Origin of the sequence: Schaalia hyovaginalis (genome assembly GCF_014208035.1) — a bacterium.
GTDB lineage: Bacteria > Actinomycetota > Actinomycetes > Actinomycetales > Actinomycetaceae > Pauljensenia > Pauljensenia hyovaginalis.
Genome location: NZ_JACHMK010000001.1, coordinates 284,318 through 341,988, shown reverse-complemented (window position 1 = coordinate 341,988; position 57,671 = coordinate 284,318). Strand labels below are relative to the sequence as shown.

At 67.4% G+C, this 57,671-nt stretch carries 40 protein-coding genes (1 of these 40 cut by a window edge); 28 read left to right on the top strand and 12 right to left on the bottom strand.

Annotated features, from left to right (window positions below; all coding sequences use genetic code 11):
• The 5 genes from pglX to HD592_RS01475 form a co-directional block, all read right to left on the bottom strand.
• Positions 1–342, bottom strand: the start of a protein-coding gene (gene pglX / locus HD592_RS01495; protein WP_184451419.1) for a BREX-1 system adenine-specific DNA-methyltransferase PglX. It extends 2,283 nt beyond the left edge of the window; the window shows 342 of its 2,625 coding nt (coding positions 1–342); the start codon lies at positions 340–342; its stop codon lies beyond the left edge, outside the window.
• Positions 342–3,824, bottom strand: a complete 3,483-nt coding sequence (brxC, locus tag HD592_RS01490; RefSeq protein ID WP_184451418.1) for a BREX system P-loop protein BrxC — start codon at positions 3,822–3,824, stop codon at positions 342–344. Before brxC ends, pglX begins: the two co-directional genes overlap by 1 nt.
• A 2-nt stretch (positions 3,825–3,826) precedes the next feature.
• Positions 3,827–4,438 carry a DUF1788 domain-containing protein gene (locus HD592_RS01485; protein WP_184451417.1) on the bottom strand — a complete coding sequence of 204 codons (612 nt, stop codon included), beginning with the start codon at positions 4,436–4,438 and terminating at the stop codon, positions 3,827–3,829.
• The gene (locus HD592_RS01480; protein ID WP_184451416.1) at positions 4,438–5,040 is read right to left on the bottom strand and encodes a DUF1819 family protein; all 603 of its coding nucleotides are present in this window, start codon (positions 5,038–5,040) and stop codon (positions 4,438–4,440) included. Before HD592_RS01480 ends, HD592_RS01485 begins: the two co-directional genes overlap by 1 nt.
• Before the next feature lie 881 nt (positions 5,041–5,921).
• A complete protein-coding gene (locus HD592_RS01475) occupies positions 5,922–9,014 on the bottom strand; it encodes an exo-alpha-sialidase (protein WP_184451415.1) in 3,093 nt (1,030 codons plus the stop codon).
• A gap of 313 nt (positions 9,015–9,327) precedes the next feature.
• Here HD592_RS01475 and HD592_RS01470 point away from each other — a divergent pair, with 313 nt between their 5' ends.
• Complete coding sequence (locus tag HD592_RS01470) at positions 9,328–14,370, top strand: DUF3418 domain-containing protein (RefSeq protein ID WP_184454325.1); 5,043 nt, start codon at positions 9,328–9,330, stop codon at positions 14,368–14,370.
• A 25-nt stretch (positions 14,371–14,395) separates the two neighbouring features.
• On the opposite strand, the gene HD592_RS01465 is transcribed toward HD592_RS01470, so the two are convergent.
• Together HD592_RS01465 and HD592_RS01460 are read right to left on the bottom strand one after the other, a co-directional pair.
• The gene (locus HD592_RS01465; protein WP_184451414.1) at positions 14,396–16,606 is read right to left on the bottom strand and encodes an alpha-galactosidase; all 2,211 of its coding nucleotides are present in this window, start codon (positions 16,604–16,606) and stop codon (positions 14,396–14,398) included.
• Positions 16,607–16,649: 43 nt separating this feature from the next.
• Positions 16,650–19,397, bottom strand: a complete 2,748-nt coding sequence (locus HD592_RS01460; RefSeq protein WP_184451413.1) for a glycoside hydrolase family 16 protein — start codon at positions 19,395–19,397, stop codon at positions 16,650–16,652.
• 316 nt (positions 19,398–19,713) lie between these two features.
• On the opposite strand from HD592_RS01460, the gene HD592_RS01455 reads away from it, so the two are divergent.
• The 12 genes from HD592_RS01455 to HD592_RS01400 all read left to right on the top strand — a co-directional run bounded on the left by HD592_RS01455 (position 19,714) and on the right by HD592_RS01400 (position 30,908).
• Positions 19,714–21,069 (top strand): ABC transporter substrate-binding protein, encoded by a 1,356-nt coding sequence (locus tag HD592_RS01455; protein ID WP_184451412.1) that lies wholly within the window; start codon positions 19,714–19,716, stop codon positions 21,067–21,069.
• A 71-nt stretch (positions 21,070–21,140) separates the two neighbouring features.
• A complete protein-coding gene (locus tag HD592_RS01450; protein ID WP_184451411.1) occupies positions 21,141–22,073 on the top strand; it encodes a carbohydrate ABC transporter permease in 933 nt (310 codons plus the stop codon).
• Entirely contained in the window at positions 22,070–22,927 is an 858-nt protein-coding gene (locus HD592_RS12085) for a carbohydrate ABC transporter permease (RefSeq protein ID WP_184451410.1), read from the top strand. The genes HD592_RS01450 and HD592_RS12085 overlap by 4 nt, the downstream gene beginning before the upstream one ends.
• Positions 22,928–22,973: 46 nt before the next feature.
• Positions 22,974–24,038 carry a LacI family DNA-binding transcriptional regulator gene (locus HD592_RS01440; protein ID WP_184451409.1) on the top strand — a complete coding sequence of 355 codons (1,065 nt, stop codon included), beginning with the start codon at positions 22,974–22,976 and terminating at the stop codon, positions 24,036–24,038.
• On the top strand, positions 24,035–24,556 hold the full coding sequence (locus tag HD592_RS01435) for a SprT-like domain-containing protein (protein WP_184451408.1): 522 nt from the start codon (positions 24,035–24,037) through the stop codon (positions 24,554–24,556). Before HD592_RS01440 ends, HD592_RS01435 begins: the two co-directional genes overlap by 4 nt.
• A gap of 329 nt (positions 24,557–24,885) precedes the next feature.
• The gene (locus HD592_RS01430; protein ID WP_184451407.1) at positions 24,886–25,437 is read left to right on the top strand and encodes a phosphoribosyltransferase; all 552 of its coding nucleotides are present in this window, start codon (positions 24,886–24,888) and stop codon (positions 25,435–25,437) included.
• 12 nt (positions 25,438–25,449) lie between these two features.
• Complete coding sequence (locus HD592_RS01425; protein WP_184451406.1) at positions 25,450–26,178, top strand: AAA family ATPase; 729 nt, start codon at positions 25,450–25,452, stop codon at positions 26,176–26,178.
• 61 nt (positions 26,179–26,239) lie between these two features.
• Positions 26,240–27,577 carry an MFS transporter gene (locus HD592_RS01420; RefSeq protein WP_184451405.1) on the top strand — a complete coding sequence of 446 codons (1,338 nt, stop codon included), beginning with the start codon at positions 26,240–26,242 and terminating at the stop codon, positions 27,575–27,577.
• A 73-nt stretch (positions 27,578–27,650) separates the two neighbouring features.
• Positions 27,651–27,929, top strand: a complete 279-nt coding sequence (locus HD592_RS01415) for a hypothetical protein (RefSeq protein WP_184451404.1) — start codon at positions 27,651–27,653, stop codon at positions 27,927–27,929.
• 18 nt (positions 27,930–27,947) lie between these two features.
• Positions 27,948–29,075, top strand: coding sequence for an FtsZ/tubulin family protein (locus tag HD592_RS01410; protein ID WP_184451403.1), 1,128 nt, complete (start codon positions 27,948–27,950; stop codon positions 29,073–29,075).
• A 523-nt stretch (positions 29,076–29,598) separates the two neighbouring features.
• Positions 29,599–30,150, top strand: coding sequence for a hypothetical protein (locus HD592_RS01405; protein ID WP_184451402.1), 552 nt, complete (start codon positions 29,599–29,601; stop codon positions 30,148–30,150).
• Complete coding sequence (locus HD592_RS01400) at positions 30,150–30,908, top strand: hypothetical protein (RefSeq protein ID WP_184451401.1); 759 nt, start codon at positions 30,150–30,152, stop codon at positions 30,906–30,908. The genes HD592_RS01405 and HD592_RS01400 overlap by 1 nt, the downstream gene beginning before the upstream one ends.
• Before the next feature lie 28 nt (positions 30,909–30,936).
• On the opposite strand, the gene HD592_RS01395 is transcribed toward HD592_RS01400, so the two are convergent.
• On the bottom strand, positions 30,937–31,428 hold the full coding sequence (locus HD592_RS01395; protein WP_184451400.1) for a low molecular weight protein-tyrosine-phosphatase: 492 nt from the start codon (positions 31,426–31,428) through the stop codon (positions 30,937–30,939).
• Positions 31,428–32,189 (bottom strand): 5'-methylthioadenosine/S-adenosylhomocysteine nucleosidase, encoded by a 762-nt coding sequence (mtnN, locus tag HD592_RS01390; protein WP_184451399.1) that lies wholly within the window; start codon positions 32,187–32,189, stop codon positions 31,428–31,430. Before mtnN ends, HD592_RS01395 begins: the two co-directional genes overlap by 1 nt.
• A gap of 106 nt (positions 32,190–32,295) precedes the next feature.
• Here mtnN and HD592_RS01385 point away from each other — a divergent pair, with 106 nt between their 5' ends.
• The 8 genes from HD592_RS01385 to HD592_RS01350 all read left to right on the top strand — a co-directional run bounded on the left by HD592_RS01385 (position 32,296) and on the right by HD592_RS01350 (position 45,318).
• Complete coding sequence (locus tag HD592_RS01385) at positions 32,296–34,026, top strand: L-serine ammonia-lyase, iron-sulfur-dependent, subunit alpha (protein WP_184451398.1); 1,731 nt, start codon at positions 32,296–32,298, stop codon at positions 34,024–34,026.
• Positions 34,027–34,519: 493 nt separating this feature from the next.
• Positions 34,520–34,780, top strand: a complete 261-nt coding sequence (nrdH, locus tag HD592_RS01380; RefSeq protein ID WP_154475488.1) for a glutaredoxin-like protein NrdH — start codon at positions 34,520–34,522, stop codon at positions 34,778–34,780.
• A gap of 87 nt (positions 34,781–34,867) precedes the next feature.
• On the top strand, positions 34,868–35,284 hold the full coding sequence (nrdI, locus tag HD592_RS01375) for a class Ib ribonucleoside-diphosphate reductase assembly flavoprotein NrdI (RefSeq protein WP_154475490.1): 417 nt from the start codon (positions 34,868–34,870) through the stop codon (positions 35,282–35,284).
• Complete coding sequence (gene nrdE, locus HD592_RS01370; RefSeq protein WP_184451397.1) at positions 35,254–37,410, top strand: class 1b ribonucleoside-diphosphate reductase subunit alpha; 2,157 nt, start codon at positions 35,254–35,256, stop codon at positions 37,408–37,410. Before nrdI ends, nrdE begins: the two co-directional genes overlap by 31 nt.
• A gap of 223 nt (positions 37,411–37,633) precedes the next feature.
• Positions 37,634–39,130 (top strand): sodium/proline symporter PutP, encoded by a 1,497-nt coding sequence (gene putP / locus HD592_RS01365; RefSeq protein WP_184451396.1) that lies wholly within the window; start codon positions 37,634–37,636, stop codon positions 39,128–39,130.
• Between the two features lie 125 nt (positions 39,131–39,255).
• The gene (locus tag HD592_RS01360; RefSeq protein ID WP_184451395.1) at positions 39,256–42,786 is read left to right on the top strand and encodes a bifunctional proline dehydrogenase/L-glutamate gamma-semialdehyde dehydrogenase; all 3,531 of its coding nucleotides are present in this window, start codon (positions 39,256–39,258) and stop codon (positions 42,784–42,786) included.
• A 127-nt stretch (positions 42,787–42,913) separates the two neighbouring features.
• Positions 42,914–43,447 (top strand): hypothetical protein, encoded by a 534-nt coding sequence (locus HD592_RS01355; protein WP_184451394.1) that lies wholly within the window; start codon positions 42,914–42,916, stop codon positions 43,445–43,447.
• Between the two features lie 134 nt (positions 43,448–43,581).
• Positions 43,582–45,318, top strand: a complete 1,737-nt coding sequence (locus HD592_RS01350; RefSeq protein WP_184451393.1) for an ABC-ATPase domain-containing protein — start codon at positions 43,582–43,584, stop codon at positions 45,316–45,318.
• On the opposite strand, the gene HD592_RS01345 is transcribed toward HD592_RS01350, so the two are convergent.
• Positions 45,284–45,553: a hypothetical protein gene (locus HD592_RS01345; RefSeq protein ID WP_184451392.1), complete on the bottom strand. Its 270-nt coding sequence runs from the start codon at positions 45,551–45,553 to the stop codon at positions 45,284–45,286. The genes HD592_RS01350 and HD592_RS01345 overlap by 35 nt on opposite strands.
• A 253-nt stretch (positions 45,554–45,806) precedes the next feature.
• On the opposite strand from HD592_RS01345, the gene HD592_RS01340 reads away from it, so the two are divergent.
• Together HD592_RS01340 and HD592_RS01335 are read left to right on the top strand one after the other, a co-directional pair.
• The gene (locus HD592_RS01340) at positions 45,807–46,568 is read left to right on the top strand and encodes an ABC transporter ATP-binding protein (RefSeq protein ID WP_246429959.1); all 762 of its coding nucleotides are present in this window, start codon (positions 45,807–45,809) and stop codon (positions 46,566–46,568) included.
• On the top strand, positions 46,565–49,090 hold the full coding sequence (locus tag HD592_RS01335; RefSeq protein WP_184451391.1) for an ABC transporter permease: 2,526 nt from the start codon (positions 46,565–46,567) through the stop codon (positions 49,088–49,090). The genes HD592_RS01340 and HD592_RS01335 overlap by 4 nt, the downstream gene beginning before the upstream one ends.
• Positions 49,091–49,181: 91 nt before the next feature.
• Here the strand turns inward: HD592_RS01335 and HD592_RS01330 are convergent, their stop codons facing one another.
• Positions 49,182–50,084: a patatin-like phospholipase family protein gene (locus HD592_RS01330; protein ID WP_184454321.1), complete on the bottom strand. Its 903-nt coding sequence runs from the start codon at positions 50,082–50,084 to the stop codon at positions 49,182–49,184.
• A gap of 160 nt (positions 50,085–50,244) precedes the next feature.
• Between HD592_RS01330 and HD592_RS01325 the strand changes: the two genes are divergently transcribed.
• Positions 50,245–52,566, top strand: a complete 2,322-nt coding sequence (locus tag HD592_RS01325; RefSeq protein ID WP_184451390.1) for a S9 family peptidase — start codon at positions 50,245–50,247, stop codon at positions 52,564–52,566.
• Positions 52,567–52,569: 3 nt separating this feature from the next.
• Here HD592_RS01325 and HD592_RS01320 read toward each other — a convergent pair whose 3' ends face one another.
• A complete protein-coding gene (locus HD592_RS01320; RefSeq protein ID WP_184451389.1) occupies positions 52,570–53,763 on the bottom strand; it encodes a Fic/DOC family N-terminal domain-containing protein in 1,194 nt (397 codons plus the stop codon).
• A gap of 427 nt (positions 53,764–54,190) precedes the next feature.
• Here HD592_RS01320 and HD592_RS01315 point away from each other — a divergent pair, with 427 nt between their 5' ends.
• From HD592_RS01315 to HD592_RS01300, 4 genes are all read left to right on the top strand, one after another.
• On the top strand, positions 54,191–55,051 hold the full coding sequence (locus tag HD592_RS01315) for a ribonuclease HI family protein (protein ID WP_184451388.1): 861 nt from the start codon (positions 54,191–54,193) through the stop codon (positions 55,049–55,051).
• Positions 55,052–55,195: 144 nt separating this feature from the next.
• Positions 55,196–55,951, top strand: coding sequence for an AzlC family ABC transporter permease (locus tag HD592_RS01310; protein ID WP_277298672.1), 756 nt, complete (start codon positions 55,196–55,198; stop codon positions 55,949–55,951).
• The gene (locus HD592_RS01305) at positions 55,948–56,277 is read left to right on the top strand and encodes a branched-chain amino acid transporter permease (RefSeq protein WP_184451387.1); all 330 of its coding nucleotides are present in this window, start codon (positions 55,948–55,950) and stop codon (positions 56,275–56,277) included. Before HD592_RS01310 ends, HD592_RS01305 begins: the two co-directional genes overlap by 4 nt.
• Positions 56,278–56,301: 24 nt before the next feature.
• Positions 56,302–57,612: an alpha/beta fold hydrolase gene (locus HD592_RS01300; protein WP_184451386.1), complete on the top strand. Its 1,311-nt coding sequence runs from the start codon at positions 56,302–56,304 to the stop codon at positions 57,610–57,612.
• Positions 57,613–57,671 lie beyond the last annotated feature (59 nt).

Sequence of the window (57,671 nt, the reverse complement as noted above, 5' to 3'; positions counted from 1 at the left end):
GTCGATCTGGCCCCGCTTCGCGACCGCCAAGACCTCCGGCTGACCGACCTGATCGGTGGCCGGCGAGACGACGCCGATCCCCGTATAGCCATTAGCATCCATGAAGCGCAGTGCAACAATCCGGTTGAACCACATGTAGGCGGCCCGGTCAATGACATGCTTGCGGCCGGCCTCACCGCCTCCCGCCTCGGTGATCGCGTCCTCAAGGGATGCAACGATCGAGGGACGCTCGACCCGCTCGGAGGACCCCGGGGCGAGCACAGAGGTGAGGCGAGCACCGACCTCGCGGAGGAGTTCCGTGCGCGCCGAGGTGGCAAAGGACTTCAGAGGTGCAGTCTCCATCAGAGTGCGATTCGCTTTCCATCATTGAGTTCGGAAATGAGCGCCTTGCGCAGGGCAGCGAGATAGGCGTCGACATCGGTCGCGGACTCGAGGATCCCCGAGCCGCTCTTCACGCTGATCGTCGTGATCGAGACGACGCTCTTCACGGGCTCCGGCTCCGGGTCATCGACACGAGCGGAAGCATCGAGACTCTCGATCATCGCCGTGTAGCGGTCACGCTCAAAAATCGACCGCGTCTGATGGATCATCGAGATCTCGTTCTGCCGACTGAGCGACGCGACCACTTGGTCGATCTCAGAGATCACGCTCGCACGAACAGAATCATCGGCGCGCGCGTAGTCCGGGCTCGCGAGCAGCTCCTCTCGCCGGCCCTCAATCGCCGCGACGACTTCCTCTCGCGCCTCGCGCACGCGATCATCAACCTGTCCGCGCAACTCATCAACGGCCGCCTTCAGCGTGTTCATCTTGGCGCCGCGGAAGGCGTTGGGGTCATCCAACAGACCCCTCACTCGATCGGATGCGCCCGCGGGGAGGAAAGCGAGATTACCGGCGTTCGCAGCGAGGAATGACTGTGCGTCATCGAAGATCCTCGCCTGGGCGCCGTTCACGAAAGTCCTGATCGGATCGATGAGGTCTTCCTTCGCATCAGCCAGCTTTTCGGCTCCGTCGAACTCGGTGAGATACCACTCAGTCGGATGTCCCGCCACCTGGTCGAGAAGGGCGATGACATCGGACAGGCGCGCGACGAAGGGGTAGCGACTCGAAGCCACAATGGCCTTGAGCTCATCGCGCTTGGCAGCAAGCCTCGCCTTGCCATAGCGAGCGAGTTCGGTCGCGTCGCTCGGCGCCGAACCGTCGTCGAAGAAGTCCGCGCAGAATGTCCGAAACTCGGCGACACGGAGCGGATCGTAGGCCTTCTGCGGCGCAACGAGGATGCACGGATGCTTCGCCGTGTTGCGGATGACGGACGCAGCCTCCGTCCTCATCACCGGATTCGCATCAACGGTGAGGACGATCTTCCCCGTACCGAGGAGCCACGCGAGAACCACTTCGATCGACCCGAGATCCCAGCCGTAGGGCTTCGTCTCGAAGCGATCGACGATCTTCTTGATCGTCACTTGCTCGCCACAGCCCGACTGCATGTCGATCCACGACTCGACCTCCGCCGCAGGAGACACGAGCGCGCTCTGCTCCGTCTGATCGACAAGACCGGGCTCGTTGCGCACCATCTCCGCTACGCGCTGCTCGGAGTAGACCCGACCGCCGAGAAGACCGAGGTTCGTGTACGTGCGGCTGATCAACTCCTGAAATCCGTCACGGACTCGCATCACCGGATCCTGGGCGTTCGACTGAACCTCCGTCGCATTGACGATGAGCTGAGCCCTGCCGAGCAACTGACGCAATCGCTCAATGAGGTCCTTGTCCCGCTCCACGACAAGCATCTGTTTCGACTGAAGGATCGCGCGGACCGACGGGGTAGTCCCCGAATTCGTCCGCTGCTTGATGTACTTCTCGGTCTTGAGCAGGAGGCGAAGATCCGCAAGAACGCGCTTGTCTCGCCCGAGGAAGACACGCAGCTCATCGGTACCCATCGACTGCGCGAGGATCTCCCTATCCTCGTACACGGTCTCCGGGGTGATGAAGTGGATGGTCAGATCGTGTTGTTTGCCCTGAACGATGTCATCGAGCTTGTAGCCGAACGAGAAGTCCTGGCCGTTCTTCTCATACCGCATCTTCGTCGTCCGGAGGATCTCCGAACTGAGGTAGCGGAAGAGCTTGGCGGAAACCTCGGACGAGTCGATCTCGACAGCCTTGATCTCCTTCTCAATCTCCTGTTCCTCATTCGTCAGGTACTCATAGAGATTGCCGTTGCGCTGGACGTAGGACTGAGCCTCGAGGAGGTTAAGGGCCTCCTGGACCTGCGTCCCCAAGCCCGGAAGATCGAGGCCGAAGCGGTCGTAAACGAGGACGGCGAGATTGCGGGGCGTCGCCTTGAAGGAGTCGACGTACTTCACGAGGAACAGTGCTTTGAGCAAGCGATTCGCGAGGATCGTCAGCTCCGACTCCGGATCCGGCAGGTGCCTCTCCGCCTGGAGGATCGCGCTTTGCGCCGCCGACTTCAACGAGGCGCTGATACCCGCGAACATCTGATCGAAGGTCGCGAGGTACCCGATCTGCTCCTCACCGATCCGCTTGGCAACCTGCTGAACGACGCCGAGCATCGAGCGCTCGCCGACCGAGGAATTACGCCCCTCGAACATGTTGTGATCGGAGAGCCCCTCGATCGCCGCCTGGAACATCGGTATCTGATACGTGACAAAGGGGTACGTCGCGACGAATCGCGACTCCTCGACGTAGTTCCGGTAATTCTTCGCTCCGTCGGCGAAGTTGAAGATTGTCGGGAAATTCGCTGACTCCGCCCGGTAGACCTCCGCGAGCGCGGCCACACCCTCGGTGTTCTTCTCCAGGAGGCGCTTCGCGATGACCTCCTCGACGTCCTGGCTCGTGAGCTTCACCTTGACGCCGAAACGCGCCTGGATCTTCGAAAAGTCATTGCTCTGCTGCCGCGAACGGTCACCGATGACCTTCTCCATGTCCTCCTGCGAGGTGACGAACACCCATGCGCGCCCCCGGCACTTCGTGTTGAGAGACTCGACGATCGTCTGAAGATTGAGCATGAGCTTGATGTCGTCGGCGATGAACTGGCCGACCTCGTCGATGAAGAAATTCAGGCGGTAGCCGGGGGCCTGCTCGTCGATCCATTCCTTCACGGAATCCGCGAAATCCTCGATCGACACGGCGTACGAGGACTGGTACTGCCCGATGATCCCGGGATTCGCCTCCCCGTTGACCTCGGCGAATGCGGCGTCGATATTGTGCCCCTCGAGGGCGGTCTGCTCGCGTCCCTGCGACCAGGCGATGCCGGCATGCCGCTCAAAGGCCTCCTTGAATGCCCCGTACTGACCGCGACGATCAAGGTCCCGCTCGAAGCGCGCGACAGCTCCGTCGTTGCCGTAGTAGCCCCGACTCTCGTCGAAAACCTTGACGAAAACCTTGAGCAGGGCGTCCGTCTGGTCCTTCGAGATCAGGGTTGCCTTCTGATCGATGTTGAACAGTAGGGACTTCGCCGGGATGCTCGCCGCTTTGCGCAGCGACGCCTGGAGCATCGCGTCGTCCGCCTTCGAATGGAAGATCGCGGCGACCTCCTCGCGGGGAAACTCCTGGCCCTCGACGTCGCCAAGCAGGTGGGCGAGCATCTTCAACAGGTGCGACTTGCCGGAACCGAAGAAGCCCGAGATCCACACGCCGTTCGCGTTCGTGTAATTCGTGTACTCCTCAAGGAGCGGCGCGACCCCTTTGGCTGCGTCGTTCGTCAGGACGTACTCCTCGACCTCGACCCGCAGATGGTCTGCGTCATCGGCTTTGACGACGCCCTCGATGGAACGTGCGACGTCCTTGAGGAATATCTCGTTGATTCTCATCGTCAGGCCTCCTGATCAAGAATGCGCTTCGCGCGGTAAAAGGAGTCGTCCTTGAGCCGGCCGAAGAGAACCAGGGCCGACCCCTGAGTCGCCGATACGTCGTATCGGCCGGGGAAGAACATGAGAAGCGGGCGATCCGCAACCGCGGTCTGCAGGTTGTTGAGGACCGTGTGTGAACGGATGAAGGGGAACACCTGCCCGACTCCCGTGAGGAAGAGGATCGTCGGATCTTCGGCGACTACGCGCTCTTTGATCGCAGGAGCAAGGTGCTGCTGCGGGTCGAGCATGTTCTGGAGCAGCTTGAGAAAGTCGCTCTTGTCCATCGTCGGTTCCACATCGAGGACCCGATCCCATACCTTGCGCGCCTTCAGCAGGTCAACGCACAGGTCGTAGAGGTTGATCTCGAGGACGCAGATCCCGTGATCGCTTCTCAGGCGATTCTTCAGACGTCTCACCATCTGCTCGACCTCAAGCTCTTGTGCCGGGTCGTAGTCGTAGACGAAGTGGGCGACCTCGTTTCCCAGTCCCTCCATATTGAGGAAACGCTCGCTCGAGAGCACGCGGTAAAGGTGCTCCTCCTGCTGCGGCAAGGTCAACTGCTTCTCGCTCGGCATCAGGCCTCCTTCGTCGGGAAGAACTGCACATCGGTCGACGGGAGCAGAGCAGCGACGCGCGGTGACAGCATTGCCGTCTGGATCAGCCCCTCCTTCGACAAGAGCCCCGCCTCGGTCATCATCCGGAACACGGTCTGCCGGAGCTTGCCGTAGGTGCGGGGCGTCAGCTCGACGAGCTCCTCATGCCAGAGCGCCTTCTGTCGAACGAAGGAATCGAAGTCCTCGTAGTCGAGCGTTCCGGCGAGCATGAGGAAGCGCTCTCTCAAAACCTCCTCGGCGAACTCGCCGATGAACGCGCTCTGCCTGCACGCCGCCACCCACATGACGTGCGACCGTTCTGCCGCGGTGAGGCCGGGAAGAACGCGGAGTTCCTCGTCCGACAGGACGGCTAATCGCTTGAGAGTCTCTCGCACCATCCGAATGCCCGTGGAGCGAGTTCTCGCCTGGAGGAGGTTCTCCTCGATGGCGATTCGGCGGACGGTCGACCAATCAGGCTGCTCCGCGTAGACGCGCGCGAGAATCTCGGCCTCCCTTTCGAAGAGGCCGCCGACGGTGAAGGACAAGGAGTACCGCTCGGTGGAAGCGGAGCGCTCAGCAGACATGGCTTGCCTCACGGTATGCCCGCCCACACGGCGGAATTCGCCGAATAGTACGGCTCTTCTCCGCTCGGCGCATTGCAGACCTTCCGCATCTTCGACCCGTCCACAGGACTCCTCACGAGGAGGCCAATAGTGAATGTTACGTCACTGATGAAGCCCGCCGCTCGCGAATCCAAATCATCTCCGACGTGCCGCGACCGCCCGGGCTCGCCTCGAGAGGAGCACGCAGCGGCAACTCGCGGACCAGGCCGGGAGTGTCGCGCAGTGGATCAAAGCCGCCGGACTCCCGCCGCCCCGGCCGGACCGTGAGCCCCATCCTCGCTAGACTCTCAGGGTGCCCGACGTCCCCGAACCCCGCCGCCCCCGCCCCCAACGCGACAGCGCCCAAGGCCGAGGCGATTCGCGCCCGAAAGGGAACGGGAACGACTCCGATCGTCCTCTTCAGCCCCGAAAACAGCCACGAGGCCGGGGGCGCGCGCGGGATGAACAGAAGGAATCGTGCAAAGCACCCCGCCGCACCCGGCGCCCCCGGCACGAACGGGCCCGGGCGTTCCGGCCCTTCACCCCCGAGCAGCTCGCCGAACGGGCCGCCGCGATCCCCGTCATCACCTACCCGGACCAGCCCAGACCCGCGCGTTCGTGGAGGCGACCATGCGACCGCCCGGGTGCTTCATGATCGAGGAGATCGCGGGTTCGCGCACCGAGGATGCCGGATCGGCGGCATCGCGCACGTCGACCCGGCAGTTCGCGAGGTCTTCGGCGAGGGTTCTCGCGATCGCGCCCTCGCCCAGGGCCGTAAGGAATAGGGATCACCTACCCGGATAAGCGCTCCGCACAACGAACCAGGGGGATGGGGCCTCGGCCCCATCCCCCTGAGCGGCGTCTTAGAGAGAGCGCCACCGTCGAAGAACGAACCCTACTCCGAAGAGCATCACGACGGCAGTCGTGAAGATGAGTGGCAGGCTCACCCCAGTTTTGGCGAGTGCGTTCGTCACTTTGACGCGTCCCGTAGTCTCAGCGACATTATCCGTGCTTGCGCCCTTCGTCACGGTTCCGTTTACCTTAGAAGATGCGGGCGGGTTCTCCGATTCGGAAGACACCGTTCCCGAAGGATTCACATCGCGCATGTCGAGTGTCAAGGAGATTTCGGCGGCAACCAGGAAGCGAGCATTGTTACCCGAGGAATAGCTGTTCATCGCCATGAAACGCACATAACGGGACTGCACATTCAAAGGAATACGCTGCCAGTCGGCGCTGTCCTGAAGGGTGCCAGTAACGGCCGGCTCCGTCGACCAGGTAGACCCGTCATCAGAGGTGTAGATTCGGAACTCCTTGGCGCGCCCCATGTTGAGTCCTTGGCGAGCGAGGTAGTTCAGAGTTGCCAAACGCGGTTTCTGATCCGCGGGAACATCCGATTCCTTGACCTTCAAGTCGATCCAGTGCCCCGTTTCAGGATCGAACCCGGGACTCGCCCCTTTCCACTGCGTATGCCAGAAGGTCGAGGGGTCTCCATCGACTGCTGCCGAGGCAGGTCCGGAGGGCTTCGCCTCTCCGACGAGTTCCTCGGAGTCCGCATCGCTCACCTCGGGATGCACTTCGGGTCCGGGCGCGGAGTAGACGGAGGTCTGCGCTTCGACGGATCCTCCGTTCCAGGTGACGGGGAAAACCAGATCGACTTTCCCGGGTTCGCCCCGACTGTGCACAGTGAAGGCATATTCGGCGGAGGCGCCGGGAGCAATCGTGTCGACAGGAGAACCCTTCGGGGTGATCGTCAGGCCATCGGCCGCAGCGGAGGCGACATCGACTTCTGTCAACGGATCGGAAGTCGGGTTGGTGACTGCTACCGTCACGATCGTGTCGGCTCCAGGATGAACGGTGGTCGACGAAAGTGAGACCGATGCGTGAACCTTCAAGCACTGATCTCCGACCCAGTTCATCGTGAAGTTGCGGTACCAAATGCCCCCGTAGTTCTCATCCTCGCTGAGCAGCCCGATCGTTCCATTCTTCTGAACGGCGATCGTCGTGTATCCGACGAAGCTCTCATTGAACACGCGACTCGATACCCACGATGCCCCGTCATCACAGGACATCGAAATAGTGCCTCGGTCGCGCGACCACGCAACAGGGTTCGGGGAATGGGACAGCAAGAGGATTCTCGCTCGGGGATCGCTCGGCTCGGCATTGGGGAAGGCCCGAATGATCTGAGCGTTATCGACGGAATCGGGAAGACTCGTGTCGGAATGGAGGCCGCTCCAGGTCTGCCCGCCGTCGGACGAGATCGCGACCTTGCGGAATCCGGAACCGTCGGAGACTCGCGAGTTGAGCATGAGCGTGCCATCGGAGAGCTCGACGACCTTGTTCTCATCCATTCCCGTACCTACGGGTTCGCCGACTCTCCAGGTTTCGCCATGATCGTCGGAGTAGACCGAAACGGCGCGGATCTGCTCGCTGGTGGTCTTGATCGTGTACTGCTGGACGAGACGACCGGCGTGGGGACCGTGATGGATCTGGATGCCCTGCCCTGAGGCGGCGAAACGCGCTTTCCAAGACGGATCAGCCGTAATATCGGCGGTGATGGTCCTGTGCGTCCACGTCCAACCGTTGTCCCTGGAGGTGGAGACCTCGGCTTGAACCACAGAGCGATCATCGTGATCGGAACCGGTATGGGACCCCGGCCACCCCTCATCGTAGGACTTGACGTGGAAGTTGAAGATCGTTCCGGTTTCGTTGTCGACAACGTAGCTGGGATCCGAATAACCGACCTTCGCGCCCGTCTCAACGCCCTTGTGGATGTAGCGAGGCTCCGACCATGTTTTCCCGCCGTCAACGGAACGCAATTGGACGATGTGGTTCGGATTGGGTGAATCCCCGCCATTGTTCCCATTATCGGTCGGCCGTTCATCGTAGGCGACGAGCAGATCACCATTGGGGGCAGTGGCGATCGCGGGGATTCTGTACTTGTCGGTCGCTGTGTTGGACACGAGGCGCTGTGCGTCGCTCAGCGACGCGGGTAGTGAGACGTCCACGTCGGGCGCAGGTGCGGGAAGCGCATTCGGATGGTCGACAGCGACTTCGAGAGGCTCGCCGGAAACAGCGAGGGTCTGAAGCTCGGCTCCGGTATCGTCAGTCGCCTTCAGCGTGATGGATGGGTTCCATTTTCCTGCATCAGCATCGGCCTGGGTGATCGTGTGGCTCAGTGGCTTGCAGTTGTAGACGGCTCCCGCTCCCGGAACGAGGTTCTTCCAGTTGCACTGCGCGGCCAGATCGTCGAATGACGAATCGATGGCCGCGACATTGATGACCTTGTCGAAGACCGAACGCACACGCACCGTGTAGGTGGCTACGTCGCCGACCGTGTAGGAACTCTTCGGATCATCGAGGCTGATCGACTCGACTTTGATGGCTGCTCGGGTGATCGGCGCTTTCTCACCGCTGATCTCCTCGGGGGTATTGAGAACTGGCCCCGCGTAGCCGACCTCCTTGATCTCATAGACGATCTTCGGGGTGAATCCGCCTGCCGCGATATCATCGGCAGTCACCGTATGGGTAGCCAACCCCGTGCAGTCGGTTTTGGCGACTCCTGCCGGAATGTTGCGCCACCGGCACTTGTCGATACCCCCCGACAGATTCGTGGAGACCGGCACGAAAGAGCGGGCTTCAGTACCCGTGTTCTTCACGACGACATCGAAGTGCATGATGTCGCCGATGGTGTAAAGGCCGTCAGCGGGGGCGTTCACCTGGGTGATCGTGATGTCCGCAAGGCCATCGGATGTCGGGCTCGCTTGGACGGGCACCTGGATCAGGGCGACACCGCCTATGGCGAGCACCACCGTTGACAGAGCAGCGACCGAATGCCGCGGGGAAGGGGACGTCCTCGTCCTCATACGGTTTCCCTTCGTGATGTGAGGCTTCTTTGCCTCAAGACAAGACAGACAAATATGTCTGACAACTTCTAGACTAATCGACACCCCTACCATTCACAAGGCATTGGGCAGAAGACTTCGACGACCGCATTCCCTCGGGCAAAGGGCCCGCTAGACTTGTCGGGTGCCCCACTCGCCCGACTCCCCGTACCCCGGCGGTCCCCACGACCACGCCGAGGAACACGGCAAGGCGCACCCCACCGCAGACCAGCAGCACGAGCGAAGGCGACACGGGCACTCCGGAGCCACAGCCAGCACGGACGCAAGCACAGGTCCGGCACACGAGCGAGCGCAAAGCGAACACAGGAAACGACAGTCCAATCGGCGAGGCCGCCCCCACGAAGGCAAGCAGAGGAACAGCGCCGGAATCGAGCAGCATCCCCGCCCCCGCCGCACCCGGCGCCCCCGGCACGAACGGGCCCGGGCGTTCCGGCCCTTCACCCCCGAGCAGCTCGCCGAACGGGCCGCCGCGATCCCCGTCATCACCTACCCGGACCTGCCCGTTTCCGCGCGCCGCGAGGAGATCGCCGAGGCGATCCGCACCCACCAGGTCACGATCGTCTCGGGCGAGACCGGCTCGGGCAAGACGACTCAGCTGCCGAAGATCTGCATGCAGCTCGGCCGGGGCGTCACGGGAATGATCGGGCACACCCAGCCGCGCCGCATCGCCGCCCGCTCCGTCGCCGAGCGCATCGCCGAGGAGCTCGGCCAGACGCTCGGCCGCGAGGCCGGTCAGGTCGTCGGCTACCAGGTGCGCTTCACCGACGAGGTCGGGCCGACGACCCTCGTCAAGCTCATGACCGACGGCATCCTCCTCGCCGAGATCCAGGCCGATCCGCTCCTGCGCCGCTACGACACGCTCATCATCGATGAGGCCCACGAGCGCAGCCTCAACATCGACTTCATCCTCGGCTACCTCGCGCGCCTCCTGCCCGCCCGGCCCGACCTCAAGGTCATCATCACCTCCGCGACGATCGACTCGGCCCGATTCGCCGAGCACTTCGGGCGCTGGGAGGGGACCCCCGGGCGCGGGGCACTGCTCGAGCCGGCGCCCGTCATCGAGGTCTCGGGCCGGACCTATCCGGTCGAGATCCGCTACCGGCCGCTGGCCCCCGATGTCATCTCCGCATACTCGACCTCGACGCCGAGGGGTGCGAGCGATTCGGACCCCTCGGTCGGCGCTCAGGCCCCGGGCGTTCCCGGCAGCGCCCCCGAGTCGCCTCGTTTAGCGGATGCGCCCGGCCCCGCCCCCGTCGACCAGTCCGGCTCCGAGCAGCTCGTCCTCGAAGACCCCGACGACGAGCTCCCGAGCCTCGGTTACGGCCTCGGCGAGGAGATCGACGTCGAGACCGCGATCTGCGACGCCGTCGATGAGCTGTGCGCCGAAGGCGAGGGGGACATCCTCGTCTTCCTGCCCGGTGAGCGCGACATCCGCGACACCGAGCAGGCCCTCCTCGACCACCTCGGCCCGAGGGGCGTGCGCGCAGGCGAAACGAAGGGCGCCCGCCCGACCGACATCGAGATCGTCCCCCTCTTCGCGCGCCTGTCGGCCGCTGAGCAGCACCGCGTCTTCGAGGAGCACCGTCTCCGCCGCGTCGTCCTCGCGACGAACGTCGCCGAGACCTCGCTCACCGTGCCGGGGATCCGCTACGTGATCGACCCCGGGCTCGCGCGCATCTCGCGCTACTCGAATCGGACGAAGGTCCAGCGCCTCCCCATCGAGCCCGTCTCGCAGGCGAGCGCGAATCAGAGGGCCGGGCGCTGTGGCCGCGTCGCCGACGGCATCGCGATCCGCCTCTACTCCCAGCGCGACTACGAAGGGCGCCCCCGCTACACCGAGCCCGAGATCCTGCGCACCTCGCTCGCCTCCGTGATCCTCCAGATGGCGGCCCTCGGCCTCGGCTCGGTCGAGGACTTCCCCTTCCTCGATGCGCCCGAGCGGCGCGCGGTCCGAGACGGCATCGCAGCCCTCGTCGAGATCGGGGCGCTGGCCGCGGACGAGGGCGGGCGCGGCATGGATCACCGTCTCACCCGGATCGGGCGCGAACTCGCGCGCCTGCCCATCGACCCCAGGCTCGGCCGCATCCTCCTCGAGGGCGACGCGAACGGCTGCGCATCCGAGGTCCTCGTCATCGTCGCCGCCCTGTCGATCCAGGACGTCCGCGAGCGCCCCCTCGACCATCAGCAGGCGGCCGACGCCGCGCACGCGCGCTTTTCCGATCCGCGTTCGGACTTCATCACCTACCTCAATCTCTGGCGCTACCTCGAGGTCCAGTCCCGCGACCTGTCGGGTTCGCAGTTCCGCAGGATGTGCCGGGCTGAATTCCTCCACTACCTGCGGTACCGCGAGTGGAGGGACGTGGTCGTCCAGCTCCGCCAGATGGCGCGCCCCCTGGACCTCGACGTTCATCCGATCGATCTGCCCGCGCCCGGCGACGTCATCGAAGCCGCGCAGTCGGGCGGGGTGAAGGACGCCGCAGCCCGCGCGGCCGTCTCCTTCACCGCCTCGTCGAGGACGGTCGACGCGGACGAGATCCACCGTTCGATGCTCGTCGGGCTCCTCTCCAACCTCGGCTCCTGGGATGAGGCGAAGCGCGAGTACCGGGGGGCGCGCGGCACGCGCTTCACGATCTGGCCGGGCTCGGGCCTGTCCCGCTCGCATCCGGCGTGGGTGATGACGGCCGAGCTCGTCGAGACTTCGCGCCTCTTCGCGCGCACGGTCGCCCGGATCGATCCGGCGTGGATCGAGCCCCTGGCCGGGCCGCTCCTCACTCGCGTGTACTCCGAGCCCTTCTGGTCCTCGGCCAAGGGGGCTGCGATGGTGAAGGAGAAGGTCCTCCTCTACGGGCTGACGATCAGTGCGGATCGTCCGGTGCTGCTCGGCCGCCTCGGCGAGCGGGTGATCGATGAGGATGCGACGCGGGCTCCTCGGCTCGTCACCGCGGGGAGCCTCGCGGGGATCGCGCAGGGCCTGCTCGGTGTCGGAGAGGAGGCCCGTTCCGCTCGTCAGATCGGCTCGGTCGGCCGCGACTTCCTCGCGATGGCGCTCGCGGCGGGGCTCGATCCCGGTGACGAGGCCGGGGCGGCGTCTTCCAGCCCGGCGTCTTCCGCTCCCGCCCGTCCCGACATCCCGGACCCAGCGGACGCCCCCGCCCGCTCTGACGCCCCCGACGGCGCGAGGACCCCCGTGAGCCCAAACGCCCCGGAAGCCGCGGATACGTCATCGGGCGCTCGAGCCGACGCACCGGCCTCGACCGCCGAAACGCCCTCGCAGGCCCTCCTCCCCTCCCGCCTCACCGCCCGGGAACTCGCCCGCGACATGTTCATCCGCCACGCCCTCGTCGAGGGCGAATGGCGCGAACGCCACCGCTTCCAGGCCCGCAACGCCGAACTCCTCGAACAGGCCCGGGAGGTCGAACGCCGCTCGCGCACGCACGGACTCGTCGCCGACGAGGAGGCGCGCTTCCGCTTCTTCGACGACATCCTCCCCGAGGGCATCGTCTCCGCCGCCCACTTCAACCGCTGGTGGAAACGCGAACGCGAGCAGCGCCCGGAGCTCCTCATCTACACCGAACGCCTCCTCCTGCCGCGCGGCATCGGCGAGGACACTGCCGGATTCCCCGACACGTGGCGCTCCGGCGACCTCGAACTCGCCCTGTCCTACGCCTTCACCCCCGGATCGGAGCGCGACGGCGTCACCCTCACGATCCCCGTCGAGGCGCTGCCGCGCGTGAGCGACGAGGGCGCCGATTGGCTGGTCCCCGGCATGCGCGAGGAGCTCATCACAGAGACGATCCGCGCCCTCCCGAAGGCGAAGCGCCGGCTCCTCGCGCCCGCCCCCGAGGTCGCTCACCGGGCGAACGAGTGGATGGACAGGGCGATCGCCGGCGCGCTCGGCCCCTCCGAATCGACTACGGCCGCGCCCCTCTCCCATGATGAGGCGCCCGACCCGACGAGCCTGTCGGCGGCGATGGATCGCCTCGCCCGCTGGGGGGCCTCGACCGGCGTCGCGACGCGCAAGGCCCCCGGCTCGGCGCCCACGCCCCCCTCAGTCCCCTCCGGGCCTTCTCCGGCCCCGCCCTCGTCGACCGCCGGAGCGCCCGACGCGTCGATCGACTGGTCGGTCAAGAGGCCCTCCTTCTCCAGGGCCTTCGCCGATGCGATGCGGATCCTGCGCGGCGTCGAGCTCAGCGAGACGGACCTCGCGCACGCGCGCGCCCAACTGCCCGCCCATCTCCTCATGACCTTCAGCGTCGTCGACTCCGCCGGGAAGGAGCTCGGAGCGGGAACCGACCTCGTCCACCTCCAGCACAGGCTCGCCAAGTCCGCCGACGAGGCCGTGCGCAAGGCCGTGCGCGGGGCGGTCGCCGAAGCGATGATCGACGCCGCGGCTGCCGGGGGCCGAGGGCGGGGCCGCGCTTGCGATCCGGCCGGGAAGAAGGGGGGCGGGCGCCCCCAGAAGGCCCGGCGCGACCAGGAGCGGCGCGCCCCCGAGGGCCTTCACCTCGACGCTCTCAGCGCGTTCCCCGCCGCGCCGCTCCCCCGCTCGGTCGATTCGCCGGGGGAGTCGATGACCTTGCGCGGCTTCCCCGCGCTCGTCGCCCAGGGATCGGCGGGCGAGCCGGCGGCGGGCGTGCGCGTCATGGCGAACGCCCAGGAGGCCGATCGTCATCATCGCGAGGGCCTCGCCCGTCTCCTCCTCCTGCGCGTGAGGCTCCCGCGGACGCGGGTCACGACCCGGTGGACCGGCCGTCAGGCCCTCATGCTCGCCGCCTCGCCCTATCCGGACACGCCCGCCCTCGTCGATGACGCCCAACTCGCCTCCGCCCTCGCCCTCGTCGATGAGCTCTGCGCAGAGCGCGGACCCGGGTCGATCCGCGACGCGGGGGCCTTCGAGGCGCTTGTCGCCCGCGCCCGCGATCTCCACGAGGACAGGGTCCACGCCCTCCTCGGGCACGTGGTGCGCGCATTGGAGGCCCAGTCCGAGGTGGCTGACCGGCTCGCCTCTCATGCGGAGAAGTCGATGCGCGAGGTCGTCGGCGATGTCCGCCGCACCGTCGACGCCCTGCTCGCGCCCGGTTTCGTGTCGGGCACTCCCGCCTATGCGCTGCCGCATCTGGCTCGCTACCTGCGCGCGGGCGCGGTCCGCATCGACCGGGCCTCCGCTTCGCCGGGCGCGCTCGACCGCGACCTCGCCGACATGGACCGCATTCACGAACTCCTCGAACGGATCACCGCCGCGCGCGCCGAGTTCGACCGCCGCCCCTACGACGCGCGCGCCGATGCGGAGCTCACCCGAGCGCGCTGGCTCGTCGAGGAGCTCCGGGTCTCCTGCTTCGCGCAGACGCTCGGCACGCCGAACAAGGTGTCCTTCAAGCGGGTCGCTTCACTCATCGAGCAGGTGTCGTAGCCGAACTCCCCCGCCGCCCGCGTCCCTACGGCTGCTCGTCGCCGAGTTTTTCGACCTCGATGAGCACCGCCGAACCGGGGAGGAGGTGCGGGGGACGGATCCCCCACTGGGCGAGGACGCCGCCGGGGAGGCGGACGCCCTCCTCGTCCCACCATTCGAGGGGCCCGAGCGCAGACGGGTTCATGAGCCGGGCGTACATTTCGGGCCGGCCGTGGGGGCGGACGCGGTACAGCCCGCGCGGGTCGAGGCCGGGGAGGCGGATGAGCTCGTAGGGGTAGTGCTGCGACGTCGTCAGGGCCGCGAAGCGCCAGAGGGAGCGCCTGCCGCCCGGGAGGAGGAGTCCTGTGACGCGCACCGCCGGATCCGCGCAATCGACGTGGACGAGTTCGCATCCGTTCGGACGCGCGCCCTTGTACAGGCTCACCCATGCGCGAAGCTGCTCGAGGTCGGCGGGGTCGGCGTCGAGAAGGTTCCACTCGACTCCCAGGTGCCCGGTCAGGGCCGTCGCCGCCCTCGTGGCGAGGGCGGTGGCCCGCCCCGTCATGTGCGAGGGCGATTGGGCGATGTGCGCGCCGATCATCTCGGGCGGGACGAGGAGCGAAGTGCCGCGCTGGATGTCGATCCTCTCCAGAGGATCGGTGCAGTCCGACGCCCACACCCGGTCGGTGCGCGCGAGGATCCCCAGGTCGATGCGCCCCCCGCCTGAGGCGCAGGATTCGATTTCCAGTCCGGGGCAGCGTTCTTTCAGTTCGTCGAGGAGGCGGTAGAGGGCAGCGGTTTGCGCGTGGACGGCCGGGCGTCCGCTCGCCGGGGAGATCGCTTCGAGGACGAAGCGGTTGTGGTCCCATTTCAGGTAGTCGATCCCCTCGTCGGCGACGAGGGCAGACAGGGTTTCGACGAGGTGGTCGAAGGCCTCCGGGTTCGTCAGATCGAGCACCTGCTGGTGGCGGCCTTCGAGCGGGAGGCGGGCGGCGTTCGGGCGCAGGATCCAATCGGGGTGCGCCTCGGCGAGCAGGGAGCGCGGGCTGATCATCTCGGGCTCGACCCACAGCCCGAACTCCATGCCGAGGGCGTGGACGAGGTCGGAGAGGGGGCGCAGGCCGTCGGGCCACACCCCGGTGTCGACGCTCCAGTCGCCCAGGGCGCTCGTGTCGTCGCGTCGGCCGGTGAACCAGCCGTCGTCCACGACGAAGCGTTCGACGCCGATCTGGGCGCCGAGGCGGGCCAGGCGCATCATCTTGTCGATGTCGTGGTCGTAGTAGAGGGCCTCCCAGGTGTTGAGGGTGACGGGCCGCGGGCGCTGGGAGAATCCGGGGTGGAGTTCACGCAGGTGCGCGTGGAAACGAGAGGCGAGCGCGTTCGTGCCCTCGCCCCAGGATGCGAAGAGCTCCGGCGTCTCATAGCTCTGCTCGGCGCCCAGGTGGACTTCGCCTCCCAGGAGGAGCTCCCCTGCGCCGATGAATCCCCGCGTCGCGGGGGTGCGCACCGCGAAGTGCACCCCGTTGCCGCTCCAGGCGAGGTGGACGGCGCGTTGGGCGCCCGTCTCCCAGCCCGCTCCACTTCTCGCGGCGATCAGCGCGCTCGTCGAGTCGAAGTCCGGTCGGCCGACCCAGGTCTCCTTCGCGAAGAGGCCGTCGACGAAGGCATGAGTTTGCATCGAGCGTTCCCGCAGATGGTGCCCTGTTTGGGAGAGGATCTCATCGTGGTCGGCTGGCACGGGCACGCCGAGCCACAGCCTCTCCACCTCCAGCTCGGTGTCGGAGCGGTTCGTGAGCGTCGCCCGCAGGCGGACCAGGCCCGAGGCTTCGACTCCGATCCGGAAGGCGAGGGAGAGCCCCGCCTCGGGGTCCTCGGCCTCGATGAGGCACGAGGACCCTTCGGCGCGGGTCGCCCGGAGCAGGAACTTCGGGAAGACTTCGATGCCCCGGCGCCGCAGGGAGAGCATCGGGGTCCCCGTCCATCCCTCCGACTGGGTGGGGAGGATGCTCGGCGATTCGGAGGCGTCAACGCCCGCGGACATGATCTGAGCGCTGATCGCAGCCAGGATGCCCCTGCCCGGGTCGACCCCTTCGGCTCCCGTCTCCGGCGCGTCGCCGAGGTCCTGCCCCCAATAGACGATCCTCGGGAGAGCATCGCCGTCGAGGGCGAGGACGAGTTCGGTCGGGGCCGTTCGCCGCTCGGAGCGCGATTGGCGCTCGTGGGCGGGTCGGCGGAGCCGGATGTGGGAACGGGGCATGTCCTTCACCTGTTCTGTCGGGGTGATCGGGGAGTGGGGGTATTCACGAGCGGAGGCGGCGCAGGAGCGCGCCCGCGCCCAGGAGAAGGAGGGCTCCTCCGGTGATCCCCATTGCGTTCGAGCCGGTGCGCGCCAGCGAGGACGATCCGGGCTTAGCCTGCACGGCCTTGGCCTTGCCCGCCCGGACGTCCGGGAGCGGGGGCGCGGCGGGCCGCTCGTCGGACGGTGAGGGCTTGTGCGGGGCCTGGGGCTCTGCTCCGCCCCCGTTCGGGGGCATGCCGGGGTCCTCGGGCGAGGGGGCGGCGGGCCGGCGTTGGAGCATCGTCACCTTGGCGAGTTGAACGTCCTGCGCCCCCGGGCCGGCCTTCTCTCCGGCGCTGCGCGCCGCGCTCGCGGAGCGGGGGAAGACAATTTTCACGAAGCGCGTGTCTTCGGGAAGACCGCGCACGTCGTAGGTGGTGCGCGCGAAGGCGGGATGGGGTTCGACGAAGTTGTCGACCGTCGTCGCCGTGGCGGGCTCCCAGTTCTTCCCGTCGACGGAGCGCCATACGGAGAAGTCGTAGTGCCCCTCCGCCCCTTCGCGGATCGAGTGCCCGTGAGGCATGTCCTTGAGGGTGTCGTTCGCGTGCTCGAGGGTGCGGTGGTAGGCGGTGAGGTGGACGTCGCGGACCCCGGGGACCTCGTAGACGAGGGACTGTTCGCCTCGCGCCCCGTCGGCGACGGCGAGCCTGCTCGTCTCGTAGCGGGGCTGGCCGCCGTAGAAGAAGTTGTCCTTGTCCTCGTGCGGTGCGCTCCCGTCGCTCAGGGCGACGAGGCCCTCACTGCGGGAGGAGGGGCTGATCGAGTACTCCCCCGAGGCGCCTCCTTCGGCGAGGTCGTCGAAGCGGACGAGGTCCTGGTCCTTCGTCTGATAGACGCGCACCCAGTCGATGAGGAAGTCGCTGGATTGCTTGGTCCGCTGGCGCGTCGTGTCGACGTCGCCGACCCATCCCCCGTTGACCTGCGTTTCGAGGATCGGGAACATCGGGCGCGAGTGCATGCCGTCCAGGTCCGCGCCGGCCGTCGTCGAATGGACGCGTTTGCCGTCGATGTACCAGGTGATCCTCTCGGGGGACCATTCGACTTCGAAGACGTGGAAGTCCTGGCTCCATGCGACGGGCGAGACTTCGGCCCGACCGTCCGACGCCTTGTTGAGCCCGAGGATCCCGTAGTGGTTCGTGGTCCACGCGTTCCACGGCTCCTGGCCGAGGTATTCGAGGACGTCGATCTCATCGTGCCCGGTCTCGTCCTGGGCGAGCATCCAGATCGCGGGCCAGATCCCCTGGCTGTCGTTGGGCTTGGCGCGCACGGCCATCCGGCCGTTCTCGAAGGAGAACTTGTTCTTCGTCTCGACGCGGCCGGAGGACCAGGTGACCTTGTCGCTGAGGGTCTCGTTCCCGTAGCGGTCCCAGTGGACGGCGTCGAGGAGGTCCTTCGTCGTGCCGTGGTTGCGGGTCCGGATCGCGAGGTAGGACTCGCCGTCCTTCTTCTCGATCCTCACAGCGCCCCGGTTGTAGATGGCGCCGTGGTTCGCCATCCCGTCGATGATGTTCCATTTGGCCTCGTCGACGGCCTCTCCGTCGAATTCGTCGTTCCAGACGAGTTCGGAGTACTGCGAGGCCGGGGGCGTGTAGGCGGGCGCGCTCTCGTCGTAGGAGGAGCCGGTGCCCCAGATCTCGATTTCGCGGTACTTCGTCGCGGAGGCCGCGTCCTTCTCGACGGTGAAGCGGACGGCGCGTCCGCTGATCTCCATGTCGTCGAGATCGATCACGATCGGGGACTGCTCGACGTGCGCGTCGGTCTTCGAGTAGACGATGCGGCCCTGCGGAACTGAGGCCGCTGCGCGCACGTCGACCGTGATCTTCCGGTAGTCCCCGGGTTCGAGGGCGAGCGAGATCTTCGAGAGGCGGTAGGAGTTCCGGTATTCGAATTGGAGCCATTGCTCGCCGAGGCCGTTGTGGACGGCGGGCGGGCCATCGAGGGTCCCGTCGGAGATCGCCGCGATGTTGTCCGGGTCGAGGCCGTAGACGTAGGGGATCCTGCCGAGTGCGAGGTTGCGCGGTGCTTCCGTCCCGGGGACCTCCTCCCCCTCCTTGGCGGTCGCGAGGACTTCGATCTCACGGAATCCGACGCCGTTGGAGTAGCCGGACCATGCGCCGTTGAAGTTCTCGATGAAATGGCCCTTCTGCCAGACGCGCAGGTATCGGGCGCTGATCGGGCCCTTGGCGGGCTCGACGATCTGCGGGGCGTATTGGGCCTCGCGCGTCTCGCGGTGATCGGCGGTGTCGAAGAGCACCGTCGGAGAGGCGAAATCGGGGCTGTCCGAGACTTCGACCTTGACGTTCTTGAAGGTCGAGGCGGCCGCGGGGTATCCGTTGCGGAAGAGGCGGATCTTCGCGATGTCGCGGGATTCTCCGAGGTCGTATTGGAGGTAGACGTCCTGCCAGTCGTTGAAGCCGTTGAGCCTGGCAGGGTCGCCGTTCTCCTTCCCGGCGAGGATCTTCGTGACGTTCGCGTCGTCGGAGAGGAAGCCGGTGTCGCCGTCGGTGGCGGCTTCCGGGTGGAGGATCGCGACTTGCGGAGCGGTGGAGTCGCCGTCTCCGTGGAGAAGAGTCGCGTTCGTCGTCGGCGTCTTGCCGAGCAGGACGTTGACGAGCGGGGGCTCGGCGGCCGAGGAGGCGGCCGGCAGCGCGGTGAGGAGGAGGGAGAGGCCTGCAACGGCCGCGAGGATCGGTTTGAGGGGTGTGGTCATTGAGTCGTTCCTTCAGCCGGGCGGACATCGTCGTCCGTGCGATTCCGAAGCGGCCGCCGACCCGGTTCCCTGAGGGGAGGAGCGCGGGCAGCGACGCGCGGTAACGATACCAAGACTTTCCGACAGTTGGCTATATGCGCTGTCATAAACTCGCAATCAAGCCATTTTTCAGTAATGGCATTGCATGAAATCGGTACCACTGTTATCGTCCTGACACGGCAGCACTTCCCGCTCCGAGAAGCGCTCCGAAAGTCATCACCGGCACTCGCCGCTCCGATCCCGGTTGCGTCGAGTCCCCTTCAAGGAAGAAGGCCCCATGACGCGCCACCGTCTCGCGCCAGCATTCGCTGCGCTCCTCCTCACCGGCACCGCCCTTCTCGGCGCTTGCTCCAACCCGGCCGCGACCACCGATTCCTCGAGCTCCTCCGGCTCGGCGAGCACGGAGCGCTGGCCCGACGCCACCGCCCCCCTGAACGGCACCACTTTGAAGATCTGGGCCGCGCAGACCTCCAACAAGATCCCCACCAAGGTCATCGAGGACTTCGAGAAGGCCACCGGCGGCAAGGTCGAGGTCGTCACCGTCCCCGACAACTACGAATCCAACGTCCAGACGAAGATCGCCACGGGCGAGCGCCCGGACCTCCTCTTCTGGCAGCCGGTCCGCTCGACCCTCGCCGGCTTCGTCGCGCAGGACCTCCTCCAGGACCTCGAGGGCGCCCCCTGGGTGGACGACTACGCGGACGGGATCGCCGACGCCGGAGGCACCTACGACGGCAAGCGCTACGCCGCCCTCATCTCCTCCCCCGACGTCGAGGGCATCTACTACAACAAGAAGGTCTTCGAAGCCGCCGGGATCACCGAACTGCCCGTCGGATGGGACCAGTTCATCGACACCGCGAAGAAGATCAAGGCCGCGAACGTCCCCGGGGTCGAATCCCCCCTCTTCGAGATGGCCGGCTCGCAGTGGGGCACCCAGTGGGCCGTCAACATTCAGCTCGCCGAGGCCGCCAAGGACGGCCTCTGGGACCGCATCAACGCGAACAAGGACTCCTTCACCGGACCCGATGTGCTCGGCGCGATCGAGGCCTACAAGGCGATGTTCGACGAGGGCCTCTACAACGCCGACGCCGGCTCGGCCAAGGACACCGAGCAGTCCGCCGCCCTTTGGGAGGGCAAGACCGCGATGATCATCCAGGCCAACGGCACCTTCAACGCGATCGCCGCCCTCGCGGGCAACGACAAGGCGGCCCTGGACGAGACCATCGGCTTCTTCCCCCTCTCCAAGAAGGGCTCGATCGGCACGTCGATCCCGCAGCAGACCGGCGGCGTCGTCGCCTTCAAGACCGGGGACTCCGCTCGTGAGGCCGCCGCACGGCAGTTCCTCAACTTCTGGATGTCCGACGGCTACAAGGCCTTCGTCAACGACCAGAACATCGTGTCCGTCCTCAAGTCGGTCGACAGCCCCGACACCGTCCCGCAGGCCCTCCTCGACTCCGCGGCCTCCCTCAAGGACGCCGTCGGATCCATGCAGTCGCAGGCGATCGCCAACCCCGATCTGTACCTCAACCTCGCGAACATGGTGAACGGGGCCGTCACCCCCGCCGAAGCCGCGAAGGCGACGCAGGACCAGTTCGCAGAACTCGCAAAGGCGCAGGGAGCCCCGGGCTTCTGAACCCGCCGCGAAGCACGCGCCGGGGCGGACGGTCACTCATCCGCCCCGGCAAGTTGCACGAAGGGGAGCACATGACACGCAGCACCACCAGCCCTACCACGACGACGGACCCGCGGACGCGCGCCCGAAGGGGTCGGCCGAAGCACGACCACCCCCTCTTCTTCCTCGTGCCCGCAGGCGCGATGCTCCTCGTCTTCTTCGTCGTCCCGACCATCATGAACTTCGCCTACGCGTTCTCCGACTGGTCGGCCTTCAAGAAGAGCATCGAGTTCAACGGCCTCGACAACCTCCGCTCGCTCTTCAATTCCGGCGCACTGCTGGCCGATATCCGCATCACGATCATCTACGCCCTCCTGGTCGCCCTCTTCCAGAATTTCTTCGGCCTCGCCCTCGCCGTCCTCTTCGAGAAGGACACGGCCCTCAACCGAATGGGCCGCACCCTCTTCTTCGTCCCGGTCCTCATGTCCGCCCTCGCCGCCGGGTACATCTGGCAGGCGATCCTCAAGACCGACGGGGCGCTCAACGAGATCCTCGGCTGGGGGCTCGGAACGGACGTCCGCATCCAATGGCTCGGATCCACGACCTGGACCCTCGTCATCCTCGCCGTCGTCCACGCCTGGAAGTGGATGGGCTTCTCGATGCTCACCTACCTGGCGGGGCTCAAGACGATCGACGAGGAGATCCTGGAGGCCGCGGCGATCGACGGGGCCTCGAAGACCGCGATGTTCTGGCGCATCAAATTCCCCCTCATCGCACCCGCACTCACCTTCAACGTCGCGACGGCCCTCCTCGGCTCGATGAACTCCTTCGATATCGTCCAATCGCTGACCAACGGGGGCCCGGGCGGCTCCACCGAGATCCTCAACCTCTTCATCTGGAGGACGTTCGGGAAGGGCCTCTACGCCCAGTCCACCACCATGAGCCTCGTACTCTTCGTCCTCGTGACCCTCATGGCGATCCCGCTCATCACGGCCCTGCGCCGAAGGGAGAACTCGATCCTGTGAACACCACGCCCGTTCGCGCCCCTCGCCGCGCCCGCCCCCTCCTCGGCGGAGCCCTCCACGCGCTTCTCGTCCTCGCCGTCATCATCGGCTTCCTCGGCGTCCCCCTGTGGGTCGCGGTCGTCACCGCGGGGAAGAACCAGTCCGAAGCGGTCATCCCGGGGATGTCCCTGCCCACCCAGTGGCATCTCCTCGAGAACTTCCAGACCGTCATCACCCAGGGGCGGATGGGGCCCGCCCTCATCGGCAGCCTCATCATCACCGCGCCCTCGGTGTTCCTCGCCCTCCTCTTCGGGGCGATGGCCTCCTGGATCCTCGCGCGCCGCACCTCCAGATCGATGGCCCTCGTCTACGCGGTTTTCATCTCCGGCGTCATCCTCCCGCCCTCGATCATCACGATCATGATGCTCCTGAGGATGACCGGCCTGGCGGGGAGCGCGATCGGAATGATCTGCGTCTACGTCGGCATCTACCTGTCGATCGTCATCTTCTTCATCACCGGGTTCATCAGGACCATCCCCGTTTCCCTTGAAGAATCCGCCCGGATCGACGGCGCGGGCCCCACGAGGATCTTCTTCACGATCATCCTGCCGCTCCTGAAGCCGACCCTCGCCTCGGCGACGATCCTCATCGTCTTGTACATCTGGAATGACGTCTTCTACGCCCTCTTCATCCTCTCGGGCAAGATGAACACTCTTCCGTTGAACTTGTACACTGTCGCCAGTGAGGGCCTGTACCTGAACAACTGGCACCTGATCTTCTCGTACATCCTCCTCATGACCCTCCCCCTCCTCATCCTGTTCATCGTCGGGCAGCGGAAGATCATCTCGGGGATCACCGGCGGCGCGGTGAAATGAGCATCGCCGACCCGATCGACGAGCGCGCGCCAGAAGGAAACGAGCCATGAGTCCCAAGAGAGAACGGCGCACACCGGTCATCTCGGACGTCGCCGCCTGTGCGGGTGTTTCGGTCTCAACGGTGTCCCGTTACCTCAACAACTCCTCGCACCTGTCCGAGGACTCGTCGAAGCGGATCGCCCGCGCCATCGAAATCCTCGGCTATCGGCCGAGCTCGATCGCCCGGGGGCTCAAGGGCTCGACGATGAAGCTCATCGCCGTCCTTTCGACGAACACCACCCTGTTCGGCTCCGCGACGACCATTCAGGGCATCGAGGACGAGGCGCGCACCCGCGGCCACTCGGTGATGATCTCCAAGCTCGACGACGCCGATTCGGCCACGCTCCCCGAGACGCTCGACGCCGTCCTCGACCTCAATCCGAGCGGCGTCGTCGTTCTGCGATACGACGAGATCGCCGAGAAGGCGCTCGCCTCCCTTCCCCGGTCCATGCCCGTCGTCGTGATCGGCGGCCGTCCGAGCGAGGAGTACGACCAGGTCTCCCTCTGCGAGAAGGACGGCGGCCGCGCCCTCACCGATTACCTCCTCAGCCTCGGCCACGATACGGTCCATCACATTCAGGTCCCCACGCGCACGGACGGGACGAGCCGCTCCGACGGCTGGGCGGCCTCCTTGAGGAACCACGGAGTCGTCGCACCCGAACCCCTGCAGTGCGGCTGGGAAGCGGGTTCCGCCAGGCGACTGGGCCGCGAACTCGCCGGGCACGCCGACATCACCGCGATCTTCGCGGGCAACGACGAGCTCGCCATGGGCCTGATCCGCGGTCTCGAAGAAGAGGGGCGCGCCGTGCCCGACGCCATCAGCGTCGTCGGCTTCGACGATCACCCCATCGCCGACATCTGGAACCCCGGTCTGACCACATACCGCCAGGATTTCACCCGCGCCGGACGTGCAGCCGTCGAGCTCCTCCTCGAGAGGATCGACGCCGAGCGCGCGGGCAGGGCCCTGCCCGTCCGGAGGACCGAGGTGCCCGGAGAGATCGTCATCCGCGAATCCGCAACCGCCCTCGGCGCTCCGATGACCGCGAGCCCGGCGGGATCGAATCGCGGGTGAAACGCGAACTCGCGCGCGCCCAGGCCCGCGCCCTCATGGAGGCCTCGGGCCTGGGCGACTGGCGCTTCCGCTTCGACACGGCGCGGCGCCGAGCGGGATCGTGCGTCCATTCGACGAGGACGATCACCCTGTCAGGCCCTTTGACCGAGCTTTATGACGCCGACACCGTGCGCGGGGTGATCCTTCACGAGATCGCGCACGCCCTGGTCGGCGCGAGTCATCGCCACGATGCCGTGTGGAAGAAGCAGGCGCGCACACTCGGAGCGCCGGATTCCGCGCGGCTTCCCGCTTCGCTCCCCCGGCCCGAAGAGCCCTGGGTGGGGACCTGCCCGAAGTGCGGGGCTCAGAGGCGCCTCTTCCGCGCACCCCGCCGCGTCACCTCCTGCGGAGTCTGCGCGAGGGTTTTCGACCCCGAGCGGATCCTCCGGTGGACGCGCGAAGGCGAGCCGACCGAACCCGGCGGGCCCTACGCGAGGGAGCTGGCGAGGATGCTGCATGCCATGCCCCCGGTCAGCTGAGTGTCACCAAGCTGATGACCGAGTACATCCAGGGGTCGAGGCCCGCGAGCGCATGCGCGAGGGCCCGAGGGGCAGTCTCCTTCCGGGCTTCGCTTCCGGTCCTCGCCTCGCGGCGGCGGGTGAATTCGGCTACACCGCCGCCTCGCGGGGACGGCGCGCGCTCCCCGTTCCCCTCGAGGAAGCAGCGGGGCGGGCGGAAACGGCGTCCTCTACCGCCCCGGGTCACCGCCGCGCGGCACGTGGGCACCGCTCCCGGGGGCTAATCTGGAGACCTGAGGATCGGAGCGCCGGTCCGAGGAGCACCCGCAGGCGACGACGACAGGAGTGACATGACCGAGCAGTCCGCGACCCGACTGGCGACGAGCAAGGACGCATCGGACGCCCCCGAGCGCGAAATCCTCACTTGGGAGCTCTTCGGCACAGCGTCACGCGAGCTCACGACCCAGATCGTCGAGTCCGGATGGATCCCCGAGCTCATCATCGCGATCGCCCGCGGCGGACTCATCCCCGCCGGCGCGATCTCGTACGCGATGGATGTCAAGGCCTGCGGCACGATGAACGTCGAGTTCTACACCGGCGTCGGCCAGACCCTCGAAGAGCCCGTCCTCCTTCCGCCCCTCATGGACGTGTCCGCGATGAACGGGAAGCGCGTCCTCGTCGTCGACGACGTCGCCGACTCCGGCAAGACGCTCAAGATGGTCATGGACCTCATCGCCACCCACGGCCTCTCCCTCGACGGGGAGGCGCCCGTGAAGGTCGATGCCCGCTGCGCGGTCATCTACAAGAAGCCCGTCTCGATCATCGAGCCCGACTACGTGTGGCGGGATACCGACAAGTGGATCAACTTCCCCTGGTCGACGCTCCCCATCATCACGGCCTGACGCCCTCGCATCATGATCGTCGAGGGCGGCCCCGCTGATCCGGGCACGGACGACGGCCCCTTAGCCGTCGCCGTCCCCCGCGCTCACTCGGGCGAACGGGCGCTGGCCTCGCTGTCGATCGCGCAGCAGATCGCCGACCTCGTCCTCCACCGCCTCGCCCGCGGCGAGGACCTGAGGGTCCTCGGGCTGACCGGGCCCCCGGGGACCGGGAAGACCACCGTCGCCCAGCTCACCGCCGAGATCCTCGAAGCGGCGGGGGTCGAGGTCGCCGGCGTTGCTCCGATGGACGGCTTCCACATGTCGAACGCGCTCCTGGACGATCTCGACCGGCACGATCGCAAGGGCGCGCCCGACACCTTCGACGTGTGGGGCTTCGCCGCCCTGCTCGAACGGGTCCACCGGGCCCGCCGCCCGGTCCTCGCCCCCGACTACAGGCGCGACCTGCACGAGCCCGTCGCCGCATCGATCCTCCTGCCCGCCGGGGGGATCGTCATCACCGAAGGGAATTACCTCGGCCTCGACAAGGAGGGCTGGCGCGAGGCCCGCGCTTTCATCGACCTCCTCGTTCACATCGACACTCCCGTCGAGGACGTGTACCGCAGGCTCATCGCCCGTCATGAGGCCTTCGGCCGTAATCGCGCGGACGCCGCCCACTGGGTGAGGACGGTGGACGCCCCGAACATCGAGCTCGTCGCCGCCTGCCGCGATCGGGCCGACGCGGTCGTGTCCGCTGAAGATTGAGCGGCGCACACCGTCTATCCAACGATAGTCAGACGGGGAGGCGCTTGCTAGTGTTCCCGGAATGACTGATCTCCCCGCGGAATCTGCCGAGGCCGCTCCTCACCCGAGTCCCGCCGAAGATGAATTCCCCGCCTGGAAGCAGCGCGTCGGCCTCTTCCTCGGCGCCCAGGCGATCTCCCTCTTCGGATCGAGCATCGTCCAGTACGCGATCCTGTGGCACCTCACCCTCACCCTCAAGCAGGGGTGGGTCATCATGCTGTACTCCGTCGTGGCCTTCGTCCCCCAGGCGATCGTGTCCTTCTTCGGGGGGACGCTCGCGGACAGGATGAACCGCAAGACGGTCATCGTCGTATCGGACTCCGTGATCGCCCTCGTCACCCTGGGACTCGCCGCGTGGATGGCGGTCGGCGAGGCCTCGCTCTGGCTCATCCTCGCGGCCGTCGCGATCCGCTCCATCGGCCAGGGGTTCCAGCAGCCCGCGGTGAGCGCGCTCCTCCCCCAGCTCGTGCCGTCCGCCCAGCTCATGCGCATCAACGGGATCAATCAGACGATCGCATCCGCGATGGCCCTCCTCTCGCCGGTCGTCGCCGGCGCGGTCTACGGATGGGGCGGGCTTATCCCGACCTTCTGGATTGACGTCGTCACCGCCGTCATCGGCGTCGGCATCGTCCTCACGATTCCCGTCGCTACCGTCCGCTCGGGCGCCGAGGCAGGGACCTCCTTCACGCGCGACCTCGTCGAGGGCATCCGCTACGCCTTCGGGCATCGGACCATCGCGTGGATCCTCGTCGTCTACACGGTGATCTTCACGCTCGTCGTCGCGCCCTCGTTCCTCACGCCGCTGTTCATCGCGAAGGACTTCACCGATGCGGTCTGGCCGCTCACGGCCACTGAGCTCGCCTTCTCCGCGGGGATGCTCCTGGGCGGCATCCTCATCTCCTCGGTGGGGGCGAAGTGGAATCAGTCGCGGATGCTCCTCGTCTCGTGCCTGAGCTTCGGGCTGCTGTCGGCGGCCTTCGGCCTCACCCCCCTCCTCGGCGTCCGAGTCGGTCTTTGGACGATCTTCGCGCTCATGTTCGTCCTCGCCGTCATGATTCCCTTCTTCTCCGCGCCCGTCATGACGCTCCTTCAGACCAGCGTCGAAGCGGAGTTCATGGGCCGGGTCTTCTCCGTGACGAACATCGTCGCGGTCCTCGCCATGCCGGCGGGCATGTGCGTCCTCGGACCGCTCGCCGACCGCGCTCCGATCGCCTGGATCTTCATGATCACGGGCCTGATCGCCTTCCTGTTCACGGCGATCTCTTTTACCGTATCGCCCGATCAGCAACTTCTCTCACAGCACCGTGCTCCCGGTGACGAGGACGAGAGACCACGCAGATCGACCAAAGTCGGCCCCTGATCGATTCTCCTCCAATGTCGTCGTAGAGTGGTGACCGGGTCACGTTGAAGCGGTCGTCAACCCCGGAGCACACATGAACACAATCGCGATCAACACGGAACTTTTGCGCGCTCAAGCAAAGGCGATGAGCGCGACCGCAGAAACCCTCGACGGGACGACGATACCCGCGGCCGTCGACCTCGGACGCTCTACTGCTTCCCTGTCGAAAGTCCTCTCCGACCTCGATCAACGGGCGAAGAAGCTAGCGGAAGCCGTACGCTCCTTCTCCACGAACCTCACGCAGACCGCCAACGATTTCGAATCGCACGAAGATAGACTCCTGGAGCATCTGCGCAGCCATTCGATCCGCTGAGAGGCAAGGCATGTCGCAATGATCAATATCAGAATGCTGACCGTCCCCTCGATCCCTGAAGACCTCGCCTGGCAGCTTGAGAAACACGAGTCATCCATTGATGAGGTCAGACAGGACCTCATCAAAGCTAAAGGCGCGGTCGACGATGATTCCGATGGGAAGACTTCCGAGGCGATCGTCGCCAACGCCGATCGTTTGATCCGTACCGTTGAAGACCTTCGAGACGACGTCGAAGCCCTGATTAATGCCCTCAAAACTCTCGGGCGAAGCCTCCATTCCATTGAGAGCCGACTCGAGGCAGAAAAATCGCATGCAATTAGCGCAAACCTGACGGTGACGGTCAACGAGATTTATCCGCCGAACCACCCGGAAAGCGACTCCTACTCCGCCCAACTTGAGGTGTTCGACAGCATTGATGAGTCCGTCTATCGCATCCGCACGGACGAAGCAGAAACACATGACGACTTCGAAGATGCCTGCGACCAGATCCGCGGAATCGCAGGAATACTCGACGATAGCCTCGGGTTCCACGGCGATACGGGAGATATCGCGACGGCCGCCGATTGGGTCGAACGACTCGCCATCGCGGGAACTTGGACACTCAAGCGACTGACCGAATGCAGGTTTACGCCGCGTTTCCCGGCAGGCGCAATGGTCAATGGTGTCAGTGTCGGCGGGCGTTTTCGGAATCTGTCTAGTCTCGGCCGTCTTGAACAGATCCTTCTCAAAACGAAGCCGGAGAACTGGACGGCTGCCCCTGGCAAAGCCAGTGACTTCACCCGCACTCTAGGCAGGGGCCTATCCAAAGTCGGTGGAGTTCTTGACAAGGTCGGTAAGGGCGCCGCAGTTCTCCAAGGAGGCATCGCGGCATACGACCAGTGGGAAAAGGACTCGTCGAACCCCTCAATGGGAACCGGGGAGAAAGCCGCGCGAGCGGCGACACATGGCCTTCTCGAGGGCGCGGCGGGATACGGTGGCGCCTGGGCAGGTGCACAGCTTGGAGCAACGATCGGCACTCTCGGCGGCCCGATCGGCATCGCCGTCGGCGGCATCGTGGGAGGAATCGTGGGAGGAATTGCTGGCAGCGAGGGGGGCAAACTCCTCGCAGACGGCGCGAGTGAACTCGTGTCGAAACTGTTTCACTAGGGGAACACTGATGGATCATTTCTGGGCATACGCCCTTCTCATATGGTCGCTATTGACGTGGATCCTCTGGACGCTTGCAATGTTCACTGACACTCGGCTCGGGCGCGGCCTTCGCAAGGGACCGTCGATTACAAAGCGCCGTTCCGACATCACAGTCTTCCACCCGACTTGGGCAACCCTTACCCTGCTCGTCGGTATCAGAACGTTGATCAGAGAGAACGACGGACCCGAGATTGTCACGGACACACTGACTGGTCTTTCTCTGTTCATCATCCTGCTAGCTCTCGTCGTGTACTGGCTTCCGATCCGCCTGCCGAACTGGACGGACCCGTCCTGGCATGAGCACCGACGTGCAACCCGCCGCATGCGGAAGAAGTCGACTGCTGGGCGAGCACCCAGTTGCGCCTGCGCACTCGGCTCACCTGTAGAGCATGCGCAAGACGCCGCAGGACTGACGGGACCTGTGACGAAGCTCGAAGACACTTCACCAGACGCATGCGATCTCTAGGAGGATCAGGCCTCGATGACGACAACACCTACTCGGCATTTCCGCGGCGCCTTCCTCGGACTCGACGCTCCGGACAGCACCCTCTTGATCGAATCGGCCGCAGGTGCGCCGATTGACGAGGGGACGATCCACGGCGCATCCGACTCCTTCCGGCTGCTGCAGCCTTTCGGCTCCTCCATCGACCTCGCCCTCGCCCTTCCCCAAACCGATACGGAAACCGGCTGGACGGACACCCTGGTCGTCACGGTTGAAGACCTTCCCGCAGACCTCTCGGAAGAAGACTGGCAAGCCGCACTGACAACACGAACAACACAAGAGATCCCCGGCTTCCAGATCATCGACATCGCCCGATGGGACGGATTGTCGGACGCGACCCTCGTCCGTACGGGCCTGTTCATCCTTGATGAGCGCTCGCTCACGACCCTCCAATGGACCTGGACCATCCCCCACCCATACACTCCCGAGACCCGCCTCGGTCTATCCGCGACCTTCACCTGCCCGACGCGCGATTTCGAAAACCGCTACGAAGGCTTCATCGGCATTCTCAATACTGTGGAGGTGATCTGATGGCATCGATCGACCGGAAGGGTCCGGCCCCGATCCTCATTCTTGACGAGACCGAGTACACGATCCTCACCGCCGTCTGTTTGGGAACGATTCCGCCAGATCATCGCCGAACACGCTCTTTAAGAAAAGCCGGAATCCTCAACACAGCAGGTCCTACACCAGAATGTGCTCCCATTGTTGAAGGCCTGACCACCGCACGCCGCCGTTTCCTCGGATCACTCATGCACCCGGCAGAGGGCCGACACATCGAGACCTGGATCGGCGCCCAGAGCGTAACCGGTGTCCTTATCGAGGGCAACACGCACCGCCTGCAAGAAGTTGCCCCCTGCGATAACCCTTCGTTAGTTCTCCCTCTCCTCGATCTCCGGCCTCGTGAGATGGTCGATCTCGGCCCCCATACTCTGCCTGGAAAATTCGTGGAATTGATCGACCGCGGCAACCTTGATGCCGCGGATCGTCTCCTTCGTCAAGTCTCTAAGAACATCGACCATGGAGGAGAGCCCGGCGCTCACGATGGGCCCTCGCCTCTCACGGTCTCTTTCGCACACGGCACGTGGACTGTATCCGCGTTGGCATGCTTCGACCTTGACGGCGAGCAGTGGCGGATGAGCGACCTGATCCTTACGCTATCTGTACCCGAGTGCCTCTATGAACTCGCCTACGACGACACGCAAGACGAGGCGATCACACGCCTGGCCCCAGTCTCTTCCCTGGCCGTATGGACCCGCATCTCCTCGTGGTTCTTCCCTCGAGGCTGAGGATCCGAAGCGACCCAGCTACCCCGTCTCAGCCCCGGAGTCGTTTTGTGTACTCGAGCACGAAGGGCGTCGTCCGCTCAACGACCTCGAGAGTCTCGACGAAGTCGGAATACCCCCCGTACCAGGGGTCGGGCAGATCCCTATCGCCGGGACGCGCCTCGGGATCGAAGTCTCGGAACAGGCGGATCTCGGGACGCTCCGCTCCGCGGAGCCCCGCGCGTTCACGCAGTCGATTCAACGCGGCGAGATGGTGCCCGGTCATCGCCAAGACGAGGTCCCACTGCCCGAGCTCACCCGAACGCACCTGACGCGCCCGATGGTCGGGGACGCCGTGCCCGTTCTCGCGCAGGACCCGCGCCGCCCGCCGATCGATCGGGTTGCCCTCTTCCTCATCGGAGACGCCAGCGGAATCCACCTCGATCTCAGCGGCGAGTCCGGCCGCCTCCACCGCTTCATCCAGCAGCTGGTGCGCCATCGTGGAGCGGCAGATGTTCCCCGTGCACACCATGAGGACCCGCATCACGAGGCCGCCCTCGAGCGGAGGAAGGCGCGAATGGCGGCCGCGGAATGACGGGCCGCCTCCTCGGAATCCATGTGGAAGTCCTGGTCCGCACTCGGACCGCACAGGTCGGACACCGCCCGCAGGCTCACCCAGTCCACGCCCGCCGACCAGGCGACTTCCGCCATCGCGCAGGTCTCCATGTCGGCGCCGATCGCGTCGGGGAAGCGCTCGCGCGTCGGTTCTGCGAGAGGCGCGGTGATGAAGGAATCGGAGGAGACGACACGACCCGTGCGCACCGGGTGCTCCAGCACCCCGCCGAGGGCCTCGACCTCGGCGATCGTGGCCGGAGCCGTCGTGTAGTCGGCCGGCATTCCCGGCACCTGGCCGGGCGCGTATCCGAAGGCCGTGGCATCGGCCGCCCCGTAAATCGTCGTCACGCCAGCGGCGATGTCCCCGACCTCGATCTCGCGGGCCAGTCCGCCGGTGGTTCCCGCGGCGATGACGATCTGCGCATCGACGAGGGCGAGGGCGCGGGCCGTCGCCGAAGCGGCATTCGCCAGGCCGATGCCGGACACGGCGAGCAGTACGGGAAGGCCGTCGATCCGGCCGAGCCTGAAGGTCTGCTCGAAGCCGGACGGGTGCCCGAAGCGCAGCTCGACGGGCGAGTCCTCGCCCTCGGGCGCCTCGAGGATCCCCGCCAGGGGCTCGGCCTCCATCGGCATCGCGCACTGGATGACGGCGAGGACCTTCTCGCGGTCGGGCATCTGCAGTCTCGTCATGGGGGAAGTCTACAAACCCGCTCCGCCCGCCCGTATGAGTCGGCCCGCTCCCGACGGCGAGGCGCGGTCTTCGCCCAGCGCTCGCCGAACGGGCACAATATTCCCCATGACTGCCCAGCCCGCCTCCTTCCAGCCCGCTCCCGACCGTTTCGATTCCGGCGCGCCCACGCCCGCCGCTCTCGTGTCGGGGGAGGTCCCCGCGGCGGCCGCGGCGCACCCGCTCTCGGTGTTCGACATGTTCCGGATCGGGATCGGCCCGTCCTCCTCGCACACCGTGGGCCCGATGCGCGCGGGGCTCGATTTCACCACGGAACTCGCATCCCTCGACGCCCCCGATTCGATCGAGATCGACTTGTACGGTTCACTCGGGGCCACGGGCCGCGGCCACAACACCGACCGGGCCGTGCTGCTCGGACTGTCGGGCTTCGCGCCGGAGACCGTCCGCGTCGACGAGGTCGAGGGCCTCCTCCCCCGGATCGCGGAGACGGGGCGCCTCGAACTGCCCGGCGGTCGCGCCCTCCCCTTCGATGTGGCGCGCGACATCCGTTTCCTGCCGCGCACGCTTCTGCCCTACCACGTCAATGCGCTGACGATCACGGCCCGTTCGGCCTGCGCCTCGCCCGCCTGCCCGCCCTCGGGGGCGACGGGTGACGAGGGCGGGCAGGCCGGATCGACGGGCGGCGACGAGGTCGTGCTGCGCCGGACCTACTACTCGGTCGGCGGCGGTTTCGTCATGGTGCAGACCAATGAGGACGTCCTCGACCCGCGGGTCGCCTCCCTGGTCGCGGGGGAGTCCGCGGCGACGATCGACGTTCCCGTGCCCCACCCCTTCTCCACGGGGGCCCGCCTTCTGGCCGAGTGCCGCGATCACGGGCTCTCCATCGCCGAGCTCGTCCGGCGGAACGAGGAGTCGGTGCGCAGTCGCGCCGAGCTCGAGGGCTACTTGGACGCCGTCGCGGACTCCATGTTCGACTGCATCGATGCGGGGTGCTCCGCGTCGGGGATCCTGCCCGGAGGCCTCGACGTCCCTCGGCGCGCCAAGTCCCTGTCCGAGAAGCTCTTCGCCCGCGCCCTTTCCGGCGGTTCGCCGACCCCGGGCTCGCACTGGGCGTCGACCCCGGAGGATCCGATGCGCGCAATGGACTGGGTGAACCTCTTCGCGCTCGCCGTCAACGAGGAGAACGCGGCGGGCCACCGGATCGTCACGGCTCCCACGAACGGGGCGGCGGGCGTCGTGCCGGCCGTGCTCGGCTACCTCGTGTCCTACTGCCCGGAGGCCGGGGCCTCCCTGGGCGCGGCCTCCGGGCCGTGCGAGTGCGGGCCGGCTTCGGCCCCCCTCGCGAGGGTTCGACTGGCATCGGACCGGGCGAGCGGGGGCGAAGCGCATGAGCGCCGGCGTCGTGCCGTTCACGACTTCCTCCTCGCCGCGACGGCGATCGGGGCTCTCATCAAGACGAACGCTTCGATCGCGGGCGCCGAGGTCGGGTGCCAGGGCGAAGTGGGATCGGCGTCCGCGATGGCGGCGGCGGGACTGGCCCAGGCCCTCGGCGGGAGCCCCGAGCAGGTGGAGAACGCCGCGGAGATCGCGATGGAGCACTCGCTCGGGCTCACCTGCGACCCGGTCGCGGGCCTGGTCCAGATCCCGTGCATCGAGCGCAATGCGATCGCCGCGGTGAAGGCGATCAACGCGGCGCGCATGGCGCTGTGGTCGGACGGGCGCCATCAGGTGTCCTTCGACGCGGTCATCGAGACGATGCGGCAGACCGGCAACGACATGCTCTCGAAGTACAAGGAGACTTCGGCGGGCGGGCTCGCCGTCAACGTCGTCGAATGCTAGAGCCCCTTCGAGGCCGTGAGCGCAGGGGGATGATTCCGCTCGCCCGGCACGGGGCTCATGGGGCGACACGCCGAGGGCGTCAGGGGATTTCCGCACGCCCCACGAAGACTTATCCACACTTATCCACAATTCTGTGCACGCATGTGAACTGAGACTCCCCACAGCTGTGGACACGGGGGCGCAGAATCACACGCATGTCATTTTCCGCATGATCATGCGCCGGATCGATCCCCTCCGACCCCGGGACGTCCCCTCGCTCGTCCCCATCACGACCCCTCTCCCACACCCCGTCCACACCCGATCCACACCGCCGGGAAGCGCTATCCACAGGACGAGCCCGGATGAGGGAGGAACACAACATCTTGTGCCCGTAGCCCGGATGCAACACAAGGTGTAGTGTGAAGACATCTTCGGAAGCACTGCTCCGGAACAGCGTCCCCATCCCGGATCGCGAGTGAGACACCCGCACGATCCCCTCCCCAAGGAGCCTCAGATGACGATCACCGTCTACTCCAAGCCCCAGTGCCCCCAGTGCGAGGCGACGTACCGCGCCCTCGACAAGCAGGGCCTCGACTACCGGAAGATCGACGTCACCGAGGACGCTGAAGCGCTCGAGTACATCAAGGGCCTCGGCTACCAGCAGGCCCCCGTCGTCATGACCGCCGACGACCACTGGTCCGGATTCCGCCCCGACCGCATCAAGAAGGCCGCCGCCGCGGCGGCGGCCGCACCGCTCGCGGTCGGCCAGGCCTGATCCCCTCCCCCGTCCCGGCCGCCGCCAGGCGACCGGGACGATTCACGTCCGCCCCGCCCTCGCCGATCGAAGAAAGGAAGGCCGCCCATGGTGAAGGTCGTCTACTTCTCCTCGGCGACGAACAATACGAAGCGCTTCGTCGACAAGCTCGGCCTGCCCAATGAGCGCATCCCGCTGAGGAGAAGCGATCCGGCGCTGCACGTCGACGAGCCCTACGTCCTCATCGTCCCGACCTACGGGGGCGGCAACATCAAGGGGGCCGTCCCCAAGCAGGTCATCGCCTTCCTCAACGACCCGGAGAACCGCCGCCGCTGCGTCGGCGTGATCTCCTCGGGCAACACGAACTTCGGCACCGCCTACTGCCTCGCCGGCGACATCGTCTCGGCAAAACTGGGCATCCCCCACATGTACAAATTCGAGCTCCTCGGAACCCCCGAGGACGTCTCCCGAGTTCGCGAAGGACTGGAAGAGTTTTGGCAGAGAATCTCACCGACACCGGCCTAGAGGATATTTCCGACCCCGAGCTCGACTATCACGCGCTCAACGCCCAGCTCAACCTCTACGATGCCGAGGGGAGGATCCAGTTCGACGCGGACCGCAAAGCCGCCCGTCAGTACTTCCTCCAGCACGTCAACCAGAACACCGTCTTCTTCCACGACCTCGAGGAGAAGCTCGCCTACCTGGTCGACGAGGGCTACTACGAGGCCGAGGTCCTTCAGCAGTACGACTTCGCGGACGTCAAGGCCCTGTTCAAGCAGGCCTACGCCCACAAGTTCCGCTTCCCGACCTTCCTCGGGGCCTTCAAGTACTACACCTCGTACACGCTCAAGACCTTCGACGGGAAACGCTACCTCGAGCGCTTCGAGGACCGCGTCACCATGGTCGCCCTGTACCTCGCGCGCGGCGACGTCGCCCTCGCCCGCAACCTCGTCGACGAGATGATGACCGGGCGCTTCCAGCCGGCCACCCCAACCTTCCTCAACGCCGGCAAGCGGGCGCGAGGCGAGCTCGTCTCCTGCTTCCTCCTGCGCATCGAGGACAACATGGAGTCGATCGCCCGCGGCATCAACTCCGCCCTCCAGCTCTCCAAGCGCGGCGGCGGCGTCGCCCTGTCCCTCACGAACCTGCGCGAGGCGGGCGCGCCGATCAAGAAGATCCAGAACCAGTCCAGCGGCGTCGTCCCGGTGATGAAGCTCCTCGAGGACTCCTTCTCCTACGCGAACCAGCTCGGCGCGCGTCAGGGCGCGGGCGCGGTCTACCTGCACGCCCACCACCCCGACATCATGAGCTTCCTCGACACGAAGCGGGAGAACGCGGACGAGAAGATCCGCATCAAGACCCTCTCCCTCGGAGTCGTCATCCCCGACATCACCTTCGAACTGGCCCGCAACAACGAGGACATGTACCTCTTCAGCCCCTACGACGTCGAGCGCGTCTACGGCGTGCCCTTCTCGGAGATCTCCGTGACCGAGAAGTACCGCGAGATGGTCGACGACGGGCGCATCCACAAGAAGAAGATCAACGCCCGCCGCTTCTTCCAGACCCTCGCCGAGATCCAGTTCGAGTCCGGCTACCCGTACATCGTCTTCGAGGACACGGTGAACCGCGCGAACCCGATCAAGGGCCGGGTCACCATGTCGAACCTGTGCTCGGAGATCCTCCAGGTCTCCGAGGCCTCGACCTTCAACGAGGACCTCTCCTTCGACCACGTCGGCAAGGACATCTCCTGCAACCTCGGCTCGCTCAACATCGCCAAGACCATGGACTCCGAGGACTTCTCGAAGACGATCGAGACCGCGATCCGCGGCCTCACCGCCGTTTCGGACCTCTCCGACATCCAGGCCGTCCCCTCGGTGGCCAGGGGCAACCGGATGAGCCATGCGATCGGCCTCGGCCAGATGAACCTCCACGGCTACCTCGCCCGCGAGCGCGTCATGTACGGCTCCGAGGAGGCGCTCGACTTCACGAACATGTACTTCCTGGCCGTCGCCTATGAGGCGATCAAGGCCTCCTGCCTCATCGCCAAGGAGCGCGGGATGCGCTTCGAGGGCTTCGAGGACTCGAAGTACGCCACCGGCGAGTACTTCGCGAAGTACATCGAGGGCGATTGGACGCCGAAGACCGAGCGCTGCCGCGAGCTCCTCGCCGCCTCCTCGATCCGCATCCCGACGCCCGAGGACTGGAAGGCCCTCGCGGCCGATGTCGCGGCCCACGGCATGTACAACCAGAACCTCCAGGCGATCCCGCCGACCGGTTCGATCTCGTACATCAACAACTCGACCTCCTCGATCCACCCGATCGTCTCGCGGATCGAGATCCGCAAGGAGGGCAAGATCGGCCGCGTCTACTACCCGGCGCCCTACATGACGAACGACAATCTCGAGTACTACGTCGACGCCTACGAGATCGGCCCGGAGAGGATCATCGACACCTACGCCGTGGCGACCCAGCACGTCGATCAGGGCCTGTCGCTCACGCTCTTCTACCCGGACACGGTGACGACGCGCGACATCAACAAGTCCTACATCTACGCGTGGCGCAAGGGCATCAAGACCCTGTACTACATGCGCCTGCGTCAGATGGCCCTCGAGGGCACCGAGGTCGAGGGCTGCGTGTCCTGCATGCTCTGACCCTCCTCTTCCCGCTTCGGCATTCGGGCCCCGCCCTCGTTCATCGACGAGAGCGGGGCCTTTAGTCGAAACCCCTACCATGACCTAGGTCCCAAGTGTTAGGCTTCCCGCATCCAACGGCTTCCAGGGACACGGGACCTTCGACCCGGGCAATGACGCCTCAAGAAGTCCTGCAGCACCGTCCAGGACGCCCGCGCCCTGAGCACTCCAGGAAGGAATGCCCATGTCGACAACGACATTCCAAGCGATCGCGATGATCATCTACCTCGTCGCGATGGTGATGATCGGCCTCTTCGCCTACAACCGGACGAAGAGCCTCGACGACTACATGCTCGGCGGGCGAGGGCTCGGCCCCGCCGTCGCCGCCCTCTCAGCCGGCGCCGCGGACATGTCCGGCTGGCTCCTCATGGGCCTGCCCGGCGCCCTCTACGCCACCGGCCTCCTCGAGGGCTGGATCGCCGTCGGCCTCACGGTCGGCGCCTGGCTCAACTGGAAGTTCACCGCACCGCGCCTGCGCGCCTACTCGCAGATCGCCAAGGATTCGATCACGATCCCCTCCTTCCTCGGGGAGCGCCTGCGCGACACCTCGAAGACCGTCCGCATCGTGGCGGGCATCGTCATCACGGTCTTCTTCACCTTCTACGTCTCCTCCGGAATGGTCGCAGGCGGCTCCTTCTTCGAATCCTCCTTCGGCATGAACTACCACCTCGGCATGGTGATCGTCGCCGCGGTCACGGTCCTCTACACCCTCGTCGGCGGCTTCCTCGCCGTCTCATGGACGGATGTCGTCCAGGGCCTCATCATGCTCATCGCCCTCGTCGCCGTGCCGGTCGTCGGCATCCTCCACGTCGGCGGAATCGGCCCCCTCATCGAGCAGGTCAACGCCATCGACCCGACGATCCTGTCCTTCACCCACGGAGACCACGCCCTGTCGGGCGCCGCGATCCTCGGCATCGTCTCCGCGCTCGCCTGGGGACTGGGCTACTTCGGCCAACCGCACATCATCGTCCGCTTCATGGCGCTGCGCTCGGTCGCCGAAGCGAAGCAGGGCCGCCGCATCGGCATCGGCTGGATGATCCTGTCCGTCATCGGCGCCGGACTCACCGCCATCGTCGGCGTCGCCGTCTACCAGCACGACACCGGCAGGCTCGCCAACCCCGAGGGCGTCTTCATCGCCCTCGGCCAGATGCTCTTCCATCCGCTCCTCGCCGGCTTCATGCTCGCGGCGATCCTCGCGGCCATCATGTCGACGATCTCCTCCCAGCTCCTGGTCACCTCCTCCGCCCTCGTCGAGGACATCTACCACGCCTTCACGAAGCGGGAGCTGTCCGGCGCGGACGGCGTCCTCGCCGGGCGCATCGCAGTCGGCGCGGTCTCAGTCGTCGCCGCCCTGCTCGCATGGCCCAGGTCGGACACGATCCTCGGCCTCGTCGCCTTCGCATGGGCGGGCTTCGGCGCCTCCTTCGGGCCGATCGTCATCCTCGCCCTCTACTGGAGGAGGCTCACCGCGAAGGGCGCGATCGCGGGCATGATCACGGGCGCCGTCGTCGTCGGCATCTGGGGGAACGTCTCGGGCGGCATCTTCGACCTGTACGAGATCGTCCCCGGATTCCTCCTCAACCTCCTCGTCGCGATCGCGATCTCTTCGGCGACCCACAGTCCCCATGCTGAGATTGAAGCAGAAATGGATCAAGTCGTAGCGCAGACTAAGGGAATCTAAACCCTTCGATCCGAGTCCGCGCCCGCATTCAACAGAAGCGGGTCGGCCCCGGCGCCCAGGGCGCCGGGGCCCGGACCTTGTCCACGCCCCCGCCCGACCGCACACCGCATAAGGAACTACGCATCATGACCGACAGCACCGACTTCACCACGATCGTCGACCGCGCCCTCGAAACCGCCAGGCGCTGGGCGAGCGCCTCGACGAACCATCCGATCGACCCCGCCGCGAAACTCCTCGCGGGCGTCCTCGACGACGAGGACGGCCTCGACTACACCGTCTCCTTCGTCGACGGGGTCATCCGACCCGAGGACCGCAAGGTCGCGGCCCGCCACCTCGGCGAGCTCGGCGACAAGAACCCCAAGTTCCTCCCCTGGTACCTGCGCACGCCCGCCCTCATCGGCGGGAAGGCCGGACGCCTCCTCCCCAACCTCGCGATCCCCGCGGCCCGCAAGGTCTTCGCGCGCCTCGTCGGCGACCTCGTCGTCGACGTCACCGACGACAAGCTCGGCCCCGCCATCGAACGCCTCCGCGCCGGCGGCGCCCGCCTCAACATGAACCTCCTCGGCGAAGCGGTCCTCGGCGAGAAGGAGGCGCGCAAGCGCCTCGACGACACGCGCCGGCTCCTCGAGCGCCCCGACGTCGACTACGTCTCCCTCAAAGTCTCGGCCGTCACCGGCCCCCACAACCCCTGGGGCTACGAACAGGTCGTTGAGCACGCCGTCAGCCAGCTCCTCCCCCTCTACCAGTACGCCGCCAAGGCCGGGGGCAAGTTCATCAACCTCGACATGGAGGAGTACCACGACCTCCACCTCACCGTCGACGTCTTCAAGAAGATCCTCGACCGCGAGGACTGCCTCGGCCTGCGCGCCGGCATCGTCCTCCAGGCCTACCTGCCCGACACCCTCGACGCGATGAAGGACCTCCAGGAATGGGCCGCCGCGCGCCGAGCGCGCGGCGGAGCCCCCATCAAGGTCCGCGTCGTCAAGGGCGCGAACCTCGCGATGGAACGCGTCGAAGCCCAGATCCGCGGCTGGAACCTCACGACCTGGGACTCCAAGCAGGCGACCGACGCCAACTACGTCCGCATCCTCGACTGGGCGATGCGCCCCGAGCGCACGGCGAACGTCAACCTCGGCGTCGCCGGTCACAACCTCTTCACCGTCGCGTGCGCATGGGAGCTCGCCAAGGAGCGCGGCGTCACCTCCGAAGTCGAATTCGAGATGCTCTCGGGCATGGCGACCCAGCAGGCGGCGGCCGTGCGCGAAGAGGTCGGCAGCCTCCTCCTCTACGTCCCCGTCGTCCACCCCGAGGAGTACGACGTCGCGATCGCCTACCTCGTGCGCCGCCTCGAGGAGAACTCCGCCGACGAGAACTTCATGGCCTCGATCTTCGACATCGGAACCGACCCCGCCGCCTTCGAGAAGGAGCGCACGCGCTTCCTCGCCGCCATCGACCAGATGAGAGCCGAGGGCGAGTCCCGCGTCGGCCCGACCCGCCACCAGAACCGCCTCGCGGAATCCCCCGAGGACCTGGCCTCCGCCCTCAAGGACGAGGAGGGGACCTGGACCTTCGCGAACACCCCCGACTCCGACCCGGCGCTCCCGGCGAACCTCGAATGGGCGCGCGGGATCGCGGCCCGCGTGCCCGCCTCCACGCTCGGCGTCGACACCATCGGGGCCGCCCTCGTCGAGGACGCCGAAACCCTCGACGCACTGGTGACGGCCGCCGCCGAAGCCGGACGGGAGTGGGGCGCGAAGTCCGCCGCCGAACGCTCCGAGATCCTCCACCGTGCCGGCGTCGAACTCGCGCGCCGCCGCGCTGATCTCATCGAGGTCGCCGGATCCGAGCTCGGCAAGTCCCTCGAGCAGGCCGACGTCGAAGTATCCGAGGCCACCGACTTCGCCCACTACTACGCCCAGTCCGCCCTCGAACTCGAGCGGATCGACGGCGCCGAATTCCACCCCGTGGCCCTCACCCTCGTCACGCCGCCGTGGAACTTCCCCCTCGCGATCCCCGCGGGCGGAGTCCTCGCGGCCCTCGCCGCCGGGTCGGCCGTCATCCTCAAGCCCGCGCCCCAGGCGAAGCGATGCGGCGCGCTCATCGCCGAGTGCCTGTGGGCCGCCGGAATCCCGAAGGAGGCCCTCGCCCTCGTCGACGTCGCCGAGAACGACCTCGGCAAGGCCCTCCTCACCCACGGGGCCGTCGAGCGCGTCGTCCTCACCGGCGCCGCCGACACCGCGAAGCTCTTCCGCTCCTGGGACCCGACGATGCGGATCATGGCCGAGACCTCGGGCAAGAACGCCATCGTCATCACGCCCTCGGCGGACCTCGACCTCGCCGTCAAGGACGTCGTCAACTCCGCCTTCGGGCACGCCGGCCAGAAGTGCTCGGCCGCGTCCTACGTGATCCTCGTCGGCAGCGTCGGCTTCTCCACGCGCGTGCGCGACCAGCTCCTCGATGCGGTCCGCTCCCTCCACGTCGCCTGGGCCGATGACCTCTCCGCCCAGATGGGACCGCTCGCCGCCGAGCCCACGGGCAAGCTCCTCAGGGGGCTCACGACCCTCGAGCCCGGGCAGAAGTGGGAGATCGCGCCGCGCCGCCTCGACGACACGAACCGCCTGTGGAGCCCGGGCATCCGCTCGGGCGTCGAGCCCGGCAGCGAATACCACCTCACCGAGTACTTCGGCCCGATCCTCGGCATCATGCGCGTCGACACCCTCGACGAGGCGATCGAGGCGCAGAACGCCACGGAGTACGGCCTCACCGCGGGCCTGCACTCCCTCGACCCGGACGAGATCAACCAGTGGCTCAACGGGATCCAGGCGGGCAACGCCTACGTCAACCGCGGGATCACGGGCGCCATCGTGCAGCGCCAGCCCTTCGGCGGCTGGAAGCGCTCGGTCGTCGGCGAGGGCGCGAAGGCGGGCGGGCCGAACTACCTCTTCGGATTCGGCTCCTTCACCCCGGCGACGCCCTCGGCCGCCGGAACGCCGACGAAGCCGCAGCTCAAAGAGCTCGCCGGGATCGGCCGCGCCCTCCTCGACGAAGAGGGATCGCGCAAGCTCGACGCGGCGATCGCCTCGGACTGCGCCGCCCTCGCCTCCGAGTTCGACGTCCTCCACGACCCGTCCCGGGTTCCCGCCGAGCGCAACCTCCTGCGCTACGTCCCGCTCCCGGTGACGATCCGGGCGGGCGCCGCATCCGGAATCGGGGATCTCCTCCGCGTCCTCTCGGCCGGCCTCGCCCTCGGCGCCATCCGCCGGACGGAGACGGGAGCCTTCGAACGGGCCTTCGCGGGCGGCGGCCACGCCCCCATGTCCCTGCGCGTCTCGAGCGCGACGCCCCTCCCCGCCGAGATCCTCGCCCTCCTCGAAGCTCACGGAGTCGAATACGGGGTCGAGGACGCCGCGTCCTTCGCAGCCTCCCTCAAGCGCAAGGGGATCGCGCTCGACGAGAGGATCCGCCTCATCGGGGAGGACGGCGACGCCCTGCGGAGCGCCCTCGACGGTTCGATCGACCTCGCGGTGTGGGACGCCCCCGTCACGGCCGCGGGCCGGATCGAAATCCTGCCCTTCGTCCATGAGCAGGCCATCTCGATCACCAACCACCGATTCGGCAACCGCACGCCGCTGAGCACCCAGGTGCTCGCGGGCTGACACCGGCGGACCGCTCCCCCATGACAGGGCCGACGACGCCCGGGAGCCAATCAGGGGCTCCCCTCATTCCTCTCGAGTCCCCAGATCCCTAGAATCTGAAGTGTTTCCACATGAAGAAAGGCTTCCAGTGAGCACCGAAGAGACCACTCCCCTCCCGGCGAGCCCCGAGGACCAGGGCGCCCCCTACGACGCCCAGGGCACGGGCCCCTTCGCCGCGCAGAGCACTGAGAACGCGCAAGCGCCCGAAGGCGATCAGGCCCCCTATGCGGCCCCCAACGCCTACGCAGCCCCGAATCCCCACGCCCCCTACGGCGCTCCCGCGCCCGCATGGGGAGCTCCGCAGGGCGCCTATTTCCCCAATCCGCTCGTCGAATCGCTTCGGACGAACTCCGTGATCTGCCTCGTCCTGGGCATCCTCGGCCTCATCGCCTTCGGCCCCTTCACCGCCGTCCCCGCCTGGGTCTGGGGCAACTCGATCCTCAACAAGGCGCAGGCCAACGGCATCGACGAGTCGGTCGTGGCGAACGCGAAGGTCGGGAAGATCCTCGGCATCGTGGGCACCGCCATCTGGGCGGCCCTCATCGTCCTGTTCCTCCTCTTCCTCTTCTTCACGATCTTCGCGATCTTCGCCGGCATGGCCGCGCAGCCGATCCCGTACTGATCCCCCTCCCCATCGGCCCCGCGGCCGATGGGGACCGACACGCCCGCGCGGGGCGCACCCACCGGGTGCGCCCCGCGCCCAGTCTCACATCCGCCTCCGCCTCGACCCGCCATCAGCACCGCTAGGCTGAGCCCATGACGCCCCGCTTCGACCCCTCCGACCGACCCCGCCGACGCTCCGGCTCCGACCAGGACCTCCTCTCGGACCTCAGGCGCTTCGACGGCCGCCCCTACGGGACCTACAAGTCGGTGATCGGCGACTGGGACTACGGCGACTTCACGCTCGCCATCGACCGCGTCCAATCCGACCCCTACGCCCCGCCCTCGGCGATCCGCGCGATCGCGACGCCGAAGACCATGGGGCTGCCCGCCGAGGCCCTCGCCTCGGGGCGCGCCCGCCTCGCCGCCGCCGACTTCCTCGCCCGCTCGATCGAGATCGCCATCAAGAACCGCGCCCGCGGGGGCGGCGTCCGCATCGCCCACCCCGGCCAGGAGATCCTCCAGCGCTCCAGCGCGACCGTCTTCCCCGACCGCGTCGAGGTCCGCCTCCAGGTCCAGATGCCCGCGCGCGGCCGCACGATCCTCGGCCATGAGGCCGCCCGCATCTTCGACGTCGACGTCCCCAACGTCATCATGGACGCCTTCGACTTCGTCTCCGACGACGGCGAGACGCGCATCAAGACCGCCGCCCTCCTGTCCCACATCGCCGTCTACGAGGACCACTGCGCCCTCGTCGACGAGCTCGAAGCGAAGAACTGGGTGGCCTTCGTCGCCGACGGCTCGATCCTGGCCCGCAGATCCGGCGTCTCACAGGCGCCGCTGGACGAGGCGATCCCCTTCTCCTCGCCGGAGAGCCTGCGCGAAACCGTCGAACTCCCCCACGCGGGCGCCGTCACCGGCATGGCGATCCGCCCGGGCGTCACCCTCATCGTCGGCGGCGGCTACCACGGCAAGTCGACCCTGCTCGGCGCCCTCCAGCGCGGCGTCTACGCGCACGTCCCCGGCGACGGCCGCGAGCGCGTCGCCGCCCTGCCCGAGGCGATGAAGGTCCGCGCCGCCGACGGGCGCGCCGTCACCGGGGTCGACGTCTCCCCCTTCATCTCCCACCTCCCGACCGGCGCCGACACGCGCGCCTTCTCAACCGAGAACGCCTCGGGATCGACCTCGCAGGCCGCGGCCCTCATGGAGGCGGTCGAGCTCGGCTCGCGCCTCCTCCTCATCGACGAGGACACCTCCGCGACGAACCTCCTCATCCGCGATGAGCGCATGAGAGCCCTGGTCGCCGCGGAGAAGGAGCCGATCACCCCGCTCGTCGACCGGATCGGGGCGCTCGCCTCGTCAGGCGTGTCGACGGTCATGGTCATGGGCGGTTCGGGCGATTACCTCGACATCGCCGACACGGTCCTCATGCTCGATTCCTACCGCTGCCTCGACGTCACCCGCCGCGCGCGCGAGCTCGTCGACCAGATGCCGCGTCCGCGCAACGACGAATCCGCCTTCACCCCGCCCGAACCCCGCATCCCTCTGCGCCAGCGCCCGGCCGAGTCGAGGACGAAGACGAAATCCTCGGGCCTCGATGAGATCATCCTCGACCGTCAGACCGTCTCCCTGTCCGACCTCGAGCAGATCGTCGACCCGGGCCAGACGGAGGCGATCGCCTGGGCGATGCGGGCGATCCTCGAGCATTTCGCCACGGGCGCCGCCCCGCTCGGCGACCTCCTCGACCGTCTCGAGCGCCAGGTCAACTCCGAAGGACTGGATGCGGCGGCGAAGTTCGGCGCCCGCGAGTTCCCCGCCTTCCTCGTGCGCCCCCGCCGCATCGACATCGGCGCGGCGATCAACCGCTACCGGGGACTGCGGCTCGGCTCCTGAAGCGCGCGGGAATCCCCGCCCTGCCGACCTCGTCGCCCGCGCGCCTTCGCTTCCGGACTTCTTCGAGGGAAGAACCGAGAAGGGCCACCATCAGGGACCAGAAGAAGGCCGCCCCCGGGAGTCGGATCCCCTTGGCCATGACGTAGATCAGGATGGCGATGGCAACGAGGTTGCCGCCCCAGGTGAACAGGGGCGCCAGGTTCAAAACCCTGTCCCACCTCCCACTGCGTTTCACGCTCAGCCCCCCTTCCTCTGCCCGGATGAGAATCTCAGGATTCCGCCTTTCCGAGATTCTCGCGAGAGCATCGTCGCCTCCGCTGCACTCGATGCTACGAGCGGCGAAATGCTCGAACCAGTCTTTTCCCAGCGAAGACCATGTGGTACGGAACCGGGTCAAGCCCGCGTTCCGGGCACTTCAGGGGGCATCAGGGGACTTTTCGGGAGGATCCCCAATAGTCGCGAAGCATGATGCGCGCCACTCTTGAAGCATGAGCAATCCCATGACATCACATCCCGCAGTCCCGGCTTCCGACTCCTTCGCACCCGTCGTCCGCCTCGAACAGGTCTCGAAGATCTACGGCGAAGGCGAAACCCGCGTCGCCGCCCTCGACGCCGTGTCCACCTCCTTCGATCAGGGCGCCTTCACCGCGATCATGGGCCCCTCGGGCTCGGGCAAATCCACGATGCTCCACGTCCTCGCCGGACTCGACGCCCCCACCTCCGGAGAGGTGTACATCGAGGGCCGTCCGATCACCGGCCTGAAAGACGACCACCTCACCCGGCTGAGGCGCGACCGCATCGGCTTCGTCTTCCAGTCCTTCAACCTCGTCCCCACCCTCGACGCGCGGGCGAACATCGAACTCCCCCTCAGCCTCGCGGGCGCCGCACCCGACCGCCACTGGCTCTCGACCATCGTCGACGTCCTCGGACTCGGCTCCCGCCTCCACCACCTGCCCTCCCAGCTCTCAGGCGGCCAGCGCCAAAGAGTCGCGATCGCCAGGGCCCTCGCCTCCAAGCCCGCCGTCATCGTCGCCGACGAACCGACCGGCAACCTCGACTCCCAGGCGAGCAGCGAAGTCCTCACCCTCCTGCGCGACGCCGTCGACCACCTCGGACAGTCCGTCATCATGGTCACCCACGATCAGTCGGCGGCACTGAACGCCGATCGCGTCCTCGTCATGCGCGACGGACGGATCCGCGCCGACCTCCTCGCCCCCTCCGCCCCCGAGCTCGCCGAGGCCGCACGATGAACCGCCTCCTCCGCGCGAACCTGCGCTCCCATGCGCGCCGCTACATCGCGACCGGTCTCGCGGTCGCCATCTCCACAGCCTTCGTCCTCGCCTTCCTCGCCCTCGGCAACGGGATGAACGCCGTCCTCGAACGCATCACCGCCTCCGAATACAAGGGGGCCTCGGTCATCGTCTCCCCCGGAAACGACTTCTCCCCGACCAACGCCGACGGGCGGGACGCCCTCAAAGCCCTCATCCCCAGAATCGACGGGGTCGAAGGGGTCGGCGCCGTCGCCCCCGTCTCCTCCGCCTACCTCCTCCTCGCGAAGGACGGGACGCGCTCCAACCTCATGGTGCAGGCGCTCATGCCGACGCCCTTCTCCGCGCCCACGCCCTCGACGGGATCCCTGCCCTCCTCACCCGGGCAGATCGCCCTCGACGAAGTGAGCGCCTCCCGTCTCGGCGTGTCCGTCGGCGACCCCCTCGAAATCGCCCCGGCCTTCGCCGAGAACCCCTCTCCCGCCACCTTCACCGTCTCCGCCCTCCTCCCCCATTCGACCCTGCGTCCTGAAAGCGCCGTCATGACGCCCCAGGGCCTCGACGCCGCCTCCCACGGCGAATCCTCGACCAACCGCCTCCTCATCGCCAGCAGCGCGGCCTCGCCCTCGAACGCCGAACTCAAGGCCCTTTCCAAGAGCGTCGCCGCCGTCCTCGCCGACCAGGACCTCGAGGTCAAGACCGCCGACGAGGCGCGCGAACAGGCCCTCAAGGACCTCGCAGCCGGATCCACCGGGATCCAGGTCGTGCTCCTCGTCTTCCCGATCATCTCCGTCATCGTCGCCTCGATCGTCGTCGCCTCGACCTTCCGCGTCCTCCTCACGCAGCGGACGCGCGAACTCGCGCTCCTGCGCGCGGTCGGCACGACCCGCCGCCAGATCCGATCCCTCCTCCTGCGCGAAGCCCTCCTCGTCGGGCTCGCCTCCTCCGCGATCGGCGTCCTCATCGGCCTCCTCATCGGCTGGGGGGTCCTCACCGGCTTCGGCTTCCTGGGGGCGGCTGAGGCGCTGAAGACCGTCGTCTCGCCCTCGAGGATCATCGGCACCTTCGCGCTCGGCACCCTCATGACCCTCCTGGCGGGTCTGCGCCCCGCCCTCGCAATGGGGCGCCTCACCCCGATGGAGGCCCTCGCGAACGCGGAGGCCGAACGCACCGGATCGGCGCGCTCCCACAGGATCCTCCTCACCGTCTCCCTCCTCGTCGCCGCCCTCGGGGCTGCGGGCATGGCCTACGGCCTCCAGAACCGGGGCAGCGAATCCTCCTTCCTCATCGCCTTCTCCTCCGGCATGGTCATCCTCGTCGCCATGATGGTCGCGGGACTGGGGATCGTCCCCCTGCTCGCGCGCGCCTGGGGAGCCCTCGCGCGCGGCACGACCGGGAGGCTCGCCCGGGGCAACGCCCTGCGCAACCCGGGGCGCACCGCCTCCACAGGCATCGCGATCGCCATCGGCGTCACCCTCATCACGATGATGAGCGTCGGCGCCTCCTCGACGAAGGCGACCCTGGAGACCGAGGTCTACGCCCACTACCCCTACGACCTCAACGTCTCGACTCCTTCGGGGGCCCTCTCCGAGGCCGAACTCGCACGGATCCAGGACCTCGAGGGCGTCGACGCCGCGATCGGAGTGCGCGGAGCCGCCGGGACCATCGAGAGCGCCGCGAATACGACGAACGGCGGAGCTCAAGCCGGAACAGCGGCGGATCCCGACTCATTCGTCTCGCTGCAGGGGATTCCCGATCTCACCCCCGTCGCCCACGCCCCCGTCGAGGCGATCCCGGACTCGATCGTCCGCGTCCCCTCCGATCTGGCCGGGGACGGCGAGAAGATGCGGGTGTGCGCCGAGGGCGGTTCCTGCGCGGACTTCACCGCCGAGGCGAATGAGAAGATCCCCTACGGCCAGATCCAGCTCTCGGCGGCCTCCCTCAAGAGGATCGCGCCGGACGCCCCGATCGCCACCATCGTCGTCAAGACCGGCTCCGAGGACGTCCAGGGGCTCCAATCGCGCCTCCTCTCCCTCGACCCCTCCTACATGGTCTTCGGCCCCGCCCTCGAAAGGCAGACCTACACGAAGACCATCGACGCGATCCTCGCCATCGTCGTCGGTCTGCTCGCCGTCTCCGTCGTCGTCGCCCTCGTCGGCGTGACGAACACCCTCGGCCTGTCGGTCGCCGAGCGCACGCGCGAGAACGGGCTGCTGCGCGCCCTGGGCACGACCAAGCGAGGGATCCAGCGGATGCTCGCCCTCGAAGCGCTCATCATCGCACTCGCCGGATCGACCCTCGGCCTCCTCCTCGGCGTCGGCTTCGGGATCGCGGGCACCTACGCGCTGCCCTTCGAGGAGATCGACCGGACGATCATCTCGATCCCCTGGCCGATCCTCGGCGCGGTCGTCGCGGGCTCCGTCCTCGCCGCGCTCGCCGCCTCATGGTGGCCGGGGCGCAGGGCCGCGAAGACGAGCCCGGTGGAGGCCCTCGCAACCGAGTGACCCCGAGCGCAGGGGGCGGCGACTGATGGGGGATCGCATCCCCTCCGGAGTCCGCCGCCCCTGCGCTGCGGGCGGCCCGGCCGAGAATCCCTCAGACTCCGAGGAAGTCCCTGATCGCGGGCATCTCCCTGCGGATCTGCGCGAGCCCTGACCGGTAGGCCGTCTCCAGGCGGGACTTGCGCATCTGCGTGTTCGAGATCGGCATCGTCTCGGGGAAGAACAGGTAGGCGCGCCCCCTGGCCTCGAGGTCGAAGAGCTTCTCGCGCGCCGCGTTGTAGCGCGCCGGACGCCGTGCGACCCCCTCGTACACCGAGGGGAGATCGCGGAACCTCATCTTCAGAGCCGCGCCGACCACCGGGCGCATCGCGCCCTTCACGTAGTCGCGCGGCCGGGTCGCGATGACGAGGAACTTCGAGTAGCCGTCGCGCATCGGCGCGTCGAGCGGGATGCCCCCGTTCGGTCCGAGCGCACCATCGACGTAGACGTCCCCGTCGATGACGGTCGGCGGCATGAGGATCGGCAGCGTCGACGAGGCCCTCACCGCCGGCCCGAGCGTCTCGAGGGTCGACATGTCCTCCTTGGCGAACCAGCGCATCGCACCGCGGCTCGCATTGAAGGCCCCCACCCTCGTCGTCGCCGGATTGTCGACGAAAGTGGCGATGTCGAAGGGCATCGCGCCTTCGGGACGGGCGATCCGCTCGTAGATGTACTCGGCGTTGAACAGCCCCTCGCCCCTGCGCAAATGCGCCAGACCGCCGAACTCGGGATCGTCGACGATGTCGACGAAGGTCGCGTAGGAGCGCGCAGGGTCCCGCGAGACGTAGTTGCACACGTGGGACGAACCGGCCGAAATCCCCGACACGTGGTCGAAGAAGAGCCCCTCGGCGAGGAGCTCGGACACGACCGCCGCGGTATAGGCGTTGCGCATCCCGCCGCCCTCGAAGACGAGGGCGGTATCGGTGACGGTCGAGACGAGGGGCGTTCGCGATGTCATGGAGGGCACGCCCCGACCCTATTCCTCCTCGCTCGTGTCGCGCACAGGCGGACTTCAAGCGGACGGGCGAGCATTCCCCCGGCCCGCATTCCGCGCCCCGCTAAAGAGCGGGGCGGGCCCTGCACGGGAGCGGGGCGCGTCTCGCGCCTAGAGTAGGCCCATGACCGAAACGCCCTCCCTTCCTCCCCTCGCCGAGCGCCGCTTCGGATACCGCGTGCGCGACATCCACTCCGATCGTTTCGACGACGGCTGGGACTGGCTCCGCGACGAATCCGACCCCCAAGTCGTCGCCCACCTCGATGCGGAGAACGCCTGGGCCGACGAGGCGTGCCGCCCGACCTCGCCGCTCGCGAAGCGGATCGAGACGGAGGTCAGGGCCCGCACCGCACTCGACGACGTGAGCGTCCCCGTCCTCGAGGGCGGCTTCTGGTACTTCCGGCGCTGGCGCGAAGGCGATTCCTACGCGACCCACCACCGCGTCCCCGCGCCCGCCGAAGCGCTGGGCCCCCGGGACCTCCCGCCGACCCCCGCCCTCGACGAGCCCCTCCCCGGCGAAGAGCTCGTCCTCGACGAGAACGCCGAAGCCGCCGGTCACGAGTTCTTCCGCGCCGCCGACCTGGTCCCCAGCCCCGACGGGCGCCTCGTCGCCTGGGCCCGCGACCTCGCCGGCGACGAACGGCATCAGTGGATCATCCGCGAGGTCGCGACCGGCCGGACGATCGACGAGGAAGTCGCCGACGCGGGCTACGGCTTCGCCTGGGCGGCCGACTCCGCGTCCTTCCTCTACGTCGGCGTCGACGAGGCGTGGCGCTCCTGCGAGATCTGGCACCACCGGCTCGGCGCATCCCGGGACGAGGACCGCCTCCTCCTCGTCGAGGACGACGAGCGCTTCGAGATGGGCATCCTCGACTCGGCCGACCCCCGCCTCGTGATCATCGCATCGGCCTCGACGACCTCCGGACGGGCGTGGGCCTGGTCGCCCCACTTCCCCGCTTCCCGCCCCCTCCCGCTCGTCGCATCCGCACCGGATGTTCAGGTCTCGGTCGAGTCCGCCGGAGACCACCTGCTCCTCATCCATACGGCCTCGAGCCGAGAAGGCTCCCTCGCGGCAGCGCCCCTGCCCGCCGACCTCGACGAGCGCTTCGCCGCCGTCGCCGTCGGCCCGGACTTCTCGCGCGCGGCCCTCCAGAACCGCGCTGCGGGCGAAGCGCTGCCCGGTCTCGCACCGCTCGCACCCCTCGCCCCTGCCGAGACCTGGATCTCCCTGCGCGAGGCGGCCGAGGGCGAGCGCCTCCTCGAAGTCGAGGCCTTCGCAGGATGCGCGCTCCTCACGATGCGCTCCAAGGCGCTCACCCAGGTCGAGTACCGGACCCGTCGCCTCCCCGTCGAAGCCGACCGGGGCTCCCGCCCTCGGCCCCTGAGCGCGGAGGAGATCGCGCAGCTGTGGGGGCCGGGCCGTTTCGTCGACTCGCAGACCGAGGTGCGGACGATCCAGACCGCGCCCGGACCGCGATTCGGCGACCGCTTCTTCCGCGTGTCCCTCCAGTCGCAGATCCAGCCGCCCCTCACGCTGCAGGTCGACCCCGCCGGCGGTCGGACCCGCCTGCTCAAGGAGGAGAGCGCCCCCGGGTGGGATCCCTCCCGCTTCGTCGAAGAGCGCGTGTGGGTGACGGGCCGCGACGGCCGCACACGGATCCCCGTCACCCTCGTCCATCGCGCCGATGTCGTGCCCGACGGGACGAACGCCGGCTGGCAGATCGGCTACGGCTCCTATGAGATCTCCTACGACCCGGAGTTCGAGACCCTGCGCCTGCCCCTCCTCGAACGCGGCCTCGTTTTCGCGATCGCGCACGTCCGCGGCGGCGGCGAACTCGGGCGCGCCTGGTACGAGGACGGGAAGATGCTGGTCAAACGGCATACTTTCGAGGACTTCATCGACGTGGGCTCCTGGCTCATCGACTCGGGCTGGGTCGCGCCCGACCGCCTCATCGCGGAGGGCCGCAGCGCCGGCGGGCTCCTCATGGGCGCGGTCCTCAACATGGCGCCCTCCCTTTTCCGGGTCGTCATCGCGGGCGTCCCCTTCGTCGATGCGCTCACGACGATCCTCGACCCGTCGCTGCCGCTCACGGTCGGCGAGTGGGAGGAGTGGGGCAACCCGATCGAGGACCCCGAGGTCTTCGCCGCGATGAAGGCCTACACGCCCTATGAGAACGTCCCCGGAGGAGTCCCGCTTCCCGCGGTGATGGCGACGACCTCGGTGAACGACACGCGCGTCGAATTCGTCGAGCCGACGAAGTGGGTCCAGCGCCTCCGCGAGGCCTCGGGAGCCGCGAGCGATCCGGTCCTCGCCCGCGAGCGTCCGATCGTCCTGCGCACTCAGATGGTCGCCGGTCACGCCGGCCCCTCGGGGCGCGAGGGCCGCTGGGCCGCGCGCGCGGAGGAGTTCGCCTTCGCGCTCGGGCAGGTGGGCATCGGGGAGTGAGCCTCAGGCGAGGAGGACCTCGAGGACCCGCGGCGCGAAGAATCTGCGTGGACGGGACCCCGGATTGAGCGTTTGAAGGAGACCGAGATCCTCGACCTGTTTGACGAGGCCATTGGCCCTGGCGTAGGAGAGCCCCGTCTCCTCCATCACCCGATCCACGGAGAACGCCGGATTGGCGACCGCGATATCAATGAGGGCGGGGGCCTGCGCGGACCGGAGCTTCGAGGCGCGAACCTGCTCCTTCAACTCGGCCTGCACATCAACGAGGGCAAGCATCTGCGTGCGTGTCGCCGTGGCGGAGGTTTCGATGCCCCTCGCGAAGAACGAGAGGTATCCGTTCCAGTTGCCGTCCGTACTTACGCTGAGAAGAGCGTCGTAATACTCGGTGCGACGCGCCTCGAACCACGGGGAAACGGTGAGCGTAGGCTCCGAGAGCACACCGGATTTCATCAGCGAAAGGACGATGAGGTATCTCCCGAGTCGTCCATTCCCGTCCCTGAAGGGGTGCAGCGTCTCGAACTGATAGTGCGCCATCCCCGCTTCAACAAGCGGATCGATCCGTCCTGCATGATCCCTGCGAAGCCATGCGAGGAGCGATTCGACTCGTGAACGGAGCATGTCCCCCGGTGGACACGGTACGAATCGCGAGGCCTCGATCGCAGGGCGGCCGGGTTCTGGCACGTCACGGCGACCGACGACGACCTGTCCGTCGCGGAGACGACCGGATTCACCTTCGAGGGAAGTCCCCCGCATGAGCCGTCCTTGAAGGTCTTCAAGGAGACCGAGGGTGAATGGCCGCCCCTGCGCAACCCATTCGAAACCGAGATTCGCCATGTCGACGTAGTTGAGGATCTCGCGCATTCTCGGGTTCGAAGGGGCGTCAGCCGAAACGGTGAGAACTTCATCGAGCGGGGCGTAGGTGCCTTCAAGTGCGGAGGTCGATTGCGCTTCGCGCCGCAACGAGGGGGTGCGGAGGAGATAGGGATTCGAGAGTTGTGTCGCGGTCGCGTCGAGCGCCGCGAGCGCTCGACCCGCAGCCGCAATGGCCCGGTACGTCCCGGCGGACAGCTCCGGTTCATCCTCCCCGAGAGGCGCCGCAACGAATGCGCGGTGCGTCCACGCTCCTCTCATCGGATCAGACCCTGTGATCTCGACGAGGTCGCCCATCGCGGCATTGTTGAACTTCGAGACATCCACAACACTCAAGATATAGGGGAACAGGCATGCTCACCAGCCTTTAATGATTAACAACTGCCCCTTGTCGAACATTGCACAGGCACAACGATCAACAAGTGAGACTTCTCGACCATTGTCGACATCCCATGATCAACAAAGATCATTACCCTGCGAGAGCCCCGCTTCAATCCCTTGTCCGGAAGCCCTGGAAGTGCAGCATCCCGAGGCTGAGATGCGCGGGTGGCTCGGGATCCTTTCGGCATACGCTGGCAGAGCGTCCCGGCGAAGACGGGCGTGTACATGTCGAAGCACGCGGTCCGAAGGCGATGGGCATCGGGGAGTGAGGGGTCCCGCTGCTCGCTTCGCGCCTGTTCCCGGTCCCGTCGAGGGCGAAAAGACCCGCGAAGCGAGCACTGGGGCCCGTCTTCGACTCGATACCATGTCCGACATGACGATCACGGCTGCAGTCGACGGTTCCTCCCTGTCCAACCCCGGGCCTTCCGGATGGGCGTGGGTCGTCGACGACGACCACTGGGACGCGGGCGGCTGGCCGGAGGGGACGAACAACCTCGGGGAGCTCACCGCGATCCTCGAACTCCTCAAAGCCACCGAAGCGGCCGGCCTCGCCCCGGAGAGGCTCCAGATCCTCGCCGACTCCCAATACGCGATCAACGTCATCACCAAGTGGCGCCACTCCTGGAAGAAGCGCGCTTGGACCAAAGCGGACAAGCAGCCGATCAAGAACCTCGAGGTCATCCAGGAGATCGACCGCATCATCGAGGGCCGGGACGTCTCCTTCGAATGGGTGAAGGGGCATGCCGGGCACGCGATGAACGAGAAGGCCGACGACCTCGCCCGCGGCTGCGCCGAAGCCTACAAGGAGGGCCGCACTCCCGCGCCCGGCCCGCGCTTCGGCGCGCCCGGCGCCCCCTCCCCGACGGCTCACCCGACCGCACCGCCCCTTCCGGGCGCCGCCCCCTCTCCGGCCTACGACATCCGCGAGCTCGAGAAGCGCTTCATCCAGGCGTGGATGAGCCGTGACGCCGGGACCCTCGCCGAACTGCGCGCTCCGGGCTGCGTGCGGGTGTGGCCCGACGGGAGGACCGTCGCGGGACTCGAAGGGCCCGTGCCGCCCGGCCCGAAGGTCGGCCGATTCGAGGTGCGGGACGCGGGCGGCGCGATCCTGGTGACCTACACGCTGAGCTGGCAGGGCGGACAGGCGGCCGAGCTCAGCGTCTGGGCCCCCGACCCGGGTCGCGGGCCCCTCCTCGTCCACCACCAGTCGACCCCCATCGCCGACCGGGGCTGATCCGCGCCGGCCTCGACCGCGAGAAGGCGCGCGGGCTCTTGCCGAGGGCGAAGGCGGTGCCGGACGACGGGGCGCCCCGGGTCGCCGCGGTCCGAGGAGCGGCCGTCCCCGCCGAGAAGGGGCCCGGACCCGGACAATGATCCCGTGACTCCTGCGACCCGGCCCGAATCCCGTGAGATCCCCTCACGATCGACACGGGTCGAGATCATCGAGGGCCTGAAGACCGCGGCTCCGGCGGCCCTGGGATACATCCCCCTCGGACTGGCCTTCGGGCTCCTCGTCGCCCAGTCCCCCCTGCCCTGGTGGATGGCGCCCGCCCTGTCGCTCACCGCGTACTCCGGCTCGGCCGAGCTCCTCATGGTCGCCCTCGCCTCGGCGGGCACGCCGCTCGCGACCGTCGCGGTGACGATCCTCCTCGTGAACTCGCGCCACCTCTTCTACGCCTTCTCCTTCCCCCTCGCCGTCGTCAAGGGGCGGGCGGCCAGGTTGTACTCGGTCTACGCCCTCGTCGACGAGGCCTACGCCCTCACGGTCGCACGCCCGAACGGCTGGACGGAGCCGAGGATCCTCGCGATGCAGCTGCTCCTCCAGTCGGCATGGGTGGCCTCGGGGCTCGTCGGCGTCCTCCTCGGCTCCTTGATCCCCGGGACGATCCCGGGTCTCGATTTCGCCCTGTGCGCCATGTTCATCGTCCTCGCCCTCGATGCCGCCAGGACGAGGGCGGAGGTCCCCTCCCTGCTCCTCGCGGGCCTCGCAATGGCGCTCGCCTGGTTCGCCGCACCCGAGCAGTGGCTCATCACCTCCCTCCTCCTCTTCGTCGCGCTCCTGGTCGTCCGCTTCTTCTGGGCGAGGGCCCGCGGCGCCCTTCCGCTCGAGGACGCGAAGGAGGGGGCGCGATGACCCCGTTGCTCGGCTATCTGCTCGCGGTCCTCGCGATCGTCTTCCTCATCGACCTGGGATTGCGCGGCATCCCCTTCATCCTCCTCGAGCCGCTGCGCGAGTCCCGATTCGTGCGCGCCATGGGCGCGTGGATGCCGGCGGGCATCCTCTTCGTGCTCGCAGCCCTCACCCTCCACTCGCATGCAGTCGCCATCGCGGGCAAGGGGTGGGCGGCCCTCCTCGCGAGTACGATCACCGTGGCCGTCCACCTCCTCGGCGGACGCCGGATGATGCTCTCGATCGGGGCGGGAACGGCCTCCTACGTCGCGCTCCTCGCACTCGCCTGAAGGCCGCGGCGTTAGGCTTCCACCATGCGCACCTCGACCTACGTCCAGCATTCCGTGACGGTTCACGAGCACAGGATCGAGGTCCCCCTCGATCACTTCCGCCCCGAAGGGCCCGAGAACCCGCGCATCGGGGTCTTCGCCCGCGAACTCGTCCGCCCGGGCGGGGACGACCTTCCCCGCCTCGTCTTCCTCCAGGGAGGCCCCGGCGGGAAGGGTCCGCGCCAGGGGGACTTCCGCGACGGCTGGATCGGGCGGGCCCTGCAGGACTACCGGGTCGTCCTGCTCGATCAGCGCGGCACGGGCCAGTCGACCCGCATGGACGCCCAGGCCCTCGCCGAGCTCCCCGACGACCGGGCTCGCGCGGACCGGCTCATGCTCTTCCGCCAGGACCAGATCATCGCCGACGCCGAGGCCCTGCGCGAAGCGCTCGGCTGCGAGAAGTGGACGACCCTCGGCCAGTCCTACGGCGGCTTCCTCACCCTCGCCTACCTGTCGACCGCGCCCGAGCACCTCGAGGCCTGCCTCATCACGGGCGGCCTGCCCGGCCTCGTCCACGTCGATGACATCTACCGCCTCACCTATGCGCGCACGGCCGCCCGCAACCGCGCCTACTTCGAGCGCCACCCGGGAGACGAGCGCACGATCCGCGAGGTCGCCGCCCACCTGCGCGACACGGACGAACGCCTCCCGACCGGGGAGCGCCTCTCCACCGAGCGCTTCCGCATGATCGGCATGGGCCTGGGCATGCAGACCGCGACCGATGCGCTCCATTTCCTCCTCGAAGGCCCCTGGACGCATGTGCGCGGGGAGCGCCGCCTGTCCTCGGACTTCCTCTCCCAGGTGGCCTCCGAGGTCGCGATCACCCCGATGTACGGGGTCTTGCAGGAGGCGATCTACGCCTGCGCGACCCCGGCGCTCGCGGGCACGGCGACCGCCTGGTCGGCCGACCGCCTCGCCGAGGAGACGCCCGGATTCGCCAAGGGCGCCGACCCGCTCGACGCCTCCGAGCCCTACTTCCTCACCGGCGAGCACATGATGCGCCGCATCTTCGACGAGGACCCGGGGCTCGCGCCCCTTGCCGGCACGACCGGCCTCCTCGCGGAACGGACCGACTGGCCAGCGGTCTACGATCCGGAGCGGCTCGCCGAGAACACGGTCCCGGTCGCCGCGGCCGTCTACTACGACGACATGTTCGTCCCCCGCGAGCTCTCCCTCGACACGGCCGGGCTCGTGCGCGGGACCCGCACCTGGGTGACGAACGAGTACCAGCACGACGGGGTGCGCGCCTCGTCGGGCAAGGTGCTCGATCACCTGCTCGCCCTCGTGAAGGACTGATCCCGGCGAGCGCCTTCGCGGCCGCGCCTCCGGGACCGTGCGCGGCGGCGCGCACGCCC

Bases quoted from the DNA above. Each gene is read 5' to 3' on its own strand.
- HD592_RS01350 (WP_184451393.1), top strand. From the start codon at position 43,582: ATGACGCCCCGCTTCGACCCCTCCGACCGACCCCGCCGACGCTCCGGC.
- HD592_RS01440 (WP_184451409.1), top strand. From the start codon at position 22,974: ATGAGTCCCAAGAGAGAACGGCGCACACCGGTCATCTCGGACGTCGCC.
- HD592_RS01395 (WP_184451400.1), bottom strand. From the start codon at position 31,428: ATGCGGGTCCTCATGGTGTGCACGGGGAACATCTGCCGCTCCACGATG.
- HD592_RS01455 (WP_184451412.1), top strand. From the start codon at position 19,714: ATGACGCGCCACCGTCTCGCGCCAGCATTCGCTGCGCTCCTCCTCACC.
- nrdI (WP_154475490.1), top strand. From the start codon at position 34,868: ATGGTGAAGGTCGTCTACTTCTCCTCGGCGACGAACAATACGAAGCGC.
- HD592_RS01330 (WP_184454321.1), bottom strand. From the start codon at position 50,084: ATGACATCGCGAACGCCCCTCGTCTCGACCGTCACCGATACCGCCCTC.
- HD592_RS01300 (WP_184451386.1), top strand. From the start codon at position 56,302: ATGCGCACCTCGACCTACGTCCAGCATTCCGTGACGGTTCACGAGCAC.
- HD592_RS01465 (WP_184451414.1), bottom strand. From the start codon at position 16,606: ATGCCCCGTTCCCACATCCGGCTCCGCCGACCCGCCCACGAGCGCCAA.
- HD592_RS01420 (WP_184451405.1), top strand. From the start codon at position 26,240: ATGACTGATCTCCCCGCGGAATCTGCCGAGGCCGCTCCTCACCCGAGT.
- HD592_RS01335 (WP_184451391.1), top strand. From the start codon at position 46,565: ATGAACCGCCTCCTCCGCGCGAACCTGCGCTCCCATGCGCGCCGCTAC.
- HD592_RS01385 (WP_184451398.1), top strand. From the start codon at position 32,296: ATGACTGCCCAGCCCGCCTCCTTCCAGCCCGCTCCCGACCGTTTCGAT.
- HD592_RS01305 (WP_184451387.1), top strand. From the start codon at position 55,948: ATGACCCCGTTGCTCGGCTATCTGCTCGCGGTCCTCGCGATCGTCTTC.
- putP (WP_184451396.1), top strand. From the start codon at position 37,634: ATGTCGACAACGACATTCCAAGCGATCGCGATGATCATCTACCTCGTC.
- HD592_RS01460 (WP_184451413.1), bottom strand. From the start codon at position 19,397: ATGACCACACCCCTCAAACCGATCCTCGCGGCCGTTGCAGGCCTCTCC.
- HD592_RS01415 (WP_184451404.1), top strand. From the start codon at position 27,651: ATGAACACAATCGCGATCAACACGGAACTTTTGCGCGCTCAAGCAAAG.
- HD592_RS01405 (WP_184451402.1), top strand. From the start codon at position 29,599: ATGACGACAACACCTACTCGGCATTTCCGCGGCGCCTTCCTCGGACTC.
- HD592_RS01485 (WP_184451417.1), bottom strand. From the start codon at position 4,438: ATGCCGAGCGAGAAGCAGTTGACCTTGCCGCAGCAGGAGGAGCACCTT.
- mtnN (WP_184451399.1), bottom strand. From the start codon at position 32,189: ATGACGAGACTGCAGATGCCCGACCGCGAGAAGGTCCTCGCCGTCATC.
- HD592_RS01340 (WP_246429959.1), top strand. From the start codon at position 45,807: ATGAGCAATCCCATGACATCACATCCCGCAGTCCCGGCTTCCGACTCC.
- HD592_RS01360 (WP_184451395.1), top strand. From the start codon at position 39,256: ATGACCGACAGCACCGACTTCACCACGATCGTCGACCGCGCCCTCGAA.
- HD592_RS01430 (WP_184451407.1), top strand. From the start codon at position 24,886: ATGACCGAGCAGTCCGCGACCCGACTGGCGACGAGCAAGGACGCATCG.
- HD592_RS01425 (WP_184451406.1), top strand. From the start codon at position 25,450: ATGATCGTCGAGGGCGGCCCCGCTGATCCGGGCACGGACGACGGCCCC.
- HD592_RS01400 (WP_184451401.1), top strand. From the start codon at position 30,150: ATGGCATCGATCGACCGGAAGGGTCCGGCCCCGATCCTCATTCTTGAC.
- brxC (WP_184451418.1), bottom strand. From the start codon at position 3,824: ATGAGAATCAACGAGATATTCCTCAAGGACGTCGCACGTTCCATCGAG.
- HD592_RS01475 (WP_184451415.1), bottom strand. From the start codon at position 9,014: ATGGTAGGGGTGTCGATTAGTCTAGAAGTTGTCAGACATATTTGTCTG.
- HD592_RS01450 (WP_184451411.1), top strand. From the start codon at position 21,141: ATGACACGCAGCACCACCAGCCCTACCACGACGACGGACCCGCGGACG.
- HD592_RS01325 (WP_184451390.1), top strand. From the start codon at position 50,245: ATGACCGAAACGCCCTCCCTTCCTCCCCTCGCCGAGCGCCGCTTCGGA.
- nrdH (WP_154475488.1), top strand. From the start codon at position 34,520: ATGACGATCACCGTCTACTCCAAGCCCCAGTGCCCCCAGTGCGAGGCG.
- HD592_RS01480 (WP_184451416.1), bottom strand. From the start codon at position 5,040: ATGTCTGCTGAGCGCTCCGCTTCCACCGAGCGGTACTCCTTGTCCTTC.
- HD592_RS01315 (WP_184451388.1), top strand. From the start codon at position 54,191: ATGACGATCACGGCTGCAGTCGACGGTTCCTCCCTGTCCAACCCCGGG.
- HD592_RS01410 (WP_184451403.1), top strand. From the start codon at position 27,948: ATGATCAATATCAGAATGCTGACCGTCCCCTCGATCCCTGAAGACCTC.